This window comes from Roseovarius roseus (assembly GCF_043355935.2).
Classification (GTDB): Bacteria; Pseudomonadota; Alphaproteobacteria; order Rhodobacterales; family Rhodobacteraceae; genus Roseovarius; species Roseovarius roseus.
Genome location: NZ_JBHFPE020000003.1, coordinates 1 through 54,019 on the forward strand (window position 1 = coordinate 1; position 54,019 = coordinate 54,019).

59 protein-coding genes, 1 tRNA gene and 1 pseudogene (1 of these 61 cut by a window edge) are annotated in these 54,019 nt (G+C 64.5%); 28 read left to right on the forward strand and 33 right to left on the reverse strand.

Features of this window, described 5'->3' with window-relative positions:
• Positions 1-100 precede the first annotated feature (100 nt).
• The 5 genes from ACEWPL_RS06205 to ACEWPL_RS06225 form a co-directional block, all read right to left on the reverse strand.
• Positions 101-787 (reverse strand): DUF6538 domain-containing protein, encoded by a 687-nt coding sequence (locus tag ACEWPL_RS06205; RefSeq protein WP_393932564.1) that lies wholly within the window; start codon positions 785-787, stop codon positions 101-103.
• Between the two features lie 149 nt (positions 788-936).
• Positions 937-1,013: transfer RNA gene (locus ACEWPL_RS06210), tRNA-Arg, on the reverse strand.
• 63 nt (positions 1,014-1,076) lie between these two features.
• Entirely contained in the window at positions 1,077-2,456 is a 1,380-nt protein-coding gene (locus ACEWPL_RS06215) for a sensor histidine kinase (protein ID WP_393932566.1), read from the reverse strand.
• 24 nt (positions 2,457-2,480) lie between these two features.
• The gene (locus tag ACEWPL_RS06220) at positions 2,481-3,899 is read right to left on the reverse strand and encodes a dihydrolipoyl dehydrogenase family protein (protein ID WP_393932568.1); all 1,419 of its coding nucleotides are present in this window, start codon (positions 3,897-3,899) and stop codon (positions 2,481-2,483) included.
• Positions 3,900-3,903: 4 nt separating this feature from the next.
• Positions 3,904-4,650, reverse strand: coding sequence for a TVP38/TMEM64 family protein (locus tag ACEWPL_RS06225; RefSeq protein WP_393932570.1), 747 nt, complete (start codon positions 4,648-4,650; stop codon positions 3,904-3,906).
• A gap of 297 nt (positions 4,651-4,947) precedes the next feature.
• Between ACEWPL_RS06225 and rpmH the strand changes: the two genes are divergently transcribed.
• From rpmH to yidD, 3 genes are read left to right on the forward strand one after another with little or no spacing between them, the layout of a single operon-like run.
• Positions 4,948-5,082 carry a 50S ribosomal protein L34 gene (rpmH, locus tag ACEWPL_RS06230; protein ID WP_012177012.1) on the forward strand — a complete coding sequence of 45 codons (135 nt, stop codon included), beginning with the start codon at positions 4,948-4,950 and terminating at the stop codon, positions 5,080-5,082.
• 22 nt (positions 5,083-5,104) lie between these two features.
• A complete protein-coding gene (rnpA, locus tag ACEWPL_RS06235; protein WP_393932574.1) occupies positions 5,105-5,533 on the forward strand; it encodes a ribonuclease P protein component in 429 nt (142 codons plus the stop codon).
• Positions 5,530-5,751, forward strand: coding sequence for a membrane protein insertion efficiency factor YidD (yidD, locus tag ACEWPL_RS06240; RefSeq protein WP_393932576.1), 222 nt, complete (start codon positions 5,530-5,532; stop codon positions 5,749-5,751). Before rnpA ends, yidD begins: the two co-directional genes overlap by 4 nt.
• Positions 5,752-5,758: 7 nt before the next feature.
• On the opposite strand, the gene ACEWPL_RS06245 is transcribed toward yidD, so the two are convergent.
• On the reverse strand, positions 5,759-6,268 hold the full coding sequence (locus ACEWPL_RS06245; protein WP_393932578.1) for a superoxide dismutase family protein: 510 nt from the start codon (positions 6,266-6,268) through the stop codon (positions 5,759-5,761).
• A 102-nt stretch (positions 6,269-6,370) separates the two neighbouring features.
• Here ACEWPL_RS06245 and ttcA point away from each other — a divergent pair, with 102 nt between their 5' ends.
• The 7 genes and pseudogenes from ttcA (at position 6,371) to ACEWPL_RS06280 (ending at position 13,855) form a co-directional block, all read left to right on the forward strand.
• Positions 6,371-7,249 (forward strand): tRNA 2-thiocytidine(32) synthetase TtcA, encoded by an 879-nt coding sequence (ttcA, locus tag ACEWPL_RS06250; RefSeq protein ID WP_393932580.1) that lies wholly within the window; start codon positions 6,371-6,373, stop codon positions 7,247-7,249.
• 196 nt (positions 7,250-7,445) lie between these two features.
• Positions 7,446-8,846: pseudogene (locus tag ACEWPL_RS06255) on the forward strand (putative bifunctional diguanylate cyclase/phosphodiesterase).
• A gap of 234 nt (positions 8,847-9,080) precedes the next feature.
• A complete protein-coding gene (gene yidC, locus ACEWPL_RS06260; RefSeq protein ID WP_393932582.1) occupies positions 9,081-10,919 on the forward strand; it encodes a membrane protein insertase YidC in 1,839 nt (612 codons plus the stop codon).
• A complete protein-coding gene (locus ACEWPL_RS06265; protein WP_393932584.1) occupies positions 10,916-11,662 on the forward strand; it encodes an MOSC domain-containing protein in 747 nt (248 codons plus the stop codon). The genes yidC and ACEWPL_RS06265 overlap by 4 nt, the downstream gene beginning before the upstream one ends.
• Positions 11,662-12,315, forward strand: coding sequence for a ribosome biogenesis GTP-binding protein YihA/YsxC (gene yihA / locus ACEWPL_RS06270; protein WP_393933339.1), 654 nt, complete (start codon positions 11,662-11,664; stop codon positions 12,313-12,315). Before ACEWPL_RS06265 ends, yihA begins: the two co-directional genes overlap by 1 nt.
• Positions 12,316-12,368: 53 nt before the next feature.
• Positions 12,369-13,229: an acetylglutamate kinase gene (argB, locus tag ACEWPL_RS06275; RefSeq protein WP_393932586.1), complete on the forward strand. Its 861-nt coding sequence runs from the start codon at positions 12,369-12,371 to the stop codon at positions 13,227-13,229.
• Positions 13,226-13,855 (forward strand): ferredoxin, encoded by a 630-nt coding sequence (locus ACEWPL_RS06280; RefSeq protein ID WP_393932588.1) that lies wholly within the window; start codon positions 13,226-13,228, stop codon positions 13,853-13,855. Before argB ends, ACEWPL_RS06280 begins: the two co-directional genes overlap by 4 nt.
• 61 nt (positions 13,856-13,916) lie before the next feature.
• Here ACEWPL_RS06280 and ACEWPL_RS06285 read toward each other — a convergent pair whose 3' ends face one another.
• The 8 genes from ACEWPL_RS06285 to crcB all read right to left on the reverse strand — a co-directional run bounded on the left by ACEWPL_RS06285 (position 13,917) and on the right by crcB (position 21,367).
• The gene (locus ACEWPL_RS06285) at positions 13,917-14,681 is read right to left on the reverse strand and encodes an amino acid ABC transporter ATP-binding protein (protein WP_393932590.1); all 765 of its coding nucleotides are present in this window, start codon (positions 14,679-14,681) and stop codon (positions 13,917-13,919) included.
• A gap of 12 nt (positions 14,682-14,693) precedes the next feature.
• Positions 14,694-15,992, reverse strand: a complete 1,299-nt coding sequence (locus ACEWPL_RS06290) for an amino acid ABC transporter permease (RefSeq protein WP_393932592.1) — start codon at positions 15,990-15,992, stop codon at positions 14,694-14,696.
• Position 15,993: 1 nt separating this feature from the next.
• Complete coding sequence (locus ACEWPL_RS06295) at positions 15,994-17,208, reverse strand: amino acid ABC transporter permease (RefSeq protein ID WP_393932594.1); 1,215 nt, start codon at positions 17,206-17,208, stop codon at positions 15,994-15,996.
• Positions 17,209-17,341: 133 nt separating this feature from the next.
• Entirely contained in the window at positions 17,342-18,361 is a 1,020-nt protein-coding gene (locus ACEWPL_RS06300) for an amino acid ABC transporter substrate-binding protein (RefSeq protein ID WP_393932596.1), read from the reverse strand.
• A 189-nt stretch (positions 18,362-18,550) separates the two neighbouring features.
• Entirely contained in the window at positions 18,551-19,276 is a 726-nt protein-coding gene (locus ACEWPL_RS06305) for an ATP12 family chaperone protein (RefSeq protein ID WP_393932598.1), read from the reverse strand.
• Entirely contained in the window at positions 19,273-19,953 is a 681-nt protein-coding gene (locus ACEWPL_RS06310) for an HAD-IA family hydrolase (protein ID WP_393932600.1), read from the reverse strand. The genes ACEWPL_RS06305 and ACEWPL_RS06310 overlap by 4 nt, the downstream gene beginning before the upstream one ends.
• A complete protein-coding gene (locus tag ACEWPL_RS06315; RefSeq protein WP_393932602.1) occupies positions 19,950-20,993 on the reverse strand; it encodes an RluA family pseudouridine synthase in 1,044 nt (347 codons plus the stop codon). Before ACEWPL_RS06315 ends, ACEWPL_RS06310 begins: the two co-directional genes overlap by 4 nt.
• Positions 20,990-21,367, reverse strand: coding sequence for a fluoride efflux transporter CrcB (gene crcB, locus ACEWPL_RS06320; RefSeq protein ID WP_393932604.1), 378 nt, complete (start codon positions 21,365-21,367; stop codon positions 20,990-20,992). The genes ACEWPL_RS06315 and crcB overlap by 4 nt, the downstream gene beginning before the upstream one ends.
• 131 nt (positions 21,368-21,498) lie before the next feature.
• On the opposite strand from crcB, the gene ACEWPL_RS06325 reads away from it, so the two are divergent.
• On the forward strand, positions 21,499-22,806 hold the full coding sequence (locus tag ACEWPL_RS06325; protein WP_393932606.1) for a glycerate kinase type-2 family protein: 1,308 nt from the start codon (positions 21,499-21,501) through the stop codon (positions 22,804-22,806).
• Between the two features lie 54 nt (positions 22,807-22,860).
• A complete protein-coding gene (locus tag ACEWPL_RS06330) occupies positions 22,861-23,244 on the forward strand; it encodes a hypothetical protein (protein ID WP_393932608.1) in 384 nt (127 codons plus the stop codon).
• Between the two features lie 15 nt (positions 23,245-23,259).
• Here ACEWPL_RS06330 and rsmD read toward each other — a convergent pair whose 3' ends face one another.
• Both rsmD and ACEWPL_RS06340 read right to left on the reverse strand, forming a co-directional pair.
• Positions 23,260-23,814, reverse strand: a complete 555-nt coding sequence (rsmD, locus tag ACEWPL_RS06335) for a 16S rRNA (guanine(966)-N(2))-methyltransferase RsmD (RefSeq protein ID WP_393932610.1) — start codon at positions 23,812-23,814, stop codon at positions 23,260-23,262.
• Positions 23,811-25,019 (reverse strand): NAD(P)/FAD-dependent oxidoreductase, encoded by a 1,209-nt coding sequence (locus tag ACEWPL_RS06340; RefSeq protein ID WP_393932612.1) that lies wholly within the window; start codon positions 25,017-25,019, stop codon positions 23,811-23,813. The genes rsmD and ACEWPL_RS06340 overlap by 4 nt, the downstream gene beginning before the upstream one ends.
• Before the next feature lie 93 nt (positions 25,020-25,112).
• Here ACEWPL_RS06340 and ACEWPL_RS06345 point away from each other — a divergent pair, with 93 nt between their 5' ends.
• Positions 25,113-25,601 (forward strand): peroxiredoxin, encoded by a 489-nt coding sequence (locus tag ACEWPL_RS06345; RefSeq protein ID WP_393932614.1) that lies wholly within the window; start codon positions 25,113-25,115, stop codon positions 25,599-25,601.
• 155 nt (positions 25,602-25,756) lie between these two features.
• Here the strand turns inward: ACEWPL_RS06345 and ACEWPL_RS06350 are convergent, their stop codons facing one another.
• The 4 genes from ACEWPL_RS06350 to ACEWPL_RS06365 are packed head-to-tail and all read right to left on the reverse strand — an operon-like array spanning position 25,757 to position 28,519.
• Positions 25,757-26,053: a 4a-hydroxytetrahydrobiopterin dehydratase gene (locus tag ACEWPL_RS06350; RefSeq protein ID WP_393932616.1), complete on the reverse strand. Its 297-nt coding sequence runs from the start codon at positions 26,051-26,053 to the stop codon at positions 25,757-25,759.
• Positions 26,050-27,240, reverse strand: coding sequence for a GNAT family N-acetyltransferase (locus ACEWPL_RS06355; protein ID WP_393932618.1), 1,191 nt, complete (start codon positions 27,238-27,240; stop codon positions 26,050-26,052). Before ACEWPL_RS06355 ends, ACEWPL_RS06350 begins: the two co-directional genes overlap by 4 nt.
• A gap of 53 nt (positions 27,241-27,293) precedes the next feature.
• Positions 27,294-28,061: a glycerophosphodiester phosphodiesterase family protein gene (locus ACEWPL_RS06360; protein ID WP_393932620.1), complete on the reverse strand. Its 768-nt coding sequence runs from the start codon at positions 28,059-28,061 to the stop codon at positions 27,294-27,296.
• The gene (locus tag ACEWPL_RS06365) at positions 28,058-28,519 is read right to left on the reverse strand and encodes a RidA family protein (protein WP_393932622.1); all 462 of its coding nucleotides are present in this window, start codon (positions 28,517-28,519) and stop codon (positions 28,058-28,060) included. Before ACEWPL_RS06365 ends, ACEWPL_RS06360 begins: the two co-directional genes overlap by 4 nt.
• A gap of 304 nt (positions 28,520-28,823) precedes the next feature.
• Here ACEWPL_RS06365 and ACEWPL_RS06370 point away from each other — a divergent pair, with 304 nt between their 5' ends.
• Both ACEWPL_RS06370 and ACEWPL_RS06375 read left to right on the forward strand, forming a co-directional pair.
• On the forward strand, positions 28,824-29,639 hold the full coding sequence (locus ACEWPL_RS06370) for an MlaA family lipoprotein (RefSeq protein ID WP_393932624.1): 816 nt from the start codon (positions 28,824-28,826) through the stop codon (positions 29,637-29,639).
• Positions 29,629-30,234: an MlaC/ttg2D family ABC transporter substrate-binding protein gene (locus ACEWPL_RS06375; RefSeq protein WP_393932626.1), complete on the forward strand. Its 606-nt coding sequence runs from the start codon at positions 29,629-29,631 to the stop codon at positions 30,232-30,234. Before ACEWPL_RS06370 ends, ACEWPL_RS06375 begins: the two co-directional genes overlap by 11 nt.
• Positions 30,235-30,303: 69 nt before the next feature.
• On the opposite strand, the gene ACEWPL_RS06380 is transcribed toward ACEWPL_RS06375, so the two are convergent.
• A complete protein-coding gene (locus ACEWPL_RS06380) occupies positions 30,304-32,523 on the reverse strand; it encodes a transglycosylase domain-containing protein (protein ID WP_393932628.1) in 2,220 nt (739 codons plus the stop codon).
• Positions 32,524-32,683: 160 nt separating this feature from the next.
• Between ACEWPL_RS06380 and mutL the strand changes: the two genes are divergently transcribed.
• Together mutL and ACEWPL_RS06390 are read left to right on the forward strand one after the other, a co-directional pair.
• Complete coding sequence (mutL, locus tag ACEWPL_RS06385) at positions 32,684-34,540, forward strand: DNA mismatch repair endonuclease MutL (RefSeq protein WP_393932629.1); 1,857 nt, start codon at positions 32,684-32,686, stop codon at positions 34,538-34,540.
• Between the two features lie 76 nt (positions 34,541-34,616).
• Complete coding sequence (locus ACEWPL_RS06390) at positions 34,617-36,041, forward strand: DNA recombination protein RmuC (RefSeq protein WP_393932631.1); 1,425 nt, start codon at positions 34,617-34,619, stop codon at positions 36,039-36,041.
• 3 nt (positions 36,042-36,044) lie between these two features.
• Here the strand turns inward: ACEWPL_RS06390 and ACEWPL_RS06395 are convergent, their stop codons facing one another.
• The 4 genes from ACEWPL_RS06395 to ilvD form a co-directional block, all read right to left on the reverse strand.
• Positions 36,045-36,422 (reverse strand): hypothetical protein, encoded by a 378-nt coding sequence (locus tag ACEWPL_RS06395; RefSeq protein WP_393932633.1) that lies wholly within the window; start codon positions 36,420-36,422, stop codon positions 36,045-36,047.
• A gap of 33 nt (positions 36,423-36,455) precedes the next feature.
• A complete protein-coding gene (locus ACEWPL_RS06400; protein WP_393932635.1) occupies positions 36,456-37,226 on the reverse strand; it encodes a DUF6478 family protein in 771 nt (256 codons plus the stop codon).
• A 64-nt stretch (positions 37,227-37,290) separates the two neighbouring features.
• Complete coding sequence (locus ACEWPL_RS06405) at positions 37,291-38,061, reverse strand: dihydroxy-acid dehydratase (RefSeq protein ID WP_393932637.1); 771 nt, start codon at positions 38,059-38,061, stop codon at positions 37,291-37,293.
• 5 nt (positions 38,062-38,066) lie between these two features.
• Entirely contained in the window at positions 38,067-39,824 is a 1,758-nt protein-coding gene (gene ilvD, locus ACEWPL_RS06410; protein ID WP_393932639.1) for a dihydroxy-acid dehydratase, read from the reverse strand.
• A 129-nt stretch (positions 39,825-39,953) separates the two neighbouring features.
• On the opposite strand from ilvD, the gene ACEWPL_RS06415 reads away from it, so the two are divergent.
• The 3 genes from ACEWPL_RS06415 to ACEWPL_RS06425 are packed head-to-tail and all read left to right on the forward strand — an operon-like array spanning position 39,954 to position 43,143.
• A complete protein-coding gene (locus ACEWPL_RS06415) occupies positions 39,954-40,841 on the forward strand; it encodes a CPBP family intramembrane glutamic endopeptidase (protein WP_393932641.1) in 888 nt (295 codons plus the stop codon).
• Between the two features lie 59 nt (positions 40,842-40,900).
• Positions 40,901-41,872 carry an acetyl-CoA carboxylase, carboxyltransferase subunit beta gene (gene accD / locus ACEWPL_RS06420; RefSeq protein WP_393932643.1) on the forward strand — a complete coding sequence of 324 codons (972 nt, stop codon included), beginning with the start codon at positions 40,901-40,903 and terminating at the stop codon, positions 41,870-41,872.
• On the forward strand, positions 41,869-43,143 hold the full coding sequence (locus tag ACEWPL_RS06425; RefSeq protein ID WP_393932645.1) for a bifunctional folylpolyglutamate synthase/dihydrofolate synthase: 1,275 nt from the start codon (positions 41,869-41,871) through the stop codon (positions 43,141-43,143). Before accD ends, ACEWPL_RS06425 begins: the two co-directional genes overlap by 4 nt.
• A gap of 580 nt (positions 43,144-43,723) precedes the next feature.
• On the opposite strand, the gene ACEWPL_RS06430 is transcribed toward ACEWPL_RS06425, so the two are convergent.
• From ACEWPL_RS06430 to ACEWPL_RS06455, 6 genes are all read right to left on the reverse strand, one after another.
• Positions 43,724-44,281, reverse strand: a complete 558-nt coding sequence (locus tag ACEWPL_RS06430) for a F0F1 ATP synthase subunit B (RefSeq protein WP_393932647.1) — start codon at positions 44,279-44,281, stop codon at positions 43,724-43,726.
• Positions 44,282-44,285: 4 nt separating this feature from the next.
• A complete protein-coding gene (locus ACEWPL_RS06435; protein ID WP_393932649.1) occupies positions 44,286-44,864 on the reverse strand; it encodes a F0F1 ATP synthase subunit B' in 579 nt (192 codons plus the stop codon).
• 94 nt (positions 44,865-44,958) lie between these two features.
• The gene (locus ACEWPL_RS06440) at positions 44,959-45,195 is read right to left on the reverse strand and encodes a F0F1 ATP synthase subunit C (RefSeq protein WP_393932651.1); all 237 of its coding nucleotides are present in this window, start codon (positions 45,193-45,195) and stop codon (positions 44,959-44,961) included.
• Between the two features lie 83 nt (positions 45,196-45,278).
• The gene (locus ACEWPL_RS06445; RefSeq protein ID WP_393932653.1) at positions 45,279-46,061 is read right to left on the reverse strand and encodes a F0F1 ATP synthase subunit A; all 783 of its coding nucleotides are present in this window, start codon (positions 46,059-46,061) and stop codon (positions 45,279-45,281) included.
• A complete protein-coding gene (locus ACEWPL_RS06450) occupies positions 46,051-46,413 on the reverse strand; it encodes an AtpZ/AtpI family protein (protein ID WP_393932655.1) in 363 nt (120 codons plus the stop codon). The genes ACEWPL_RS06445 and ACEWPL_RS06450 overlap by 11 nt, the downstream gene beginning before the upstream one ends.
• A 231-nt stretch (positions 46,414-46,644) precedes the next feature.
• Complete coding sequence (locus ACEWPL_RS06455; RefSeq protein WP_393932657.1) at positions 46,645-47,058, reverse strand: universal stress protein; 414 nt, start codon at positions 47,056-47,058, stop codon at positions 46,645-46,647.
• Between the two features lie 92 nt (positions 47,059-47,150).
• Here ACEWPL_RS06455 and ACEWPL_RS06460 point away from each other — a divergent pair, with 92 nt between their 5' ends.
• The gene (locus tag ACEWPL_RS06460) at positions 47,151-47,483 is read left to right on the forward strand and encodes an ArsR/SmtB family transcription factor (protein ID WP_393932659.1); all 333 of its coding nucleotides are present in this window, start codon (positions 47,151-47,153) and stop codon (positions 47,481-47,483) included.
• Between the two features lie 172 nt (positions 47,484-47,655).
• Here ACEWPL_RS06460 and ACEWPL_RS06465 read toward each other — a convergent pair whose 3' ends face one another.
• Both ACEWPL_RS06465 and ACEWPL_RS06470 read right to left on the reverse strand, forming a co-directional pair.
• Positions 47,656-48,579, reverse strand: coding sequence for a DMT family transporter (locus tag ACEWPL_RS06465; protein ID WP_393932661.1), 924 nt, complete (start codon positions 48,577-48,579; stop codon positions 47,656-47,658).
• Positions 48,576-49,457, reverse strand: a complete 882-nt coding sequence (locus ACEWPL_RS06470; protein ID WP_393932663.1) for a LysR family transcriptional regulator — start codon at positions 49,455-49,457, stop codon at positions 48,576-48,578. The genes ACEWPL_RS06465 and ACEWPL_RS06470 overlap by 4 nt, the downstream gene beginning before the upstream one ends.
• Before the next feature lie 273 nt (positions 49,458-49,730).
• Between ACEWPL_RS06470 and ffh the strand changes: the two genes are divergently transcribed.
• From ffh to rimM, 7 genes are all read left to right on the forward strand, one after another.
• A complete protein-coding gene (ffh, locus tag ACEWPL_RS06475; RefSeq protein ID WP_393932665.1) occupies positions 49,731-51,227 on the forward strand; it encodes a signal recognition particle protein in 1,497 nt (498 codons plus the stop codon).
• Between the two features lie 88 nt (positions 51,228-51,315).
• Complete coding sequence (locus tag ACEWPL_RS06480) at positions 51,316-51,867, forward strand: GNAT family N-acetyltransferase (protein ID WP_393932667.1); 552 nt, start codon at positions 51,316-51,318, stop codon at positions 51,865-51,867.
• Positions 51,864-52,436 carry a GNAT family N-acetyltransferase gene (locus ACEWPL_RS06485; RefSeq protein WP_393932669.1) on the forward strand — a complete coding sequence of 191 codons (573 nt, stop codon included), beginning with the start codon at positions 51,864-51,866 and terminating at the stop codon, positions 52,434-52,436. Before ACEWPL_RS06480 ends, ACEWPL_RS06485 begins: the two co-directional genes overlap by 4 nt.
• Positions 52,433-52,729, forward strand: a complete 297-nt coding sequence (locus ACEWPL_RS06490; protein WP_393932671.1) for a chorismate mutase — start codon at positions 52,433-52,435, stop codon at positions 52,727-52,729. Before ACEWPL_RS06485 ends, ACEWPL_RS06490 begins: the two co-directional genes overlap by 4 nt.
• Positions 52,730-52,765: 36 nt before the next feature.
• Positions 52,766-53,170: a 30S ribosomal protein S16 gene (gene rpsP, locus ACEWPL_RS06495; protein WP_393932673.1), complete on the forward strand. Its 405-nt coding sequence runs from the start codon at positions 52,766-52,768 to the stop codon at positions 53,168-53,170.
• Between the two features lie 18 nt (positions 53,171-53,188).
• Complete coding sequence (bluB, locus tag ACEWPL_RS06500; RefSeq protein ID WP_393932675.1) at positions 53,189-53,818, forward strand: 5,6-dimethylbenzimidazole synthase; 630 nt, start codon at positions 53,189-53,191, stop codon at positions 53,816-53,818.
• 134 nt (positions 53,819-53,952) lie between these two features.
• Positions 53,953-54,019: the 5' end (the start) of a ribosome maturation factor RimM gene (rimM, locus tag ACEWPL_RS06505; RefSeq protein WP_393932677.1), read on the forward strand. It continues 455 nt past the right edge of the window; only the first 67 of its 522 coding nucleotides appear in the window; it begins with the start codon at positions 53,953-53,955; its stop codon lies beyond the right edge, outside the window.

Consider the following 54,019-nt stretch of genomic DNA (forward strand, 5'->3'; position numbering starts at 1 on the left):
AAAGCTGACCGCCATATGCAACGATGACGGTGAGACGGCGATGATCGCCGCTCAGTGAACGAGCAACACCGGCTATGTAGAAGCAGGTGGACGCCAGTTCCTACACCACTTCCCGGGGCACTACCTTGGTCAACTTGTCGAAATCCTTGTTCGCGGTGTTGTTGGACCGGTCCTCCAGGTCGATTCTTTCAACCCAGAACGATCGGAACGACAAGAAGTCTTCACGCCTGATAGCCGTTAACGCCCCATCACCATTCACGGAAACCCACCTATTGAGAGCCCGCTTGAAAGGGTTTTCCCATTTCCTGATTTGATCACGGGATTTTCCTAATCTCCGATCTGGCGTCAGCTTGTAAAATTCGGACCAAATTTCCGACATCAGCAGCGGTGGCGCTTCAGCGGTGCCCATCAAGGCAACGGTCTCATCCGGATCAACTCGCAAATCCGTCGCGCTGATGGCTTCGATCCTTTTGAGCAACTCATCCTCCGGGAGGGCCGCGATCTGTGTCACTGGCAAATAGTTGAAGCCCCGATCCTGAGCGACCTTGCGGACCGCTTCATAAGCGGCCCGCGCGTCGGATGCTCGTCCGTCGAGCTTTGCCTGCCAGAGGTCGAGTTGTGCCTCCCAGACACGGGGCGCCTTTTTGCTCGCAAGCTTATGCGAGTCTGTCTCGAGCGAAATGGAAATGATTCTTTTCCGGGTCTCGACCTGCTCATAGCGCCGCGGGATACGTCTCACTAGATACCAAGTCTCGCCCCGTAACGTCAGATTCAGAGGTTTGGGCATGGCGAGTTCCTATCTTAGGAGATGTCACCGTACCGGAACGTCATGCAAATTGTCATGCACAATGTCATGCAGAAAACGTGCTTAACCTATTGCATTCACTGAATTATCCAATGAATTCAAAATCTTGAGTAGCGTATTTTTTTAGAAAGTGGCGGACCGAGGAGGATTCGAACCCCCGACCCCTTGATTCGTAGTCAAGTACTCTATCCAGCTGAGCTATCGGTCCACGAGGGGAGGCATTAAAGGCTGTGTCCGGGCTTTGCAATAGCCGATTGCCAGAAATCCGCGCTCAGGCCAGATCCCCTTTCGGCAGGACGATAACAAAAGACGTGCCCGTAGGCCCGGTATGCTCCAGCGTCAGGGTGCCGCCATGCCCGCGCACCAGTTCGGAAGAGATGGTGAGACCGAGGCCCGAGCCGCCCTTTGTGGCGCCGCCGGTGAACGGCGTAAAGAGATGTTCGCGCGCCTTGGGCGGCAGGCCGGGGCCGGTATCGCTGATGCGGATCGTCACCGCCTCGTCGGTCTCGTCGGCCTGCACGCTGATCTCACCGGGCTTGCCGCTGGTGACGATGGCCTGCCGGGCGTTGCGCACGAGGTTGGCGATCACGCGGTAGAGCTGCTCGGGATCGGCGCGCAGTTGAAAGCCCGCGCGCACATCCTCGGAGAAGCTGATATCGGCCTCCCCTGCCGAGAGACGCTCGCTGTCGATCACGTCGGTCACGATGTCCAGCAGGGCAAAGCGCGACAGGCGCGGCGCGGGCTCCTCGGCCTTGCCATAGGCCAGCGTCGATTCGCAGAGGTTCACGGCGCGGGTGATCGAGCCCACCAGCTTGGGCGCCATCCGCTTGACCATCGGATCCTCCGACGTCTCGAGCCGGTCGGTGAAGAGCTGCGCCGAGGTCAGGATGTTGCGCAGATCATGGCTGACCTTGGCAACCGCCCCGCCAAGGCCCGCAAGACGCTCTTTCTGGCGCAAGGCGCTGGTCAGCTGGGTTTGCATGAGGGCCAGCGTTTCTTCGGCTGCGCGCAATTCGGTGATTGTGGAGGAAGGCGCGATGACCCCGCGCGCATCCTCGGGCGCGTTGGCATAGGCCTTCATCGAGCCGACGACGCGGCTGATCGGCTCCACCAGAAAGACGCGCACGGCCAGAAAAAGCAGCACCGCGGTGATGATCGAAATGACGGCCGAGAGCACGAGGATGCGCAAGCCATAGTCAATCATCGCCATGCGCAGTGTCCTGGTCTCCATCGTGACCTCGATCAGCATCCCGGCGCTGCGCACCGGCATGCCGATGATGCGCACCACCTGGTCCTCGGTGCGCCACAGGCGCAGAAGCGCGTCGCGCATCAGCTCGAACGCGCCGGCATCCCTCAGGTCATACGTGTCGGCGATGGGCGACGGCAGCGGCGAGGACAGCACCAGTTGCCGCGCATCGTTGCGGCGCAGCACCACGTTATAGACGCCCGCATTGGCCAAGAGCTCTTCCTCGAGGTCCGGGCTGATCTCGTCACCCGCCAGCCGCGCCAGCGACGCGATTTGCGCCCGCTCCAGCCTGGACAGCAGGTAGTCCTCACGAAATCGCGCGATGGAGGGCACGAAGATCAGGACTTCGGCCAGCATCACGAAGATCGCCGTCAGGATCAGGAACCGGCCTGAGAGTGAGTTCATCTTGCCCTCTTGCCCTGTGACCGCCTATGGCAGCCATCGCTGAACAAGGCGCACCGCCCGCTTGACCCAGACGCTGTCAAAGAGGCGCGGGCTGAAATACGCCCCGGCGGCCCGTTTGTTGACTTCGCCGATGGTGGGATAGGGTGCAACCATAGCGGCAATCTGGCTCATCTTCATGTCATTTGCCAGCGCCAATGCCCAAAGCGCGATCAACTCGCCCGCCTGAGTGCCGACAATAGACGCACCAACGGGGCGGCCCTTGGCGACCATCACCTTGATCAGGCCGCGCGCGCTGCGCTCGGCGATGGCGCGGTCATTATGGGCGTATTCGTGGCGCACGACCTCAAGCTTGTCTCCGTATTCCTCGCGCGCCTGCGCCTCGGTCAGACCCACCTGCGCCAGCTCGGGCGCAGTATAGGTGGCCCAGGGGATATGGCTGGTCTTGGCCTTGGCCGGCAGGCCAAGCACGGCCGAGCGGATGACGATGCCCGCGTGATAATTCGCCAGATGCGTAAATTGCAGCCCGCCTGCCACGTCGCCGATGGCATAGACGCGCGAATTGGTGGTCTTCAGGCGCTCGTCCACCTTGATCCCGCGCTTGGTGGCCTCAATCCCCGCCTTGTCCAGATCGAGGCGGTCCACATTGCTCTTGCGCCCCACCGCCATCAGCAGGTGGCTGCCCTTGAAGATGCGCCCATCCTCGGCCTCGACCTCGATGGCGCCAGCGGTGCCGCGGATTTTCGAAGCCTTTGCGCCTTCCTCGATCTTGACACCTTCACCGCGCAGCGTGTCCAGCACGATGGCTGCCGTTTCGGGGTCATCATTGGCCAGCGCCGCGGCGCCCTCAATGACGGTCACCTCACTGCCCAGACGGCGATGTGCCTGCGCCATTTCCATCCCGATCGGTCCGCCACCGACGATCAGCAGATGCTCGGGCCGCTCGCGCAGCTCAAAGAGCGTCTCGTTCGTCAGATAGGGCACGCTGTCCAGCCCCGGAATGGGCGGCACTAGCGGGGAAGATCCCGTGGCGATAATGATGCGCCGGGCGGTGATGATGGTATCGCCGGCCTGCACCTCGGTTTCCGAAATGAAGCGCCCATATTCCTGGATCACCTCGACACCCAGCCCCTCGAAGCGCTCTACACTGTCGACGGGCGCGATGGTGGCGATGACATCGGCGACATGATCCTTGGCGGCGGCATAATCCACGTCGGGCACCACGTTGGCGACGCCGTACCGCTCCGAATGCGCCTGCGCATGAGCCGCCTTGCCGCTCGCGATCAGCGCCTTCGACGGCACGCAGCCGTAATTCAGGCAATCGCCGCCCATCTTGTGCCCTTCCAGCAGCACGACGCGCGCCCCCATCTGGACCGCGCCGGCAGCCACCGACAACCCGCCCGAGCCTGCCCCGATCACGAGGATATCCGTTTTCACTTTTTTCATTGGTTCAAATACCCTTTTTGCCGCGCACGGCCTTGATGAGGATGGGCAGGGCGGCGAGCGCGCTGAGGCCCAGAAGGGGGCCTATCACCTGCGGTTCCCACAAAAGGCTGAGGTCGGGGCTGTCGCCGCGGTCGAACACCTCGCCCAGCCCCACGCCGATCCAAGTAAAAACTAGCGCGCCGGGGATAATGCCCAGCGCCGTGGTCCAGGCGAAATTCCGGAACTTCACCCCTACCAGCGCCGGCAGCAGATTGGCCACGAAGAACGGCACAATCGGCACCAACCGCAGCAGGAAGAGGACGCTGATCTCGTTCTCGCTCAGCCCTTCCTTGACCCGCTTGAGCGTGCCCTCGCCCGCCTCCATCCGCGCGGCCAGCGTCTTGCCCAGCCCCATGCGCGCCGCTTGAAAAATGGCGATGGCGCCCAGCGTGGCCGCGATGACATTGAAGGCCGTGCCCGACCAGATCCCGAAGAGAAACCCGCCCGTGACCGACGCGACCGCCGCACCGGGCAGTGAAAAGGCGACAATCAGGACGTAGATGCCGATGAACCCCGCAACCATCACCGCAAAGTTCATGTCGCGAAAGGCCAGCAATGCCTCGCGATTGTCGCGCAGCGTCTCGAAGCTGAGGTAGTCGCGCAATGTGAAGGCCCCGATGGCCGCGACGAGCAGGATCAGCGCGAGGGGCGCATGGCGCATCACAGGGTGCTTGCGCTGCGACTGATCTTCTTTTTCGGTCGTATCGGTCATGTCAGTGATCCCTCCCGGCCATGCGGTCTTCCGACATAGATGACCGGTCTGCCCCACGCTGAATAGCCGTATCACGCCGCCTTGATCGCGCGTGACCTGTCGAGGCGCCGCATGGCGCTGGGCGGGCAGGTCTGTAACATGTCTACGTGCAGCAGCGCCGATTTGTTGCAAGAAATGCCCGCGCGGGGTTTGACTTGGCCAAATCGGCCTACTATAGACCGGGCTTCGGACATACCCGGATGTTTGCGCGATTCTTCGCAGTTGCGCGCGTGTCCGCACAAATTTGGAGACGGAGCGATGAAACGCACCTTTCAACCCTCGAACCTCGTTCGCAAGCGGCGCCACGGCTTTCGTGCGCGCATGGCCACCAAGGCCGGCCGCAAGATCCTGAACGCGCGCCGCGCCCGTGGCCGCAAGTCGCTGAGCGCCTAAGCGCCAGCGCAAGGACGCCGACATGACACCGCCGGAGGCCCCCGATCATCAGACCGGGACACTGCCCCCGGCGGTTTCGTCGTGTCCGGGTGCCAGATCCACTGGCCTGAACGTCCTCAAGACCCGCAAAACCTTTCTCATGGCGGCCCGCGCCGGGCGGCAGGGCACTGCCTCGATGATGGTGCAGGCCCGCAAACGCGCCGCGTCCGAGGATACGGCCGGGGTCCGCGTTGGCTTCACCTGCTCCAAAAAGGTTGGCAATGCCGTTGCCCGCAACCGGGCCAAGCGGCGCCTGCGCGAAGCGGCCCGCGCTGTTCTCCCGGATCACGGCAAGCCCGGCTGGGATTACGTGCTGATCGGCCGGGCCGAAGCGACGGCAACCCGTCCGTTCGATTTGCTGAAAGGCGATCTGATCTATGCCCTGCGCAAGCTGCACGCGGCAGAAAAATGACGCCGCTTGCCCGCCTTTTCGCCCTGCCGGTACGGGGCTATCGCCTGCTGTTCAGCCCATGGGTCGGTCATGGCTGCCGGTTTCATCCCACCTGCAGCGCCTACGCACTGGAGGCATTGGAGCGTCACGGCGGCATCAAGGGTGCGTGGCTGACCGCGCGGCGGATCGCGCGGTGCCATCCGTGGGGTGGGTCCGGCATCGATAACGTGCCGGACTAGCTCACGCTTACTTGGTCTGCGAGATCACGCCGCACGCCACGCGATCGCCGGCCTCGGCCTCGGATTCATACGTGTCGGGCTGAGCGTGGAGCATGATTGACGATCCATCCTCATCCATCAGCGGCGCCTCTCCATCCAGAACACTGAGCCGGGCGCTGTAGAACTCGGCCTTGGCCTCACCATTCTCATGCACATAGATGTTAGGCAGATCGCCCGCATGGGCGCCGTCTTCGGCCATCAGGCCATGACCATTGCCAGCGGGCGCATAATGCCCACCGGCGGCCTGAAAGCCGTCTTCGCAGGTTCCGGCCTCATGGACGTGAAAGCTGTGCCAGCCGGGGGTCAGCCCCGACAGCTCGGCGTGGAAAAGCGTGCCGTCTCCGGCCTGCCGGATCTGGACGACGCCGGCATCGCTGCCATCGGCGGTTTTCAGCATCGCCATCGCAGCGGAATCGGCGGAAAATGCAGGTGTTCCGAGGCCAAGCGCGGCGGCGGCGATCATTGCAATACGGGTCATTGAACTTCTCCTGTGTTTCGGGGCCATTTCACGCCCAACGCCGCAGGGCCCCCGCATGTTCCGGCCCTTGCCCGGCTGGCCTATCTGAATTAAAGCCTTCCCATGCTGGATGATGCCGACGATATTCACCCGCTCTTTCAGGGCGCGCCCCGCAGCACGGAATTCCGCAAGCTGCGCAAACGCATCGTGCGCCAGACACGCGAGGCAGTGGATCAGTATGGCATGGTGGATCGCGACGGGCCGCGCGCCAAATGGCTGGTCTGCCTCTCGGGCGGCAAGGACAGCTATACCCTGCTCGCCGTCCTGCACGAGTTGCAGTGGCGCGGGATGCTTCCTGTAGACCTGCTGGCCTGCAATCTCGATCAGGGGCAGCCGAATTTCCCGGCCACGGTCCTGCCCGAGTTCCTGAAAACCATGCAGGTACCCCACCGGATCGAGTATCAGGACACCTATTCCATCGTCGTAGACAAAGTGCCCCAAGGCCGCACCATGTGCGCGCTCTGCTCGCGCCTGCGGCGCGGCAATCTCTACCGCATCGCGCGCGAGGAAGGCTGCTCGGCCGTGGTGCTGGGCCACCACCGCGACGATATCCTCGAGACGTTTCTCATGAATCTCTTTCACGGCGGGTGCCTCGCCACGATGCCGCCCAAGCTGGTCAACGAGGAGGGCGATCTCTTTGTCTATCGCCCGCTCGCCCATGTGGCCGAGGCGGACTGCGAAAAATTCTCCAGCGCGATGGGCTATCCGATCATTCCCTGCGATCTCTGCGGCAGCCAGGACGGGCTGCAACGCCAGCAGGTCAAGCAAATCCTCGACGGATGGGAGCGAAACAACCCCGGTCGTCGGCAGGTGATGTTCCGCGCGCTGATGAATGCGCGGCCTTCCCATTTGCTGGATCCGCAACTCTTCGATTTTGCGGGACTTTCGATCAATTCGATAAAATCCGACCCAGATTTGGATGGCGCACCCCGGTTGCGTTAAGCGCATGTTGAGACACCGCGCGTATAGTGACTACAGCGGGTCTCAAAGGGTTTGCCGAATGCCGTCAGATTTCAGTTTTCTCAAGGCCGGGCTGACTGCGCGACTGCGCGGCGCCCTCACCGGCCCCCTGACCATCGCGCTGTTTCCGGCGCTGGTGCTGGCCGGTTTCTGGCTGGGCGGCGAACAGATGCTCGTCATGCTGGCGTTTGGCTATCCTCTCTGCTTGCTGGTCGCCGGGGCCTACAACGGCGCGGGCGGCCCTGCGGATGCGCCCGAGCGCGATGACGAAGAGACGGCGTTCGAGCAGGTCATGGACGCGGCCGTGCGCCGTGCGATTCAGACATCGCGCCGCACCGGCTGCATCTTACTCGAACTGGACGAATTCGCGGCCATGCGCGAAAGATTCGGCAGCGCCGCAAGCGATGCGGTGATGACGCAGATGGCGGCGCGCGCCGCTTCGGCTCTGCGCAGCCGCGATACCGTCCGCCGGATCGAGGATGATGTGCTGGCCATCTGCATCGCGCCCGTGCGCCAGCTGGATCTGGGGGTGATGCTTCAGATGGCCGCACGGCTGCAAGGCGCGGTGGAAGAGCCTGTGGTGATCGACGGCGCGACCGTCTATGTCACTGCCTCTGTCGGCCTCGCGCTGGATGCCAGCGCGCCCGAGGCCACAGGCCTCGGCGTGACCGCAGGCGCCACCACCGCCCTGGCCGAGGCGCGACGCCACGGCCCGTCCTCGATGCGCGCCTTCAGCCGCGACATGAAGCCGCCCGTCACCAGCGGCGCCCCCGATCTGATCAAGGCGGCCACCGACGCGCTGGAGAATGGTCAGATCCAGCCATGGTTCCAGCCACAGATCTGCACCGATAGTGGGCAAGTCAGCGGGTTCGAGGCGCTGGCGCGCTGGATGCATCCCGACCGCGGATTGATCGCCCCGGCCGAATTCCTGCCCCTTCTGGAACAGGCGGGTGCGATGGAGCGGCTGGGCGAGGTCATCCTCTACAATGCGCTCTCGGCGCTCAAGCTCTGGGATGCGGCGGGCCTCGACGTGCCGCAGGTCGGCGTCAACTTCTCCCCCGAAGAGCTGCGCAACCCGCGCCTGGTGAAAAAGATCGAGTGGTAGCTTGACCGGTTCGATCTGCCCGCACACCGCCTCAACGTCGAAATCCTCGAGACGGTGGTCGCGCTGTCACCCGACGATACGGTCGTGCGCAACATCGCCGGGCTGTCCGATCTGGGTTGCCGCATCGATCTGGACGATTTCGGCACTGGCCATGCCTCTATCTCGTCAATCCGCCGGTTCGATGTGCAGCGGCTAAAGATCGACCGCTCCTTCGTGATGAAGGTTGACCGCGACCCCGAGCAGCAGCGCATGGTTTCGGCAATTCTGACGATGGCCGAGCAGCTCGGCCTCGCCACTCTGGCCGAGGGTGTCGAGACGGCTGGCGAGCATGCGATGCTGGCGCAACTGGGCTGCGGGCACGTTCAGGGCTATGGCATCGGGCGACCGATTCCGCTGGACCAGACGGTCGAGTGGGTGACGCGCCACCTGTCCCGCCTGGTGATGCCGCCATCCATCGGACGCCATATCGGCTAAAAAGCCGCGTTATGCGCGGCCAGGCGCCGTATCACACCGGGAATCCGCTTGACCTTTGGGGCCGCACTCTGTTGAACCTCCGGTGACCCCCAAGAGGTGATTTCGGACCAATGCCAGCCATGCTGCAACGGCCATTTCGCACCGGGGAGCGGATAAAGTTGCGCGTGTTGCGTGCCCACGGCCCGGCGGGCCGACGCGGCGCGCAGCCCCCTAACAGATGATTGGCAGCCCGGAATGGACGATCAGAACAAGAACCTAATTCTCGCCACGGCGCTGAGTTTCCTCGTGATCATGCTGTGGTTCGTCCTGTTCCCGGCCCCCGAGGCGCCCCTTACGCCACCTGCGGAGACCGCCGCCGAAACATCTGCCGATGCGGCCGCAGATGGCATCGCCAGCACCCCCGGCGCGATCGATAGCACCGGCGCCGCAACCGCCGAGACGGACGCCCCCAAGCCTGCCGACGCCCCCCGCGTTGCCATCGACACGCCCAGCCTCGAGGGCAGCATCTCGCTCCAGGGCGGGCGCATCGACCAATTGTCGCTCAAGAATTACCGCGAGACGATCGAGCCTGACTCGCCCATCGTGGATCTGCTGTCGCCCATCGGCAGCGATCAGCCCTATTATGCCCTCTTCGGATGGGCCCCCGGCGCGGGGCTGGACCCCGAGCTGGTGCCAGGCGCCAACACGCTCTGGCAGGTCGAGAACGGCGAGACCCTGACCCCCGACAGCCCCATCACACTGACCTGGGACAACGGCGCTGGCCTGACCTTCACCCGCGTCATTTCCGTCGATGACAAGTTCATGTTCAACGTCGAGCAGTCCGTGCAGAACAGCAGCGACGCCACCGTCTCCCTTGCTCCCTACGGCATTCTGGCACGTCATGGCCTGCCACGCGATCTCAAGAATTTCTTCATCCTGCACGAGGGCGGCATCCGCATGGCGGATGGCGAGCTGACCGAGACGGATTATGATGATTTCGACCCAATTTCAGGGGTCAAGACCATCGCCGTCGAGCAGGCAGGCTGGACCGGCCTGACCGACCAATACTGGATGACAACGTTGATCCCGCGCGACACGGGCGGCTTCAACGTCACCACGCTGCAGGACACGCGCCGGGACATCTATCAGACGACTGCACGCATGCCGACGCAAACCGTCGCCCCCGGCGAAAGCGCCACGACCCGGCTTGAAGTTTTCGCCGGCGCCAAGGAGTGGGAGACAATCCGCGAGTATCAGAACGAGGATGGCGTCGACCGCTTTCTTGATTCGATCGATTGGGGCTGGTTCTTCTTTCTGACCAAACCGATCTTTGCCGTGCTGCACTACCTCAACCAGTTGATCGGCAACATGGGCTGGGCGATCATCGGCCTGACGCTGCTGATCAAGGCGCTGCTGCTGCCGCTGGCCTACAAATCCTACGTCTCGATGGCCAAGATGAAAGAGCTTGGCCCCCAGATGGAAAAGATCAAGGAAGAGGCCGGCGACGACAAGCAGAAGATGCAGAAGTCGATCATGGAGCTCTACAAGAAGGAAAAGGTGAACCCCGCTTCTGGCTGCCTGCCGATCCTGTTGCAGATCCCGATCTTCTTCTCGCTCTACAAGGTGATCTTTGTCACGCTCGAACTTCGCCACGCGCCGTGGATCGGCTGGATTCAGGATCTCAGCGCACCTGACCCTTCGTCGATCCTGAACCTCTTTGGTCTTTTGCCCTACGCGCCGCCGAACCCCGACTCGGTGCTGGCGATCCTGTCGCTGGGCATCTTGCCGATCCTCCTCGGCATCTCGATGTGGCTGCAGCAAAAACTGAACCCGACACCGACCGATCCGACGCAAAAGATGATCTTTGCCTGGATGCCTTGGGTTTTCATGTTCATGCTGGGCCAGTTCGCCAGCGGCCTTGTGATTTACTGGATCGCGAACAATACGATCACCTTCGCGCAACAATACGCGATCATGCGCAGCCAGGGCTACAAGCCGGACGTCTTCGGCAATATCGTCCAAGGCTTCAAGCGCAAGCCGAAGGGCGACGCCGACGAAACCAAAAAGGCGAAGGCCAAGAGCGATAAATCATGACGCACGTCGCCGCTCTTTGGCGCCACCCGATCAAGGCCCATGGCTTTGAGGCGCTGGAGCGCGTGCACTTGTCCGAGGGCTGCACCCTGCCCTGGGATCGCCGCTGGGCGGTTGCCCATGACGCAGCCGCGCCCGAGGCCGATGGCCGCGGCTGGGCGCCCTGCAACAACTTCTCGCGCGGGGCCAAGGCGCCGCAGCTGATGGCGATCTCCGCCAGCACGGACGAGGCAGCCGGCACGGTGACACTGCGCCACCCGCAGCGGGAGGATCTGACATTCGATCCGGATACCGACGCGGCGGCGTTTCTGAACTGGGTTCGCCCCCTGATGCCCGAAGACCGCGCGCAATCGGCAGGGATCGTGCGGGCGCCCGATCAGGGCATGACGGATTCGGAATTTGCCTCGATCAGCATCGTGAACCTCGCCTCGGGCCGAGATCTGGCCGCGCGCCTGGGGCAGGAGCTGTCACCGCTGCGCTGGCGCGCCAACATCCATCTGGACGGGCTTGCGCCGTGGGCTGAACGCGCGTGGGTTGGCCGCACCCTGCGCATTGGCACCACCGAGCTGGAGCTGCGTGAGGCCATCATTCGCTGCCGGGCCACCACTGCGAACCCCGCCACCGGCGAGCGGGACGCAGACACGCTGGGCGCACTCAAGGAGCTGGGCCATCAGGAATTCGGCCTTTACGGTGTGGTCACACGCGACGGCGAGATCGCCGTCGGCGACAAGGCAGAGCTGCTATGATGGATGCCCTTCCCTTCCCCCTTGCCGAAGCACCGGACGCTGCCGCCGCCGAGCGGGGCCGCATCCTCTTTGCGGGCGAGACGGAGTTTCTAAAGGGCGTTGTCGCAATGTCCGGCCTGCCCGAAGCGGACCGGATCGAGGTGTGTTTTGCCGGGCGCTCGAATGTCGGAAAATCGACGCTGATCAATGCGCTTACGGGTCGCAAGGCGCTGGCGCGGGCCTCCAACACGCCGGGCCGCACGCAGGAGGTGAACTTTTTTACCCTTGCGGACAGTCACTACCTCGTTGATCTGCCCGGTTATGGCTATGCCAACGCACCGCTGCCGGTAGTAGAGAAATGGCAGGCGCTGCTGAAACGCTACCTCTCGGGCCGTCAGAACCTGCGCCGCGCCTTCGTGCTGGTCGACACGCGCCACGGAATCAAGCCGGTGGATCACGAGATCATGAGCCTGCTCGACAGTGCTGCCGTGACCTTTCAGGTGGTGATGACCAAGGCAGACAAGCTGCGCGGCACGGAACTCGACACGATCCTGACCCAGGTCCGCGGCGAGCTCAAGCGCCACCCGGCCGCCTTCCCCGAGCTGATCCTGACTTCGAGCGAAAAGGGCGAGGGCATCGCGACCCTGCGCGCGACCATCGCCGATCTGGTGTGACCCTTGCAAGCGGACGCGCCGCGCCCGATAGTTGGCCGGACGAGGGACAACAGATGAAGCAACGTGACATGAACCGCGACTGGATTTCGACCGCCCGCACGCTCAGCGAGGCCCTGCCATACCTGCAACGCTATGACGACGCCATCGTGGTCATCAAGTTCGGCGGGCACGCCATGGGCGACGACGAGGCGATGGAGACCTTCGCCCGCGACGTGGTGCTGATGCGGCAGGTCGGCGTGAACCCGGTGATCGTGCATGGCGGCGGCCCCATGATCAACGAGATGCTGGACAAGCTGGCGATCAAATCCGATTTCGTGAACGGCAAGCGGGTAACTGACGAGGCGACGATGGAAGTCGTCGAGATGGTCCTATCGGGCCGCGTGAACAAGCGCATCGTGCAGGCAATCAATGCGCAGGGCGGCCGCGCCGTGGGCCTTTCGGGCAAGGATGCCAATCTGGTCATCTGCGATCCGGCGGACCCGGCGCTGGGGCTGGTGGGCACGCCCACGGATGTCGACCCGCGCATCCTGCATACGCTTTTCCGCGATGACGCGATCCCGGTGATTGCGCCCCTCGGCGCGGGCCGCGCGGGTGGGACCTACAACATCAATGGCGATACCATGGCTGGCGCCATCGCCGCCGCGCTCAAGGCCGACCGGCTGCTGCTGCTGACGGATGTGGATGGCGTGCGCGATGCCGCGGGCCATGTGATCACCGACCTCAAGGCCGACCAGGTGCGCGCGATGACCGCCGACGGCACGATTTCCGGCGGCATGATACCAAAGACAGAAACCGCGCTGGATGCCATCGCGGGCGGTGTGCGGGCGGTCGTCATCCTCGATGGCCGGGTGCCCAATGCGCCGCTGCTCGAGCTTTTCACCGAGCATGGCGCAGGTTCCATGATCCGCGCATGACGCGCTATGCAGCCATCGCGCAGGCAGCGTCCGGGGCGCATCTGGACGTGATGGGCTGCGTGCAGGAGGGCGGCGGCACGGTGATCCTGCTGGGGCCTGCGCAAGGTTTCTGGCCCGCGCTCAAGGCCAGTCCCGAATGGCAGGACGGCGCGCCCGACCCGGTCGACCGATGGTCGCGGCGCGTGATCGGCGCGTTGGCGGATGATCTGCGGGCCGAAGCGCTCTTTCCCTTTGGCGGGCCACCCTACCAGCCCTTCCTGCGGTGGGCGATGGCGTCAGGGCGCGCGTGGCAAAGCCCGGCGGGCATGTTGGTACATGACACGCAGGGCCTTTGGGTGTCCTATCGTGGGGCGTTGCGCTTCGGTCATAATATCCCTCTGCCCCCGCCAGGCGCATCGCCCTGCGAGACCTGCGCCGATCAGCCTTGCATGACCGCGTGCCCCGTCGATGCGCTGAGCGCCGAGCGCGGCTATGACGTGGCGGCCTGTCATGCATTTCTGGACACGCCCGCGGGTGCGGATTGCCTGATCCAAGGCTGCAAGGCCCGGCGCGCCTGCCCCGTCTCCCAAGCCTTCGGACGCGACCCCGAGCAATCGGCCTTTCACATGAGCTATTTCCACCGCTGAGCCGGACGAAAAAGGGCGGCCCGTCGCGGACCGCCCTCGTCACGTCTCTAGCTGATGGCGCTCAGTGCCCCAAGATCTGGCTCAGGAACAGTTTGGTGCGGTCCGAGCGGGGATTGTTGAAGAACTCTTCCGGCTCGTTCTGCTCGACGATCTGGCCCTGATCCATGAAGATCACGCGGTTGGCGACCTGGCGGGCAAAGCCCATCTCATGGGTCACGCAAAGCATGGTCATGCCTTCCTCGGCCAGCTCGATCATGGTGTCGAGCACCTCCTTGATCATCTCGGGGTCAAGGGCCGATGTCGGCTCGTCAAACAGCATGATCCGCGGCTTCATGCAGAGCGAGCGGGCAATCGCCACGCGCTGCTGCTGACCGCCCGAAAGCTGGCCGGGATACTTGTTCGCCTGATCGGGGATTTTCACCTTCTCAAGGAAGTGCATCGCCGTTTCTTCGGCCTCGCGCTTGGGTACCTTGCGGACCCAGATGGGGGCCAGGGTGCAGTTCTCCAAGATGGTCAGATGCGGAAAAAGGTTGAAGTGCTGAAAGCACATGCCGACCTCGCGCCGGATCTTGTCGATATTCTTGATATCCGACGACAGGGTGATGCCATCGACTTCGATCGTGCCTTTCTGGTGCTCTTCCAGCGCGTTGATGCAGCGGATCAGCGTGGATTTGCCTGACCCCGAAGGCCCGCAGATCACGATCCGCTCGCCCCGGTTCACCGTCAGGTCGATATCGCGCAGTACGTGAAAGCTGCCATACCACTTGTTCATGTTGCGGATCGAGATGGCGACCTCGTCCGAGATCTTCATTTGAGCTTCGGCCATTGGAGATCTCCCTTAACGATGACCGGTCTGAAGCTGACGCTCCAACCATTGCGAGTATTGCGAAATGCCGTAGCAGACGACGAAGAACAGCAGCGCGGCAAAGCTGAACAGCTCCCAATAGACGCCGTTCCACTCGGTCGAAGCCAGGATCGGACCGCGGATCATGCCCACCAGATCGAACATCGAGATGACCGAAACCAGCGTGGTATCCTTGAAGAGGCCCACCGCGATATTGACGATGCCGGGGATCGAGATTTTGAGCGCCTGCGGGAGAATGATCAGCCGCATCGCCTGCGGATAGTCGAGGCCAAGGCTGTCGCCCGCCTCATACTGCCCCTTCGGCAACGCGGCGAGGCCGCCCCGAATCACCTCGGCGATATAGGCCGAGGCGAACATCGTGATCATGATGATCACACGCAGGATCAGATCGAAGGTCGTGCCCGGCGGCAGGAAATAGGCCAGAACGACGTTGGCAACGAAGAGGAGCGTGATCAGGGGCACGCCCCGGATGAACTCGATGAAGACGACGCAGATGCCCTTGATCAGCGGTAGCTTCGACTGGCGGCCAAGCGCCAGCACGATGCCCAGCGGGATCGACAGTGACACGCAGGTGACACCCAAGATCAGGTTCAGCATGAAGCCGCCCATGTCCCGTGACGGAACAACCTCCAGCCAGGGCGTCGAGGGCGCAATCGCCTCGGTGATCATGCCACCGATCCACCAGACGACAGCTGCCGCCGCGATGGCGGCAAAGAAACCGGCCGCGAAGTTGCGTTTGACGAGCCGAGCATAGGCCACGTAGCCCGCGACAAAGCCCAGAAGCGCAAAGATGGGAACCAATGTCGTGCCACCCCAGATCAGCCAATAGGCGACAAAGGGATAGAGCGCCGTGATGATGAGCAACTTGCGCGGCAGCTTGAAGAACATGACAGGGGCGATGGCGGCAAAGAGCAGCAGGAATGCGATTCCGGGGCGCCAGTATTGGTCGCTGGGGTATTTGAACCCGAAAAGAAGCTGATTCCAGCGCTCGGTCAGGACGGCGAAACATGCGCCCACCTCGCCCTGCAGCACCTCGCGGCAGGCGGTCAGGCTGGGGGCGTCCCAGATCCCGTTCATCAGCCACGGCATGATCGCCTGAAGGATCAGGAAGATCACGTAAAGCGATGCGATGGTCAGCAGGGCGTTGGACCACGTGCTGAAGAGGTTGTCGCGCATCCATCTGACCGCACCGGCCTCGGCAGTTGGGGGCGGCGATGCAGGGATGGCGGTTTCGCGGACGAAGGCGACGGATTCTGCGTGCGTGTCAGACATATTACCGCTCCTTCAGCTTAACCGAGTTGTTGTAGACGTTCATGATCGCGGAAATCGCCAGCGAGATCGCGAGATAGAACAGCATGAGCAACAGCACGCATTCGATGGCGCGGCCCGTCTGGTTCAGGGTGATCCCGCCCAGCGTTGCGGTGACATCGGCATAGCCGACGGCAATGGCCAGCGACGAGTTCTTGGTCAGGTTCAGATATTGCGAGATCAGCGGCGGGATGATGACCCGCAGCGCCTGCGGAAGTACGACAAGGTTCATGATCCGGCGGGGACGCAGGCCAAGGGCGGCGGCCGCCTCGGTCTGGCCGTGCGACACGGCTTGGATGCCCGCGCGCACGTTCTCGGCGATGAAGGCGCCGGTATAGATCGACAGGGCGAACCACAGCGCGATCAGGGGCGCGCCAATCTTGATCCCGCCGCCAAAGTTGAAACCCTTGAGCACCGGGATATCCAGCCCCACCGGGCGACCGAGGATGAAGAACATCAGGATCGTCGGCACCAGCAGGATCGCCAGCGACGGCCAGCCCATCGGCAGCAGCTTGCCCGTGTCGAAGAGCAGCTTTTTTGCATAGCCGCGATAGGCAAAGACGCCGACGACCGACGCGATGAACGTGAACAGCAAAAGCATCGAGCCGGGACCCCAGACGGGTGCCGGGACATAGATGCCGCGATTGGTGAAGGCGAACATGCCGAGCAGCATAGTGCTGGCCGGATCGTCGCCGCGGAACGCGTTGGGCGCGGGCAGCGAGACGGTCATGATCGCATAGATGATCAGGATCCAGATCAGCACCGGCACGTTGCGGAACGCCTCGACATAGGCGGCCATCAGGCGCGATACGATCCAGTTGTTGCTGAGGCGCAAAACGCCCGCGAGCACACCAAAGATGGTGGCCGTGAAACAGCCCAGAAGCGCGACCAGCAGCGTGTTGAGAATACCGACCTTGGCCGCCTGCCAGTTCGAAGACTGGCTGGTATAGGGGATCAGCGTCTGGCCGACATCATATCCTGCGGTATCCTCCAAGAAGCCGAACGAGATGTTCAGACCAGCGTCGTTGAGGTTGTTGATCAGGTTGCGGCCCAGATAGAAAAAGACCGCAAAGAGAGCAACCGCAGCAATGACCTGGAACGTGATGGCGCGGTAGCGCGTGTCGCTCAAGAGTTGAGATACACGAAACCCGCCCTTGTCGGGGTCGGTAATGGAGCTCATGTGACTTCCCTGGTTTTCCGGATGATTGGTGTCGGGGATGGTTTATCCGTCCCTCGCATCACGCGGATTTTTTCTTGGATCATCGTAGGAAAATTCGAAGGGCGCGGCGAATGCCGCGCCCTTCGGTATGTTTTTAGCGGAAGGGAGGCGAATACATCAGGCCGCCATCAGTCCACTGCGCGTTCAGACCGCGCGCCAGGCCAATGGGGCTGTTTTCGCCGATATTCTTCTCGAAAATCTCGCCATAGTTGCCGCCTGCCATGATGGCACGCTTGGCCCACTCGTTGTCGAGACCCAGCATTTCGCCCAGGTTACCCTCGGTACCGAGGATACGGTTGACTTCAGGCGCGTCGCCGGCCTGCGCCGACAGCTCACCGATATTGGCGCTGGTGATGCCGGCTTCTTCGGCGGCGATCAGTGCGTTCAGCGTCCAGCGGACGACGTCGCCCCATTCGCTATCGCCGTGGCGGACCAGGGGTGCCAAGGGCTCTTTCGAGATGATTTCAGGCAGCAGGACATGCTCGCCCGGGTTCTCGAAGGTCGCGCGGGTCGATGCCAGACCCGACATGTCGGTCGTGTAAGCATCGCACGCGCCCGCCAGATACTGCTGCTGGCCTTCGGCGTTGGTCTCAATCGGAACGGGCTCGTATTCCATGTTGTTCTTGCGGAAGTAGTCGGCAAGGTTGAGCTCGGTCGTGGTTCCCGTCTGCACGCAGATGGTCGCGCCGTTCAGATCCTTGGCCGAGCTGACGCCCAGTGCCTTGGGAACCATGAAGCCCTGACCGTCGTAGTAGTTGGTGCCGACGAATTCGAACTTCAGGTCCACGTCGCGGCTGAAGGTCCAGGTGGTGTTACGAGGCAGCACGTCGATCTCGCCAGATGCCAGCGCGGTAAAGCGCGTCTTGCCGGTCGTCGGCACGAACTCGACAGCGTCCTTGTCGCCCAGCACGGCGGCAGCGACGGCACGGCAGATGGCCACGTCAAAGCCCTGCCATTCGCCGTTGGCGTCCGGCGCGGCAAAGCCGACGAGGCCGGTGGTCACGCCGCAGTTCAGCTTGCCGCGCGCCTTGACGTCGTCGAGGGTCGCGGCGGCAGCCGCCCCGGCGGAAAGCCCGGCAACTGTCAGCGCACCAAAAATAACGGATTTTTTCATGTTTACCTCTTCCTGATTTTCCACCCTTTCAGCCAGGGTGGTTCATTCGGCCCATCGCGGGCCAAAGCAAGACGCAGAGGGCTTTTCCCCCCGAGTGGAGCAGAGTTTGGCGGGATTCATTCCGAAAGGTCAAGGCCCGCATTCCGAAAAATGATGGAACGCCCGGCCAGATTACCCTGCGTCATTCCCTCAAATCTTGCCGGAATCTTCACCCACAAGACAATAAAATTCCTGTGCGTGGAGGAAGGCCGTCCGCTTGACCGCGGCCATCTTCTCGGCCTCGTCATCGGCGCCCCACAGCTCGGCCTGCCATGCCTCATCGAGGCGCGATACCTCCCACAGCGTCTCTGGGGCGTGCGCGCCCCGCTGCGCGGCGAGCCCGATCACCAGCGAGCCCGACAGGGCCACCAGATCATGCAGCGCGGTCAGCTCGAAAACTCCCTGCGCATGGACGGTCTCGCTCAGGGCCTTCACCGCGCCTGCATCCTGCGCCTCGGGCATGATGCCCGTCACCGGGCGCAGCCGCGCATTCAGGGCCGATTCGGCCCAATCCAGCAGCGGATCCCATTCCTCGGACTGGCGTAGAACCAGTTCCTGCGGCGCGCTCGCGCGGTAGCACAGAAGGTCCGTCTCGCCATAGGCGGCGATCATGTCGGCCACCTCGGCATGCTGATGCGCCACCTTGTCGATGGCGGCGTTGGCCGAGCGGGTCATCGGCATGACGCCTGGATTGATATGCTCGCCAACCGCATTCCATTCAGCGGCAATGGCGGCAGCCAGTGCGCGGGTCGGAACGGTCAGCGCCACCTTGGCGGGCGTCTTGACCTTGCGGCCATCCAGCGCGATGCCATAGCCGCCCTCCCCTTCGGTGACGGTAGCCTTGGTCCAGAAACGTTTCGCGGCCCATTCGCTCATGCGGGCATCCCCCATACGCGATCGAGGCACGCGGGCAGATCGCTCCAGTCGGTCAGCAGATGATCGGGCGAAAGGTCAGCCGCCGGGTGATAGCCCCAGCTGACGCCGATCGTGCCGATGCCTGCAGCGCGCGCCATGTCCATGTCATAGGTCGTATCCCCGATCATCACGGCATCCGCTGCCGTCACGCCGGTCTCATCCAGCGCCGCCTGCAGCATGGCAGGATGCGGCTTGGACGGGTGATGATCCGCCACCTGTTGGGTCAGGAAGAGACCGTGCAGCCCGTGCCCCTCGATCAGCTTGTCCAGGCCACGCCGCGATTTGCCCGTGGCCACGCCCAGCAGCAGATCGCTCCGCGCGCCCAGCGCCTCCAGCATCGCGCGCGTGCCGGGAAAGAGGGGCGAGGATTCGGCGGCCCCCGCCTGCGCACGCAGGCTCATGTAGCTACGTTTGTAGGCCTCAACCAGCGCGTCATGGTCGCGCGCCGCCAGATCGGGCGCCAGCCGCGCCATCGCCACGTCGAGCGAGAGGCCGATAATGCCCTTGATCGCTGCCCGCTCGGGCACGGGCGCGCCGATTTCGGCAAAGGCGTGGTGCATCGAGGCAACGATGTCGCCCTGACTGTCGACCAACGTGCCATCGACGTCGAAAATGACGAGGCGCAGGGGCGTATTCATTCCAGCTCCTCAAACGGGTCGGCAGGCACATCGGCGGGCGACCATTGGAACGTGTCCCAAGTATGCTGCATATGGGGCGGCAACGGCGCGGTGATATGTAGCATCGCGCGCGTCACCGGGTGTTCGATCTTGAGCGAGCGGGCATGCAGGTGCAGCTTTTTCGAGATGTCACCACCCAGTTGCGCGCCCCATCCATCGCCAAGGTTTTCCTGCCCCGAGCCGCCGTATTTGCCATCCCCGATCACGGGATGCCCCAGCTCAGCCATGTGCGCGCGCAGCTGGTGGGTGCGGCCCGTCACCGGGACCAGCGCGCACCATGCGGTGCGGCTGCCCGCCGCCTCGAGCACGGCGTAATCCGTGGTCGCATGTTTCGCGCCGGGGGTGCTGTCCACGTCGCGCGGATGGAGGGCGTGCATCTTCTCGCCCTCGCCCTTGGCGCCGTGGCCGGGCGCCTTGACGAGGCCGAACTTGATCGTGCCCATGCGCGGGGTCGGCACGCCTGCGACAGCGGCCCAGTAAAGCTTGCGGGTATTGCGATGGCGGAAGGCGGCGGTCAGCCCCTTGGCCGCCTCGCGCGTGCGGGCCAGCAGCAGAACACCGGATGTATCCTTGTCGAGCCGATGCACGAGACGCGGCTTTTCCTCAAGCCCAAAGCGCAGCGCCTCGGACAGCCCGTCCACATGGCGCGTCTGCTTGGATCCGCCCTGAACAGGCAATCCCGGCGGCTTGTTCAGGGCGATGACATGATCGTCGCGATAGATCACGCAGGCACGGATCATCGCGGCATCGGCATCGGTGACATGGGCGCGCGCCCGCGCCTCGGCCTCGGCGGGATCGGGCAGCGGCGGGATGCGCACGGCCTGCCCGGGCTCCAGCCGCGTCGCCGCCTTGACCCGCCCGCCATCGACGCGCAGATCGCCCTTGCGGCACATCTTCTCGATGCGGCCCTGCTGCAGATGCGGAAACTGGCGGCGCAGCCAGCGGTCCAGCCGCTGATCGGCATCGTCCTTGGCCACATAGATCGTCTGAACGCCGCTCATGCGAGCATCCCCCTCATCATCCAGATTCCCAAGGCCAGCGCCCCGATCGACAGCCCCACCGAGAGCGCCACATAAGCCAGCATCGCGCCCATCTGCCCCCGCTCGATCAGCGTCCACGCCTCAAGCGAGAAAGCCGAAAAGGTGGTGAACCCGCCCAATATGCCCGTCATCACGAAGGGATTCAGCGCCGCATGCCCCCGCTCCAGCGACCACATTGCGAAGGCTCCCATCACGAACGAGCCGATCACGTTGACACCCAGGACGGCGATCGGAAAGCTGGGCGCGGCCAAGCGCGCCACCCACAGCCCCGCGCCATAGCGCAGGCTGGCGCCGATTGCGCCGCCAAGGGCGACCGAGAGATAGGTCATGGCCATGCGCACCCTGTCGCGCGCCGGTGCCTAGTTGTCAAGCGGCGGCGCAAGGGCGCGGCGCGCGCGAAACGGCTTGTTTCGCGGCATTGTGCGGCTAGGATCGGCAGGCCGTCCTCATCCGAAAGGCCCCCGCTTTGACCGACACGCCCGAGGCGCTCCTGCGCCGCCTCTTTGACCGCGCCGTCGCCGTGGCCGACCCGATGCAAAGCCTGGCGGCCGTGCTGCCGCCCCGGCCGACAGGCCGCGTGGTGGTCGTGGGCGCGGGCAAGGCCTCGGCCCGCATGGCTGAGGCGGTTGAGGCCGAGTGGGGGCCGTGCGAGGGGCTGGTCATCACGCGCTACGGCTATGGCCGCCCCTGCGAGGGCATCGAGATCGCGCTGGCCGCCCATCCGGTGCCGGATCAGGCAGGGGTAGACGCCACCGCGCGGATGCTGGACCTTCTGGAGAGCTTGGGCGAAGAGGATTTCGTGCTGGCTCTGATCTCGGGCGGGGCATCGTCGCTTCTGATCGCGCCGGCGGGCGACATCACGCTGGCCGAAAAGCAGGCGATCAACCAGGCGCTTCTGGCCTCGGGCGCGCCCATCGGGCGGATGAACACGGTGCGCAAGCATCTGAGCCGCGTCAAGGGCGGCGGGCTGGCCGCCGCCGCCTACCCCGCGCGGATGCTGGCGCTGATGATCTCGGATGTGCCGGGCGACGATCCGGGCACCATCGGCTCGGGCCCGACGGTGGGCGAGGTCAGCACGCCCGAGGCCGCGCGCGCGATCCTGGATGAATATGGCATCGCCCTCCCCGCCTCGGTCGAGGCGGTTCTAAAAGGTGCAGGCCACGCCATTTCTCCGGATGATCCGCGCCTCGCCCGCGTCGAAAACGTCGTCTTCGCCGCGCCGTCGCAATCGCTGAGCTCCGCCGCCGAAATCGCCCGCGAGGCAGGGTGCACCGCCCGCATCCTCGGCGACGCCATCGAGGGCGAGGCGCGCGATATCGCCGCCACCCAAGCGCAAATGGCCATTGAGGCGCAGGCGGCAATGCAGCCGGAGGATGCGCCGCTGATCCTGCTTTCGGGCGGCGAATTGACGGTGACCCGCCGCGGCGATGGCATCGGCGGTCCTAACGCGGAATATGCCCTCGCGCTGGCCCTCGCCCTGAACGGGGCGCCGGGCATCCATGCCATCGCGTGCGATACAGATGGCGTCGACGGCGCCGCCGAGGTCGCAGGGGCCATCATAGGGCCGTCCACCCTGAAAAAGGCAGCAGAGCGCGGGGTCGACCCCGCCGGGGCGCTGGTCCGAAACGACGCGCACAGCTTCTTCGCGGCACTGAAGGCGCGGGTCATAACCGGCCCAACGCTGACGAACGTCAATGACTTTCGCGCCATCATGATATCCCCGAAGCTGAAGGCCAAAGTTGAAAACCCGCGCATCCACGCTAATCTTTTCTAGGCAAACTCTGCGGCACTACGCCGCGCTCCGCTGTCTGCAAGAGGTATCACTGCCATGAACCGCCGCCATTTTATCTCCGCTGCCGCCTTGGCCTTGTTTATTGGCGCCTACACGCCCCTCCATGCTCAGGATACGCAACTGGGCGCGTCCGAGCTGGCGGAACTATTCACCCGCAACACCGCCGAAGGCGTGTGGGACGGCATGGCGTACAAGTCCTATTTCGGGCCGGACGGAGTCACCATTTACGACCCGCAAGACGGCGACATGCTGGTCGGCAAGTGGCGCATCAATGCCGAGACGGGCGAATACGAGAGCTTCTGGGACGCCATCGGCTGGACCTCCTACGCGGTGCTTCGGACCCAAACGGGCTATGCGTGGCGCCGCAATGGCAAGACCTATCCATTCACGCTGGTCGAAGGGCGCCATGTCAGCCAGTAGCTGGCTGCGGCCGCGTCAGCCGGGCCAGTCCAGCAAGGTAATCCGCGTATCGCCATAGCGTCGCTGATCCCGCTGGATCATGCCGGGTGGCGGGACGGTCACCGCGCTTTCCTCCCAGACAATCAGCGCACCGGGCGCGATCCATCCACCGGCCAGCGCCGAGGCCAGCGCCGCTTCTCCCATCTTGCGCCCGTAGGGCGGGTCCAGGAAGACTAAAGAGGCCGGTTCGCCCTCGACCGGGCCAAGCTTGGTCGCGTCACGCCGCAGCACCTTGGCGCGCGACCCCAGACCGACCAGCTCGATATTCTGGTCAAGCAGCCCCAGCGCCACACGCCCCTTCTCGACGAAACGCGCCTGCGCCGCCCCGCGCGACAGCGCCTCAAGGCCCAGCGCGCCCGTGCCGGCGAAGAGATCCAGCACCTCGGCGCCGTCGATCACGCCCAAACTGCTGAGCATGCTGAACAGGCTCTCGCGCACCCGGTCCGAGGTCGGGCGCAGCTGCGCGTTCGCATCCCCCTTGCCCAGCGCGGCCAATCTGCGGCCGCGCGCCTCTCCGGCAATGATCCTCATGCGAGCAGCGACTTCAGCTCGACCTCAGGGTCGGCCACGGCCATCGGATCAGGCGATTTCCCGGCCTCGATCAGCCGCTTGCCCACCATGTAGGCGCGCGGGTCGTTCATCGCGTCAACGGCCAGCAAGGTATCACCGCGATAGTACCAGAAGGACACCGAATGCGTCGCCGCCGACGACCGCGTCACGATCCGGTCATAGCCGGTATTCAGCCCCGCAATCTGTAGCTTGACGTCATACTGATCCGACCAGAACCACGGCTGCGGGACATAGGCACGCCCCGCGCCAAGGATGTTGTCGGCCACGCATTCGGCCATGTCGATGGCGTTCGGTACACTCTCCAGCCTCAGCCGCCCGCCGCGATACGGGAAAGAGGCGCAATCCCCCGCCGCCCAGATCGCCGGATCGCTGGTCCGCCCCTCGGCATCGACGGCGATGCCGTTATCGATCTTTAGCCCCGCGGCATCTGCCAGCGCTATCTCCGGCGTGATGCCGACGCCGACGATCACGAAATCCACGTCCAGCGCCGTGCCATCTGACAGGCGCGCGCGGCTGACATGCCCATCGCCGCTCAGCGCCTCGAGGCCCACACCCTCGCGGATATCGACGCCATTCTCGGAATGAAGCACGCGAAAGAAATCCGACGTCTCGGGCGCGGCGACCCGACTGAGAATGCGCTCGGACATCTCGACCAGCGTCACGTCCAGCCCCTTTTTGGCCGCCACCGCCGCCGCCTCGAGGCCGATATAGCCGCCGCCGACGATCAGCACCCGCGCACCCTGCGCAAAACGCACCGCCATTGCGTCGACATCCGCGAGGCCCCGCACCACATGCACACCCTCCAGATCGCCGCCAATGGCCGCAGGCAGGCGCCGCGGCGTCGATCCGGTCGTCAGGACCAGCGTGTCGTAATGCACATCCTCGCCGCCAACGCGCACCGTCCGCGCTGTGCGGTCAATCGCCTCCACCGGCGCCCCCAGACACAGCTCCACACCGGCCTCCGCGTAGAAATGCCGCGGCCTCAGATAGAGCCGCTCCAACTCCATATCCCCCAGAAGATAGGCCTTGGACAAAGGCGGGCGTTGATAGGGCGGCGCGGTCTCTTCGCCGATCAGGGTGATGCGCCCCTCGAACCCGCCCTTGCGCAGACGCGCGACCAGCGATGCGCCCGCCTGCCCCGCTCCGACCACCACGATATCCGGCATGTCCCGAGTTCCGATCTTTTTTACATGGCTTCACCGCCGCGCAGCCTATATCGGTTTGGTATCGCGGCGCAAACAACAGACAAGGATTTCACCATGAGCATTTCCACCGGCGACAAGCTCCCCTCGGCCACCCTGACCCGCATGGGCGAAAACGGCCCCGAGGCGGTCGATCTTTCCTCGCTGACCACTGGGCGCAAGGTCGTCATCTTCGCCGTGCCGGGCGCCTTCACCGGCGTATGCCACAATGCGCATGTGCCCAGCTTCATTCGCACCAAGGACCAGTTCGACGCCAAGGGCGTGGACGAGATCATCTGCATCACCGTCAACGATCCCTTCGTCACCGGCGCCTGGGGCGAAGTGACGGGCGCGACGGCGGCAGGCATCACCATGCTGGGCGATCCGATGTCAGAGTTCACCAAGACGATGGGCATGGATTTCACCAATGAGGATGCCGGCCTCATCGCGCGCTCCAAACGCTACGCGATGGTGGTCGAGGACGGCACCGTCACCCTGCTGAACGAAGAGGACAATCCCGGCCTCTGCGACGTTTCCGCTGGCGAGGGCCTTCTGGAGGCGATGTAGACCAGCCCCGATTCTTCTTGCGAAAAATATCCTGGGGTGAGTGCCTCAAATCCAGCGGATTTGAGGCACGAGGGGCAAAGCCCCTCTGAGCCACCCATGAAGAAGCGGCCCGATCCGGTATCGGGCCGCTGCGCGTTCCACCAGAGATACGCCTCTTATTGCGCCAGAATATCCATCTTGCGCGCCAGCTTGGCATCCAGCGTACTCAGCCCGTCCACGTCATGCGTCGTCAGCGTCACGGTCACCTTGTTATAGACATTGCTCCACTCGGGATGGTGGTTCCACTTTTCCGCCCAGACGCCCGCACGGACCATCCATGACAGCGCATCGGGGAAATCGGCGAATTTGAACTCCTTGGTGATCGCGTCGCGCTCTGCGCTCATTTCCCACCCTTCGGCCAGCAGCGGGTCGATCATCGCGGTGCGGGCGGTGTCGCTGAGTTTCTCGGTCATTCCTGATCCTCCTTCGGTGTCTTCCTGAACGGCCCGTAGGACGTCAGAATTTCGATGTCTTCCTCGACCGCCGCGCCCTCGGCTCGCAGGTATTGCAGAACCGCCTCGGCAAAGCCGGGATCGCGCACCCAGTGCAGCGAATGCGTTGCCACCGGCAGATAGCCGCGCGCCAGCTTGTGCTCGCCCTGCGCCCCGGCCTCGACACGGGTCAGCCCGTGGGCCAGCGCGTAGTCGATCGCCTGATAATAACACAGCTCGAAATGCAGGCACGGATGGTCCCGCGTGCAGCCCCAGTAGCGGCCATATAACGCCGAGGCGCCGATAAGGTTCACGGCGCCGGCGACAGGCCGCTCATCCTCCATGGCCAAGATCAGCAGAATGTCGTCGCGCAGCGTGTCATGCGCGATCTCGAAGAACTGACGCGTGAGGTAAGGCGTGCCCCATTTGCGCGCGCCGGTATCCTGGTAGAACTGCCAGACGGCATCCCAATGCTCGGGGCGGATGTCATCGCCGGTCAGGTGCGCGATCCGACCGCCGAATGCCTGCGCGGTGCGCCGCTCCTTGCGGATATTCTTGCGCTTGCGGGCGCTCAGCGCGGCGAGGAAGCCGTCGAAATCCTCATAGCCCTCATCCACCCAATGAAACTGCTGCCCGGTGCGCCGCATCAGGCCCATCTCGGCGCCCGCTTCGGCCTCGGCCGCGGTGCAGAAGGTGACATGCACCGACGAAAGGCCGTTCTGCTCCCCGATCTGCAATGCACCCTCCACCAGCGCGGCGCGGCCCAGATCCTCGAAGCCGGGCCGGGTAAGGAAACGGCGGCCCGTCACGGGCGTGAAGGGCACCGACATCTGCAACTTCGGATAATAGCGCCCGCCCGCTCGCTGGTATACATCGGCCCAGCCGTGGTCAAAAACGTACTCCCCCTGGCTGTGGGATTTGGCATAAAGCGGCGCGCAGGCGATGATCCGGCCATCTTGCTCGGCAGTCAGGTATTGCGCCTGCCAGCCGGTGCCGGGCCCGACCGAGCCGCTGTCCTCCAGCGCCTTGAGAAACCGGTAGGTGGTGAAGGGATCGTTGGGGCGCGCGCCATCCGCCGCCTCGGGGCAGGCGCAGGCATCCCACGCGGCGGCCGGAATGCCGCTCAGATCTCCATGCGCGCGGATGGTGATTTCGCTGGTCTCGCTCATGCCGGAAATGCCCTGCTGCCCCTCGCCCTAACCTGTGGCCGGCAGGCGCGAATTCAAGCGGGCAGGTCCGGCAGATATCCCTCGAAGGTGATATTCTGTGCGACCCGGCGCGCGGTTTTCTCTGTCTCCGCGCTGCGGATCGTCCAGCACAGCACGTCCAGCCCCGCCGCCTTCAGCTCGGCCACGCGGGGGCGGTCCACATCGCTCCATTGGTGGCTGATGAAACTGGCGCGCGCGGCCTCGATATCGGGAATGGCGCGCAAGCGATCGCACACGTCTTCGGGCAGTTCTGGGCACTCCTCGGGCGCATAAGCGCAGGTGACGATGCCGCGCGGAATGCCCGGGGCCAGATCGGCCAGCCGGATGACGCTATGGGGATTGAAAGACATCAACGCGACCGGGCCGTCATAGCCCAGCAGATCGCGCGCGACAGCGGCCTCCAGCGTGCCGTCCGTCTCGCCCATCTGCCCGTGCTGGTCCTTGACCTCGATCAGCAGCGGCACGCGCCCAGAGACAATGTCCAGCACCTCGGCCAGGGTCGGAATGCCCTCTTCAGTGCCCTTCAGCGGAATACCGGCCAGGCCCGCCGCGCTGCGCGCGCGGATCGCGCCGGTCGCCTCCGTCAGGCGGTCCAGATTATCGTCGTGGAACACCATCGGGACGCCATCCGAGGACATTTGCACGTCGATCTCGATGCCATACCCGCGCCGGATCGCGGCTAGGATGGCGGCGCGCGAATTCTCCACCCGCTCCGAGCCGGGGCGATGCAGGGCGCGATGCGCCAGCGGCACAGTCAGAAAGGCCGGATCGAGGCGGATCATTTGATCTGGAACACGCCTTCAATCTCCACCGCCACGCCCAGCGGCAGCGAGGCCGCCGAAACCGCCGCGCGCGCATGTTTGCCCGCGTCGCCCAGCGCCTCGCCGATGAAGTCCGACGCGCCGTTGATGACTTGCGGTTGTTCGGTGAAGTCCGGGGTCGAATTGACGAACCCGCCCAGCTTGACCACCCGCACCAAGCGGTCCAGATCGCCGCCGCACGCCGCCTTGACCTGCGCCAGAAGGGCGATGGCGCAGCTGCGCGCGGCATGCGCTCCGGCGGCCACGTCCATGTCATCGCCCAGCTTGCCGGTCAGAAGGCCGCTGTCGTCGCGCGAGATCTGGCCCGAGACATAGACGATATCGCCCACCTGAACATAGGGCACGTAATTGGCCGCGGGTGCCGGGGCCTCGGGCAGGGTGATGCCCATCTCGGCCAGCTTCGTCTCATATCTACCCATGGGGCTTCGTCCTTTGCATAAAGTGCGTCGCGCCAGACGCTAACGTCTGCGGCGCGGGATGAAAACGGTAAATGCATGAGGCCCGGCAGAGGTCCATGGGCGCCGGCGCGCAGGCCGCGAGACTTGCAAGAGAGGCCGGAAAACTGTAATTCGCATGTCTGGGGATGAAGGCGCACGCCGCGTGTCCGGCGGTGTATTTGTGCAACGCCACCGCGCTTTTGAAAAATGCCACCTGCACAAGACCTCGCTTCGCCTTACATCCCGCCCGGTAAAACCGCCTGCAACCTAGCCCGAAAGTGATCTGGTGACCCGCATTTCCCATCTTTCCGCCCCGCGCGCCGGGATCGCCATCGCCGCGCTGACCCTTGTCGTCGCCTGCGGCCATCAGCCGGATCCCGCCGTCACGCGCGGCGCTCCGTATGATCCTTACGAGCAGTCGAATCGTATCACCCACAACCAGAACAAGGCGATCGACCGTGCCGTGGTTCAGCCCGTCGCGAAGGGCTATCGCGCATTCATGCCGGATGACCTGGAAACCGCCGTCAGCAACTTTTCGACAAACTTCTCGCTGCCCGGCGCGATGGTGAACAGCGCATTGCAAGGCAATGGCGTGGGCCTGACGTCAGATTTCTACCGGTTTCTCGTCAACACGACGCTTGGCCTTGGCGGTCTGATCGACGTGGCCACCGATCTCAACATGCCCGCGCGGACGGATGCCGATTTCGGGCAGACGCTTTATGCTTGGGGCGTGCATGAAGGCCCTTATGTCGAACTGCCCCTACTTGGCCCCTCGACCAGCCGCGCTGCGGCGGGCCGCGTTGTCGATGTGTTTACCAATCCGCTGGGCTACTGGATAGAAGACCCCGAAAGTTACTACGTCGCTGGCGTCCGCACCGCACGGGGTCTGACAGGTCGCGGCCGCTATGCCGAATCGATCAATTCGGTGCTGTATGACAGCGCTGACAGTTACGCGGCGTCGCAGTCGCTCTACCTGCAGAATCGCCGCTTCAAATTGGGCAATGGGGGAACCAGCGACTATCTGGACCCTTATGATACCACGGGCGGCGCCGCACCCGGCACCGCCGTCAGCGCAGATTTCGAGGACCCTTATGACCAATAACCTGACCCGTCGCGGCCTTCTTGCAACCGGCATGGGCGCGGCCCTTGCCACAGCCCTGCCGCAGGGCGCATTCGCCCTGACCGACGCCGGCGCACGCGCGCTGGTGGACAAACTGGTGGCAGAAATCAACCGCGTCATTGGCTCGGGCAAGTCGCTGGGCGGCATGATCGGCGATTTCGAGGGCATCTTCAGCCGCTATGCGGATGTCGACCTGATCGCGCGCAGTACCTTGGGCGCGGATGCCAACCGCGTCAGCCCGGCGCAGATGGCCGCCTATACCAAGGCGTTCCGCGGTTATATCGCGCGCAAATATGGCAAGCGCTTCAACGAGTTTGTTGGCGGGCAGATCGACGTGATCGGCGTCAGCCAAGTCAAGTCCTGGCACGAGGTGCAGGCCCGCGTGAACCTGCGCGGCGAGGCGCCTTTCGATGTGCGCTTCCTCGTCTCCGGGCGCTCGGGGCGGGATCTTTTCTTTGACATGGTCATGGAGGGGATCAGCCTGCGCCTGAGCGAGCGGACCGAGATCGGGTCGATGCTGGACCGCCGGCAGGGCAATATCGACGCGCTGATCGCGGATCTGCAGCGCGCGGGCTAAGCCGCCCTCAGCTTTCGAGAAAACAACGCGCGGTCCCGAACGGGCCGCGCGTTTTTCATTTTCCGACGGTCAGCCGCCCAGCAACCTGCGCAGGATACTGCCGATCGGCCCCTCGCGATTGTCCTGCGGTGCAGTCGGAGCGCCCTGCCAGCCACGGCCGGTTTGCGTGCCCTGATTGCCTTGATCGCCCTGATAGCCTTGGCCGCCCTGCCCGGTCTGGCCACCCGAGAGCTGCGGCTCGGGTGTCGGGCGCTTGGGCGCGGTCATCGGAAGGGGGGTGGCGTCCATGCCGTCATGCACGCGCAACATCACCTCATGCCAGATCTCGGCCGGAAGGCCGCCGCCGGTGACGCCAGTCAGCGGCGTGTTGTCGTCATACCCCATCCAGACGCCGGCCACGTAATCGGCGGTAAAGCCCAGGAACCAAGCATCGCGCGCCGCTTGGGTCGTGCCGGTCTTGCCCGCCGCCTCGCGGCCCGGCAGCTTGGCGCGCGCGCCGGTCCCGGCCTCGACCACGCGGCTCATCATCCAGGTCAGCTCGCGCGCGGCATCCTCGCGGATCACCCGCTCGCCAATGCCACCGCCTGCGCCCATGACAGCCTCATCCTGGCCCAGCAGCTTCAGCTCGACCAGGCCGTAGGGCGTGACCGACGAGCCGCCGTTTAGGATGCCCGCAAAGGCGCCTGTCATCTCCAAAAGCGTGCTTTCCGACGCGCCCAGCGCCAGCGCGGGACCAGCGGCCAGATCGCTTTCGATGCCGAAATCGCTGGCCACCTTGCGGACCAGATCGAGGCCCACACTCTCGGCCACCTTCACAGCGGGAATGTTGTAGGATTCCTCCAGCGCCTTGGCCAGCGTCACGCGGCCGTGAAAGCGGTTGTCGTAATTGCTGGGGCACCACTGGCCTGAACCCGCAATGTTGAGGCAGTAAGACTCGTCCACCACGGTATCGAGGCTGGAATAGCCCAACTCCAGCGCGGTGGCATAGACGAAGGGCTTGAAGCTGCTGCCAGTCTGCCGGTTGGCCTGCGTCGCGCGGTTGAAGGCGCCGGTGACCTTCGTCTGACGCCCGCCCACCATGGCGCGCACGGCGCCGTCGGCGCTCATCACCACCACGGCGGCCTGCGCCTTGGAGCCGTCGCGCAGCTTGTCGTCGAGGACAGCGTGCAGTCCTTCCTCGGCGGCGCGCTGGATGCGCTGGTCCAACGTGGTGCGGATGATCACGTCTTCGGTCGTGTCGCGGGTGAAAAACTCGGGCCCCGAGGACATCACCCAATCGGCAAAATAGCCGCCTGCCTGCCGTTCGGCGGCCTCCGACAGCTCGGCGGGGGTGGCGAGGGCCACGGCGGCCTCGGATTCGCTCAGATAGTCCTGATCGCGCATCAGGCGCAGAACGGTAGCCGCGCGGTTCTGGCTGCGCTGCAGATCGCTGGTGGGGGCCAGCGTCGACGGCGCGGTCAGAAGACCGGCCAGCATGGCGCTCTCGGCGGGATTCACCTGGGCCGCGCTCTTGCCGAAGTAACGCTGCGCCGCGGCCTCTGCGCCATAGGCCCCGCCGCCCATATAGGCGCGGTTGAGGTAGATCGAGAGGATCTCCTCCTTGGTATACTTCGCCTCCATCGCCATCGCATAGATCGCCTCCTTGCCCTTGCGGGTCAGCGATCCGCGCCGGCAATCGGCCTCGTAGGCGGCCTGGCTTTCCCACTCGGCCTCGACATACTCATTGCCAAGGCAGAGCAGCTTGGCCGTCTGCTGTGTCAGGGTCGAGCCGCCATGCCCCGAGAGCGGCCCGCGACCCTCGCTCAGGTTGATGCGAATGGCGCTGGCGATGCCGATGGGATCAATGCCGGGATGCAGGTAAAAGCGGCGATCCTCGGTCGCGATCACCGCGTTGCGCAGATGCGACGAGACGGTGCCCGCCTTGACCGCCCCGCCAAACTGATCGCCGCGCCAGGCAAAAACGTCGCTGTCGCGGTCCAGCAGCGTGACCGAGCCGCGCGCGCGGCCATCCAGCAGCGCCGACGCCTCCGGCAGCGTGGTATAAAAATAGCCCACGGTAAGTCCAACGATCAGCACCGTGATGGCCGTCAGCCGCCAGCCGATGCCCCAGACGATCCGCCAGATCCAATGCAATAGGCTAAAGATCCCGCGCGTGACGAAATTGCCGCCGCGCCGCTTGGCCGGGGTGCGCGCACGGCTTTTGCGCGGCTTGGCCGCCGGTTTCGGCTTGGTCTTGGGTTTGCGCCTGTCGGCCACCAAAGGTGGCTTGCGCCGTCCTGAATTGCTCATGCTTGCCCTGCCCGGCCCGATTGTCGGGGCTTTTACCCCTTGGATTTGGGGTAGGCTAGCCCAGAATGCCAGCGATGTAGAGAGGGCGCGCGATTTTAGGCCGATTGGCAGGGCGCAGAATGGTGGTCGAATCAAACCTCGCCATGCTAAGTCTTGTGGCATGATGCAGCACGCCCCCCATATCGGCCATAAACTGCCAAACTCGGCCGGCCCCGTCATCCGCCAGCTGGACGAGGCCGCGATCAACCGTATCGCCGCCGGCGAGGTGGTCGAGCGGCCCGCTTCGGCGGTCAAGGAACTGGTCGAGAACGCCATCGACGCTGGCGCCACGCGCATCGCGGTAGAGATCGCCGATGGGGGCAAGACCCTGATCCGCGTCACGGATGATGGCTGCGGCATGGCGCCCGATGATTTGCCGCTGGCGCTGGCGCGCCACGCGACCTCCAAGATCGACGGCAGCGATCTTCTGAACATCCACAGCTTCGGCTTTCGCGGCGAGGCGCTGGCGTCCCTTGGCGCCGTGGGGCGGCTGACAGTCACCTCGCGTGCGGCTGGGCAGGATGGCGCCGAGATCAGCGTCACGGGCGGCAAAATAGGCTCGCTGCGCCCCGCCGCGCTGAATGGCGGCACCGTCATCACACTGCGCGATCTTTTCTTTGCCACGCCCGCACGGCTCAAATTCATGCGCACGGATCGGGCCGAGGCTCAGGCCATCGGCGACGTCATCAAGCGGCTGGCGATGGCCGAGCCGCAGGTCAGCTTTACCCTGCGCGATGTCTCGGGCGGGGGCGAGGGGCGGCTGACCTTCCGCGCCGATGCCGAAACCGGCGATCTCTTCGATGCGCTCCACGCCCGCCTCGCGCGGATCATCGGCAGCGATTTCGCCGACAATTCCATGCGCGTCGACGCCGAGCGTGACGGGTTTCGCCTGACCGGCTGCGCAGGCCTGCCGACCTACTCGCGCGGTGCCGCGGTGGCCCAGTATCTCTTTGTGAATGGTCGCCCGGTGCGCGACCGGATGCTGATCGGTGCCCTGCGCGCGGGTTACATGGACGTGCTCAGCCGTGACCGGCATCCCGTCGCCGCGCTTTTCGTCGATTGCGAGGGCGCGCTCGTGGACGTCAACGTGCATCCCGCGAAATCCGAGGTGCGGTTTCGCGATCCGGGCACAGTGCGCGGCCTCATCGTATCGGGCCTGCGTCACGCTCTGGCCGAGGCCGGGCATCGCGCCTCATCCACCGTGGCGGCGGGCACGCTCGGTGCGTTTCGTCCCGAGGAGCGCAGCCAGCAGACCGGCGCGCGCGTCTACCAGATGGACCGCCCGTCGCAGCAGGCCCGCGCCGCGAGCTACAGCGCGCAGGCCCCCGGCTTTGCCGAGATGCAGGGCGATTACAGCGCCCGCGCCGAGCCGGTGATCGAGGACAGCGCGCCGGTGGACACTCCGCTGGGCGCCGCGCGCGCGCAGGTGCACGAGAACTACATCATCGCCCAGACCGAGGACGGCATCGTCATCGTCGATCAGCACGCGGCGCATGAACGTCTGGTCTACGAGCGGCTCAAGCGACAGCAAGAGGGACATGGCATCGCTGCACAGGCCCTTTTGATCCCCGAGATCGTCGAACTGAGCGACGCGGACTGCGCCGTGCTGATGGACGCGGCCGAGGATTTGGCAACGCTCGGCCTTTGCATCGAGCCCTTCGGCGGCGGCGCCATCGCGGTGCGCGAGACGCCCGCCCTTCTGGGCAATGTCGACGCAAACGCGCTGATCCGCGACGTGCTGGACGAGTTGACCGACCAAGGCAGCAGCGACGCCTTGCGCGCGCGCATCGACGCGATCCTCAGCCGCATGTCCTGCCACGGCTCCATCCGCTCGGGGCGGCGCATGCAGGCGGATGAGATGAACGCCCTCCTGCGCGAGATGGAGGCGACGCCGATGTCGGGCCAATGCAACCATGGCCGCCCCACCTATGTCGCGCTGAAACTCAGCGATATCGAGCGGCTTTTCGGGCGCAGCTGAGGCCTGCAATTGCGGCTTGCGGCGCGGGGCATGTTTCTGCCACTCTGGAACAAATGCCGAACGCAAGGAAAAGAGCATGGAGCAGGTTCTGCAGATCATCGCGGCATGGGACATCGCCGTCTGGCAGGGAATCGCGGCAGGCGCCGCCGCGCTGGCGTTGGTTCTGGCGCTGAACGCGCGGGGTGCGGCACGCCGCGCGAGGGAACATAAGGACGAGGTGTATCGCCTGCGCGCCGAGGTCGCCCGGCTGGGGCCGATTGCCCAGCGTGTTCCCGAGCTGGAGGAGCGCGCCGAGGGCCTTCTGACCGAGGTTTATCAAGAGCAGGTGAGGGCCGCCGAGCTGCGTCAGAAGCTTGCCAGCCAGCAGGAGACGCATGATGCGCGCATCGCCGACATGCAGGCAATGCGGAAAGAGATCGAGGACCGCTTTCAATCGCTGGCCTCGGGCGCGCTGACGCAGAATTCCGAGAAATTCCTGTCGCTGGTGTCCGAGCGGTTCCAGAAACACAAGGAAACCGCCGATCACGATCTGACACAGCGCCACGCAGCCATCCGCGATCTGGTCAAGCCGCTGGACGAGCGGTTGGGCAAGTTCGATGCGCGCATGACCGAGATCGAGCAGGCCCGCAACGAGGCTTATGGCACGATCAAGCAGCAGGTGCTGAACCTGGCCGAGGGGCAAGCCAGTCTCGGGAATGAGACACGGCGCCTTGTGCAGGCCCTGCGCGCGCCCAAGACCCGCGGCCGCTGGGGCGAGATGCAGCTGCGGCAGGTGTTCGAGATGGCGGGCATGACCGAGCGCGTCGATTTCCACCTCGAGAAAAGCTTCGACACCGATGAGGGGCGGCGGCGCCCCGATGCGATCGTGCATATCCCCGGCGGGAAGAGCATCGTGATCGACGCCAAGACACCCCTGTCGGCCTATCTGGATGCACTGGAGGCCGAGACGCCCGAGCAGCAAAGCCAGTTCGTCCGCCAGCACGCGGTGCAGGTGCGCAAGCACGTGAATGATCTGTCGTCGAAGGCCTATTACGACACGCTCGGCGCCACCCCCGATTTCGTCGTGATGTTCATCCCCGGCGAGACGTTTGTCTCGGCCGCCGCCGAGGCCGATCCCGGCCTCATCGAATACGCGTTCGAGCGCAAGGTGCTGATTGCCACGCCGACGACGCTGATGGCGCTGGTCAAATCCATCGCCTATGGCTGGCAGCAGGACAAGATGGCCGAGAATGCCGAAGAGGTGCAGAAATCGGCCAAGGAAATCTACGACCGGCTGCGCGTCTTTGCCGAGCATCTGGCCCGCGTCGGGCGGTCACTGGGCCAGTCTGTCGAGCATTACAACAAGGCTTTGGGATCGCTGGAGGGCCGCGTTCTGCCCTCGGCCCGCAAGTTCGAAGAGCTGGGCGTCGTCGCCGCGACATCTGACAAGATCGAGCGCCCTGCCAGCGTCGAGCACGAGCCGCGCCGCCTGACCGCGCATGAGTTCAACGAAGAGAACTAGGCCCTAGTTGGTCTCGAGGCAATGGCGGCGAAAGGCGCGCTTGAGCATGTCGAGCTCCTCGCGCAGAAGCGTCATTTCGACCCGGATGTCATAGCCCAGCGCATCGCCCGACATCAGCGCGAAACTGTCCAGCACCACATCAGCCCGCTTGTCGCGGATCAGGAAGGTCTGCACGCCATCGGCAATGACCTCCGCGGGGATGGGCACGCGCACCGTCCAGAACCCGCCTTCCTCGTTCTCGATCACCTGCACGCCGGGCAGCGCCCGTTCAAGATGCGTGACCTCGATACTGGGTTGGATGTTGCCTTCTCCCTCATGGGTCAGCTCGCCCTCCCAGACGCCCTCGAAAAGCCGGGTCTTGGTCAGTTTGAGGTTGCTCATATTGATCCCTTCATCTGATCAGAACGCGGCACGTTAGAATTCGGCGCGCGGGCGGCGGCTGAACGTCAGATCGCGCAGCGTCACCTGACTCATCTCGGGGTTCTCAAAGATGAGGTCCACCCAGGCCCGCTCGATCCGCTTTTCATTGAGGCCGGTATAGGCCAGGTCGAACTCGACGACGATCTCGTCCTCGTGCAGTGGCAATTCCCGCACGATCTGCTCGGTGTTCGGCCCATGCTTGATGTTGAGCCGGGCAAATATCTCGAGCGGTTTTTCAAGCTCGACAATTGTCGACATGCGGATCAGGTGCCGTTTCTTCAGCCCGTCCACCGCGCCATGCGGCAGGTCCAGCACCACGGACAGAAAAGAGCCATCGAAGGCAAAGACATCCATCCGCAGGCCGTAGGGGGCCAGATCCGCCTCGCGCGTGTTGCGCACCTGCCGCAATGTCAGCTCGGACCGTGCGCAATCGTGAAACAATGTCAGCTCATCGCCCAACTTGGACTTGCTGGGGGCCGAGGACATGCCGGGACTTGCCAGCGGCAGGTTCCAGAGCGCGGGACGCCACGACCAGTCGGTGCCATGCGGTTTCGGAAACGCGTTCGAGCCGATCATCGGCAGGGCCAGCCGATTATCCGCGATCGCAGTCATTTCATGGAGAGAAAAGAGCAGCTTGCGTGCCATGCTGCGCTCGCTCCGCAGCTCGGCCAGGGGCATCTCGGGGGCGCGCCGGGCCGCGCGCGTCCAGCGGCGCACGCCGCGCCGATGCACGATCCAGTCGACCAAAGCACTCCGCACCCGCATTCCTCACCGCCCTCGCCTGCATCCGACAATTTTGTAACCTGCCCTCGCAATCCCTTCTATAGGATTAAGCGGGATTGCGAAACAATCCTGACAGAATGGATTTGAAGCCGCGTGGCGCCGCGCCGCCCCCGTCCGCCAGCATCGCAAGCGCTGGCTGCGGATCCCTTTGGCTGTCCGTCGCGGCAGCATCGACCTGATTGGGCGGCGCGGCCGGTTCGGGCCCGGCACGGCGTGTCGGGCTGGCGTCCAGCATCGCCTCTGCGACGTCGATCAACAGATCGCGCCCTGGCCCGGCGCGCAGGCCGCTTCCGACATCGCCATAGGCGGCAAGGCCGATGACATGCCCGTTGATCAGCATCGCGCCGCGCCAATAGCGCGGGTCGCCCCCCGGCAGAAGGGTGTCGCCGCCGCGCTCAAGCTGGATCAGGGAGATGCCATCGCCGTCGATCTGGTCGATGACGCCCGCATTGGCCCAAGGCTTGGCCAGGCGGCTGGCCGATGGCTGCTCGGCATCGGGATCGCGGCCCAGGACCGAAACTGTGATGACAGCGGGCGGCACACTGCCCGCGGTCAGGCTCCCCAGATGGGCGCAACTGGCCAGCAGCGCAAAGGCCGCATTACGGCCCGTCTGCACGCTGCCCGGATCGATACAATAGCCACCCGGGCCGGCTACCACCACGTCGCCGCCAAAAAAGGCGGCCCTGCGCGGTGCCTCGATCTGCTTGTCGGCGCCTTCGGTCGCCTTCATCACGCCCTCGCCGCCCAGACAGGCGGCAAGGGGCAGGATCAGCGCGCAGACCATCGCCCCGCGCGCAAGTCTGATTGGCGAGCGCAAGGCCTTCAGATGTCCATGTAAATGTGACGCTCGGCCTCGGCGCCGGGATGGGTGACCGCGCCTTTGTAGGTCGGGCCTACCAGCTGCGCGAATTTCCAGATCGCGCCCGAGGCATACATCGTCTCGCGCGGGCCGGCCCAACCTTCCTTGCGCTTGGCCAGCTCCTCGTCGCTGAGATCGACCGTCAGCGCGCCGTTCACGGCGTCGATGGTGATCACATCGCCATTCTTCAGCAGGGCGATGGGGCCGCCATAGGCGCTCTCGGGACCGACATGGCCCACGCAGAAACCGCGGGTCGCGCCCGAAAAACGGCCATCGGTGATCAGTGCCACCTTCTTGCCCATGCCCTGACCGCTGAGCGCGGCAGTCGTCGCGAGCATCTCGCGCATGCCGGGGCCTCCCGCGGGGCCCTCGTTGCGGATGACGATGACCTCGCCCTCCTCGTAGCCGCGGTTCTGCACGGCCTCGAACGCCTCTTCCTCGCTCTCGAAGACGCGGGCGGGGCCGGTGAAGACCTGGTTTTCGGCCGCGATACCCGCGACCTTCACGATGGCGCCCTCGGGGGCAAGATTACCCTTGAGGCCCACAACGCCGCCGGTCTTGGTGATCGGCGTCTCGATGGGGTAGATCACCTTTCCATCAGCCTCGCGGTCGATCAGGTCCAGCTCTTCGCCGATGCTGCGTCCGCTGGCGGTGATGCAATCCTCGTGGATGAGACCCGCCTTGCGCAGCTCCTTCATCACGACAGGAATGCCGCCCACGTCGTAAAGATCCTTGGCCACATAAGCGCCGCCCGGTTTCAGATCGACGAAATAGGGTGTGTCGCGGAAGATGTCGCAAACATCCTCAAGGAAGAAGTCGATACCCGCCTCATGCGCGATGGCCGGCAGGTGCAGGCCCGCATTGGTCGACCCGCCGGTGCAGGCAACCACGCGCGCGGCGTTCTGCAGGGATTTGAGCGTGACGACATCGCGGGCGCGGATGTTCTTTTCCAAAAGGTTCATCACGGCGCGGCCCGACGCCTCGCCATATTGATCGCGGCTTTCGTAGGGGGCAGGCATGCCCGAGCTGTTCATCAGCGCAAGGCCGATCGCCTCGCTGACGCAGGCCATGGTGTTGGCGGTGAACTGGCCCCCGCAGGCGCCCGCGCTGGGGCAGGCGACACGTTCCAGCACATCCAGCGCCTTGTCGGAAAGGGTGCCGTTCTGGTGGCGGCCCACCGCCTCGAACATGTCCTGCACGGTCAGATCGCGAGTGCGGAAATCCTCAGGGATCTCGTCGATCTGGGGCGCGCGGCCCGGCAGGATCGAGCCGCCATAGATGAAGACAGACGGCGTGTTCAGCCGCACCATCGCCATCATCATGCCGGGCAGAGATTTGTCGCAGCCCGCAAGGCCGACGAGCGCGTCATAGGCGTGCCCGCGCATCGTCAACTCGACCGTATCGGCAATCGCCTCACGCGAGGCCAGACTGCTGCGCATGCCCTCATGGCCCATCGCGATCCCGTCGGTCACGGTGATCGTGGTGAATTCGCGCGGCGTACCGCTACCTGCCTTGACGCCCATCTTGACCGCCTGCGCCTGACGGCTGAGCGCGATGTTGCAGGGCGCAGCCTCATTCCAGCAGGTGGCGACGCCGACGAGGGGCTGGTGGATCTCTTCTTCGCTCAAGCCCATCGCATACATGTAGGACCGGTGCGGCGCCTTGGACGGCCCTTCGGTGACATAGCGGCTGGGCAGTTTGGACTTGTCGAACTTGATCATGAGGGCCTCGCGAAACCTTGGCTGAAAAATTGCTGCCCGAGGAATAGGCGAGCGGCCCCTCTGGCGCAAGCGCGCCGGCGCAGCATGAGGCCGATTGCGCCGCCCTTCGGGCAGGGATAGCGTTGCGCCATGCGATACTCAGGCTATGCCCCCCTTGTCACGCCCGCTCGCCAAAGCGCCGCCATCTGGCGGCTGCTTTTGGGCATCGTGCTGACCACCGCCGTCTTTCTGGCGCTGTCGCTGGGCTATGGCTGGCTCATCACGCAATTTCTGCCGCCCCAGACCTGGGGCCCTGACGGGCTCGGCATAGAAGAGGCGACGACACCCGGCGGCGCGCTGGTCAATCTCTATGCTTTCGGAATGCTGATCTTGGCGCTGGTCGTGGTTCTGCCGGTCGTGCACAAACGCGGCTTTGCCACGCTGATCGGCCCCGGAGGATTGGCCCTGCGGCAGGCCGGGCGGGTCAGCCTCTACTTGCTGGGGGTCTATGTTGCGGCCTCGCTGATTCAATCGCTGGACGTGATCCCGCTGGAGGCCGGGCTGCCATTTGAGCGGTGGCTGCCGCTTCTGCCACTGACCCTCTTGGGCCTCCTGATCCAGACCGGCGCGGAGGAGCTGTTGTTTCGCGGCTACCTGCAAAGCCAGCTTGCTGCACGGTTCCGCCATCCTGCGGTGTGGATCACGGTCCCGGCGGGGCTGTTCGGACTGCTGCATTATCAGCCGGGGCTGATGGGCGACGCCTCCTGGGTGATCGTGATCTGGGCCATCCTCTTCGGCCTTGCCGCCGCTGATCTGACGGCGCGCAGCGGCACGCTCGGCCCCGCCATCGCCCTGCATCTGATCAACAATTTCGGGGCCATCGCCATCGCCGCGCCTTCGGGCTATTTCGACGGTCTGGCGCTGGCGACCTATCCCTTCGGCCCCGATGACACCGCATTGATGCTGCAATGGATGCCGGTGGATCTGGGCATCCTCCTCTGCTCGTATCTGGCGGCGCGTCTGGCCCTGCGCGTCTGATTGCAATTCTACGCGCCGAGGCTTAAATCGGGGCGAACCGCGACAAACAGGCAGGTCACATGAACTGGATCACCAACTACATGCGTCCGCGCATCAACTCGATCTTCTCGCGCCGCGAGATGCCCGAGAACCTGTGGACCAAATGCGACGAATGCGGCAGCATGCTGTTTCACCGCGAGTTGAGCCAGAACCTGAACGTCTGCACCAATTGCGGACATCACATGAACATCTCGCCGCGCCAGCGTTTTCAGGCGCTGTTCGACGGCGGCACCTTCTCGGAGGTGGCCGTGCCTGCGCCCAAGGCCGACCCACTGCATTTCCGCGATCAGAAGAAATATCCCGACCGGCTGAAGGCCGCGCAGAAATCCACCGGCGAAAAAGAGGCGATGCTGGTCGCCACGGGCGAGATCGGGCGCACACCCATCGTCGCCGCAGCGCAGGACTTCAGCTTCATGGCCGGCTCGATGGGGATGTATGTCGGCAACGCGATCATCGCGGCGGCCGAAACGGCGGTCAAGCTGAAGCGGCCGCTGATCCTCTTTTCCGCCGCGGGCGGCGCGCGCATGCAGGAGGGAATTCTGTCGCTCATGCAGATGCCGCGCACCACCGTCGCGATCCAGATGCTGAAAGAGGCGAACCTGCCTTACATTGTCGTGCTGACCCATCCCACGACGGGCGGCGTCACCGCCTCCTACGCCATGCTGGGCGACGTGCAGATCGCCGAGCCGAACGCGCTGATCTGCTTTGCCGGGCCCCGCGTGATCGAGCAGACCATCCGCGAGAAACTGCCAGAGGGCTTCCAGCGCGCAGAATATCTACTGGATCACGGCATGCTGGACCGCGTGACGCCGCGTCCCAAGATGCGCGAAGAACTGATCATCATTACACGCATGCTTCTGGGCCTGACGCCCGCCATCGCCGGCGATCTGCCCGCGCCCAGCATCGACGTGGCCGAGCCACAGGCCGACGCCAATGCGTCCAAGGCGGGCTCCAAGCCCGACGCGCAGAAGCAGGCAGCGCCCAAGAAATGAGCGCCGCCGGATCGGATGTCATCCTTGAGCGGATGATGGCGCTGCACCCCAAGATCATCGACCTGACACTGGACCGAGTATGGCGCCTGCTGGGCGCGCTCGGCAATCCGCAGGATGCCCTGCCGCCGGTCATCCATATCGCCGGCACCAATGGCAAGGGCAGCACCCAGGCAATGATCCGCGCGGGGCTCGAGGCCACCGGGAGCCGGGTCCATGCCTATACCTCGCCCCATCTCGCGCGCTTTCACGAGCGGATCCGGCTGGCGGGCGATCTGATCACCGAGGACGCGCTGAGCGCGGTTCTGGACGAATGCTATACCGCCAATGGCAGCGATCCTATCACCTATTTCGAGATCACCACCTGCGCCGCCCTCCTGGCAATGTCGCGCACACCTGCGGACTACACGCTGCTTGAGGTCGGGCTGGGCGGGCGGCTGGATGCGACCAACGTGGTGGCCAAACCCGCGCTGACCATCATCACACCGGTCAGCATCGACCACGAGCAATATCTGGGCAACACGCTGGCCAAGATCGCCTTCGAGAAGGCGGGGATCATCAAGCGCGGGGTGGCTTGCGTCGTTGGCCCGCAGGAAGACGAGGCACTCAGCGTGATCGAGGAGGTCGCCGCGCGCAACGGCGCGCCGGTCATCGCCCACGGTCAGCACTGGCATGTCAGCGCCGAACGGGGCCGCATGATCTACCAGGACGAAAGCGGCCTTCTGGACCTGCCCCTGCCCAACCTGCCCGGCGCACATCAGATAGAGAACGCGGGCGCGGCGCTGGCCGCGCTGCGCCATCTCGGGACGGGCGAGGACGCTGCCGAAGCCGCCGTCACCCGCGCCGAATGGCCCGCGAGGATGCAGCGCCTCGATCGCGGCCCGCTGGCCGAGGCCGCACCCCGTGCAGAGCTGTGGCTCGATGGAGGGCATAACGCCTCTGCCGGCGCCGCGCTGGGCCGGCATCTGGCCAGCCTCCCCGCGCGTCCGACGCATCTGATCTGCGGCATGCTCAACACCAAAGATGTTTCTGGCTACCTGCGCCCCTTGGCCGCGCAGGCAGACAGCCTGACTGCGCTCTCCATCCCTGGCGAAGCCAATACGCTGCTGGCCGAGGTCACCGCCAGAGCCGCCGAGGCCGCGGGGCTGACCGCTTATGTCGCGCCCGACCTGCGCAGCGCTCTGGCCCGGATCGTAGCGGACGCGCCCGAGGCGCGTATTCTCATCTGCGGCTCTCTTTACCTTGCCGGGCATGTGCTGCGCGAAAATGGCTGACCTAGCGTAAATTTTTTTCCTGGGCTAAATACCCGGAAACGATTCGATAATTCGAATCGCTGGGTGCTGTGGAGCTCTTACGGGGGCAGTTTCGCACCTCATTCAGGTTGACCGATTCGCAGGTTTGCGCCTATATCTTGCGTCATCGCCTAAATATGGGCGCCAATATCCCGATTTCGCCCTGTTCCGGAGACTTCCTAGAAATGTCATCCCACACCGCCAAGATCGCAACACGCGCCGAGGCATGGGCGGCATGACGCGGGCGGTGCCGATCTCATCAGGGGTTGCGCGCACCGCAGGGGCTTTCACCGTAATTCAACAGGCTTCCGGCGCGCTGGGCGCGCGGGCCAGAGGCAAGCTTGGTTAACAGTTCAACACGCAGGCAGAAGACGAAAACGATCTGAGCAGAGTGATTGAGGGGCCGAACCAACGGCCCCCTTTCATTTTCAAAGACCTCGATTCACCACACGCCGGAAAACATATGTTTTCCGCTCAAAACTCCCTTCGGAGTTTTGCCGCGCAAAGAAAAACCCGGCACCAGTTGGGGCCGGGTTTTGCAATGTCGGAGCCTGCGCCGCGTTTAGTGCAGCTTGGCCTCCACCGTGTCGATACCTTCGTCGATCAGCTTGTTCGCCTCTGCGGCGCTCATCTGCTTGGCGATCACGTCACGGGCTGCGGCGATTGCGATTGCGATGGCGCGATCGCGCACCTCGCGCACGGCACCCGCCTCGGCCGAGGCGATGCGATCCTCAGCGGCCTGCATGCGGCGCGCGATGGACTTCTTGAGGTCTTCGCGGGCTTGCTCGGCAGCGTCATTCGCTTCGGATTTGGCTTGCGCCACGATGCGGTCGGCCTGGTCCTGCACGTCCTTCTGCTGGCGCTCAAAGGTGGCCAGAAGGGCTTGAGCCTCCTCGCGCAGCTCCCGCGCCTCGTCCAGCTCGGACTTGATGCCATCGGCGCGCTTGTCCAGCATTTCACCGATCTTGCCGGGCACCTTGAGGTAGATCAGGAACGCGACGAACAGGATGAACGAGATCATCACGACGAAATTCGTGTTCGACAGCGAGAAGAACGGGCCGGTCGCGGCCAGTGCGGGGCTGGCGGTGATCAGCGCGATCAAAGTTGCAAACGTGCGCATGAGATTAGCCTTTCATCTGCGAGGTGACGGCGGCGTTGACGGACTTGGCGTCGGCCTTCCCACCCATCGCGGCGACGATTTCCTTGGCGGTATCTTTGGCCACGACCTTGACCGATTCCAGCGCGCCCGCGCGGATCTCGTCGATGGCCTTTTCGCCCTCGGCGGTCTTGGCGGCGATCTCGGCGTCGGCCTTGGCCATCGCCTCATCGAGATCGGCTTTGATGCCCGCCTTGGTCTCGGCGATGATGTCATTGGCATTGCTGCGCGCGTCGGCCAGCGCCTTTTCATAGGCGGCTTCGGCCTCGGCGGCCTTGACCTTCAGGTCTTCGGCAGCGGCGATGTCATTGGTGATGGTGCCCTGACGCTCGGCCAGGACGGCTGCGATGCGCGGCAGCGCGATGCGCGACAGCACGAAAAAGATCACGACAAGCGTGACCAGCAGCCAGAAAATCTGGTTGCCCATCCAGTCGGGGCAAAGCTGCGGCAGGCCGATGGCCCCGCCATGCGAGTCGACGCAGACGCCGGCCTCTTCGAGGGCGATGGGCGTGGTGCCCGCCGTCTCGGCAGCGGTTTCGATAGCCATTTTGTCGTCCTTTCTCAGGAAGCCGGTCTGTGAGAGAGGGTGAAGGGCACGGTGCCCTTCACCCATCCCGTAAGGAACAGTCTAACGGACGTTCTTAGACGGCGAACATCAGCAGAAGCGCGACGAGGAACGAGAAGATCCCCAGCGCTTCGGCGAACGCGATGCCGATGAACATGGTGGCCGTCTGGCCGCCGGCAGCCGAGGGGTTGCGCAGGGCTCCGGACAGGAAGTTGCCGACAACATTGCCCACACCGACGGCTGCGCCGCCCATGCCGACGGATGCCAGACCTGCGCCGATGTATGCGCCCATTGTTGCGATATCGCCTTCCATGAGATGTCTCCTTACTGTGGAATTTGCGGTATTTCGGTCGTTTGGTCCGGCAGGATGCCCTGCCGGTATTCCTTGCCTGCGGATCAGTGCGCCGGGTGCAGCGCGTCCTTGAGATAGACGCAGGTCAGAATGGTAAAGACGTAGGCCTGGATGAAGGCCACGAGGATTTCGAGCGCATAGATTGCCGAGATCGCGAGGATCGAGAGCGGCGTCACGGCGAGGCCGATGCCTGTCGAGATGATGATCATCGGCGCGAACGCGGCAAAGACCTTCATCACAGCGTGGCCGGCCATCATGTTGCCTGCCAGACGAATGGAGTGGCTGACGGGGCGCACGAAGTAGGAAATGACTTCGATCAAGGCCAGGATCGGGCGCAGCGGCAGCGGCGCGGCGCTGATCCAGAAAAGTCCCAGGAAACCTGCGCCATGCTTGACGAAGCCGATGACGGTGACGGACACGAAGACCAGAAGCGCCAGCACGGCGGTGACGCCGATATGGCTGGTCGTGGTGAAAGCGCCCGGCAGCAGGCCGACGAAGTTGGCCATCACGACGAACATGAAGATCGTCATGATGTAGGGAAAATAGGGCAGCGCATCACGGCCCGCCACATCCTCGACCATCTTGCGGATAAAGCCATAGGCCAGCTCGGCCACCGACTGCATGCGCGTGGGGATCGACTGGCGGCTGGACGAGCCCAGCACCAAGAGCGCGATCGTCGCCAGAACCGTGATCGCCATCCAGAGCGTCACGTTGGTCACGGTAAAGAGGCCGACCTCACCATCGCCGAAAAGCGGCTTGATGATGAACTGGTCCATCGGGTGGAAGACCAGACCCGTCGTTTCACCGGATGCTGCTTCAGTCGCCATCTTTCGCCCTCTCGTCGCGGCCCTGCTTGGCCGTATGGTCAGCGGCCTTTTCGGCCTCTTGGGTCTGCTGGATTTCCTGCGCGCTGCGGATCATCACCTTGATCCCTGCCGCGAGGCCCAGCAATGTGAAGAGCACCAGAAATATGGGCAACGTGCCCAAAAGGCGGTCCAGCCCGTATCCGATGCCAAAGCCGATCAGAAGACCGGCCACCAATTCTATCACCATGCGCCAAGCCAGCTGGGCCTGCGAATAATGCTCGTCCGTATGGGGCTTGACCTCTTTCGGGGTCTTGAGTGCTTCGATCTTGGCCTCGAGATCGCGAAGCCTGGCGCGATGATCGGGGTCAGTCACTGGGCGTGCCCTTGGATGCGGACGGTTGGCGCATTGCTATGCGGCGGGGCCGTTTGAGTCAAGCGCGGGCGCGCCGCAAGAAGGACCCGCGCAAGCTACTGTTTGAATTGAGTAATTTTGGAGCGATGAAAGGGTTGGAGGTGCAGCGCCCCGGCGGCATGGCGGGATTCAGGCCACCGGAGCTTATTCAACCTTATGGTTGACAAAGAACGGCGCAAGGGGCCGCGCAGCCTAGCGCACGACGAAGACCGAGCATTTTGCGTGCTGCGCGATATAGCCGCCGTGAGAGCTGAAGATATGCTCCATCACGCCGGGCTCGTGAGAGGCCATGATGACCAGGTCGATGCCCAGATCGTCGATGCTCTCCATCAATTTGCGGGTGGTGTCCACGGCAGGGTCGGTGGACTGGACCGGATAGGCCTCGACCGCGACGCCGTATTCGTCGGTGAGGGACTTCGCGAAAGACCCGAGCAGGCCGCCGAATTCCTTGGGATTGTGCCCCAGGCTGCTGGGCAACTCGCCGCCCACGCTGACGACATGCACCTTGGCGCCATGCGCCTTGGCCATTTCACCCGCAACGGCAAGGGCCTTTTGTTGCTTGTCCTTGTGAACCAGATCGACCGGAACCATGATGTGGTTGAACATGTGCTTTCCTTTCGCATTGTGGGAATACAAGGCAGAAGCATTCCCTTGCCGCCATTGTGTCGCAGCACGGGCGGCACTGTAAAGGAGACGTGATGACGGGATCCCTTGACCTGACCTTTGCGGCCCTTGCCGATCCGACGCGGCGCGCGATCCTGTCGATGCTGCTGGAGGATGACATGGCCGTTACGGATGTGGCCGAGCCCTTCGACATTAGCCTTGCCGCGATTTCCAAGCATTTGGGAATATTGAGCCGCGCCGGCATGATCAGCCAAGAACGGCGCGGGCGCGTGAAATGGTGCAAGCTGGAACCCGGCGGCCTGCGCGCGGCATCGGTCTGGATGCAGGGCTTTGGTCAGTTCGAGCCCGTCGATCTGGACGCGTTCGAGGTATTTCTGGCGGCCGAGTTCGGACGCGAAAAGGGCTGACCGGGGCGCGCATGACTGGCGCCCTTCGATCAGCCCGGAATTCTGCGTGGCGGTGCGTTACAGAACGAAGCCCACAATGGCGAGCACGATAACGACCAGACCAACGAGATAAATGATACTACGCATGGGATGTCCCTTGTTTTGCTATTGTCATTGCAGCGCCAACGCCGGGTCACTCGGAAAGGTTCCTGCCTTTCTGCAGAGCGGGACGGCGCCCTTCTTCATTCTTGAGCAGTATCAGCAGCGCGGCGATGGTCAGCGCGACCCCCGCCAGCACCTGCACAGGCGGCAAGGGATTGCCCAGCGCGGCCTGCCAGCAGATGACCCAACTAGGCAGCAGGTAGGTATAGGCCATCACCTTGGCGCTGGGCAGTCTCAACGACGCATATTGCAAAAGGACGATGGTCAGCGCTGTCGCCACGATGGTGATATAGGCCAGCGTGATCCAGACGATGACAGGCATCGCGCCCCAGTCCATCGTGGCCAGATCGCGCGCGCCCAGTGAAATGAGGATCAGCGCCGCCGCCGCGATCGTGCCGAACGAGAAGGTGACCGGCGATTGCCCCCGGTTCAGCCTGCGCACCAGGGGCGTGTAGACCGCATGCGCGGCGCAGCCCCAGAAAAAAATCATCTCGCCCCGCCCGATCCGAAAGTCCAGAAGCATCGCCAGATCGGCGCGAAAGATCACCCACAGCGCCCCTGCCGCCCCCACCGCCAGCGCGGCGGCCATGCGGCGCGTCATGATCTGGCGCATCAGCACGTAGCCCGCGATGCCCGACAGGATCGGCGACAGCGTGAACACTGCCGAGAGCGAGACGGCCGGCGCAATCTTCAGCGCCTCGAACATCAGCACGAAATAGCAGGCCATCAGCGCGCCCAGCAGCATATAGCGCCAGGGTGCCGCGAAATCGCTGCGGGCGACGCTGCCGCGCGCAAAGGCCCAGCCACCCAGCAGCACCGCCGCCGCGCCAAAGCGCAGCGCATTCAGCGCCGCCGGCGCAATATGCGGCGCCGCCAGCGAGCCCAGCGCGAACGAGCCCGCGATCAGTCCTGAAAAAGCCAGCATCGCCACATGGCCGCGCCATTCATCGCTCATGCCCGGCCCCACCCTGCGACGCGCGCCTTGAGGAAACTCATCAGCGCCTGCACCTTGGCGGTGCGATGTAAATCGACATGACTGACCAGCCAGAGCGGGGCGGCCCATTCCGCACGTGGCGGGGCGATCTGCACAAGCTGCGGCATCTTGGACGCCTTGAGGGTCGGCAGAAAGCCGATGCCGACTCCTGCCTCGATTGCCGCCCATTGCGCATGCACATCGTCGCTACGGAACACAACCGCTTCGGGCGGCACGGCTTGCGCCATCCAGCGCGCATGGGGCGCACGCGACAGCGGGTTCGCCGCGCCGATCATCAGATGCCCGGCCAGCGCGTCGGCGCTTTCGGGTTTGCCGTGACGCTCGATATAGCTCTCGGCCGCATAAAGCGTGACAGACTGATCAAAGAACGGCTGCACTACATTGTCGGGCTGGTCCGGCGCGGCCCCAGCGCGAATGGCGACATGCGCCTCGCCGTATTCCAGACGAAACAAGCGATCTCCGGTCAGATAGCGCACGGCCAGATCGGGATAGGCGCGCTGGAAATCGCCCAGCGCCGGCACGAGGAAATGGTTGAACCCGGACAGGGCCGTGACCACCAGATCGCCGCTGACATCGCCGCCATGTCCCTTGATCCGGCCCGCCAGCTGGGCAAATGCCTCGTCCGCGCCCTGCGCCACACTCAGCAGGTCCGCGCCCGCCTCGGTCGGGGTGTAGCCGCGCGCATGGCGCTGAAACAGCCGCACGCCCAGCCGCGCCTCCAGCGCGTCGATATGGCGAATGACGGTGGCGTGATGCACACCCAGCGCGCCCGCCGCCCCGCTGACGGTGCCCGCGCGGGCCACGTGAAAGGCGGTTCGGATCTCGTCCCAGTTATCCATGCGGGGTCCTTGGAGTGATGCTGCGCAGATCGGCTGCACGCACTGTGATCCGATGCACGCCCTCCGCGCAAGGGCACCCCCGCGCTTGACTCGCCCGGCGTCCGCGCCTAGACAGCCCGCAATCCCCGGAAGCGTTTTGCCTTCCGGTCCCTTGGCCTTTGCCGGGATCGCCCTCCGTCAGCGCGTTTGCGCCCACGGGGGCTCTACCGGTTTGGCGCATTCGACGGCCTTGCCCATATGAGGGCGGAGCGACACTGACAGGAGCCTTGGCAGATGTTTGAAAATCTATCCGAACGCCTCTCCGGTGTCTTTGACCGCCTGACGAAACAGGGCGCGCTCAGCGAAGAGGACGTGAAAACCGCCCTGCGCGAAGTGCGTGTCGCGCTTCTGGAGGCGGATGTGTCGCTGCCCGTGGCGCGCGAATTCGTGAAAAAGGTGCAAAGCCAAGCCACCGGCCAATCCGTGCTGAAATCCATCACGCCCGGCCAGCAGGTCATCAAGATCGTGCATGACGCGCTGATCGACACCTTGCGCGGCGAGGGCGATCCCGGCGCGCTGAAAATCGACAACGCGCCCGCCCCGATCCTGATGGTGGGCCTCCAGGGCTCGGGCAAGACCACGACCACCGCCAAGCTGGCCAAGCGCCTGAAAGAGCGCGACGGCAAGCGGGTGCTGATGGCTTCGTTGGACGTGAACCGCCCGGCAGCGATGGAGCAGCTGGCGATCCTCGGCACGCAGATCGGCGTCGACACACTGCCCATCGTCAAGGGCGAGGATCCCGTCCAGATCGCCAAGCGCGCAAAAACGCAAGCCGGTCTCGGCGGCTATGACGTCTACATGCTGGATACCGCCGGGCGCCTCCATATCGACGCCGAGCTGATCGCCCAGGCCGCCGCAGTCCGCGATGTCGCCAACCCGCGCGAGACGCTGTTGGTCGTCGACGGCCTCACCGGCCAGGACGCGGTCAATGTCGCCACGGAATTCGACGACAAGATCGGCGTCACTGGCGTGGTCCTCACCCGGATGGACGGCGACGGGCGCGGCGGCGCCGCCCTCAGCATGCGCGCCGTCACCGGCAAGCCCATCCGCTTCGTCGGCTTGGGCGAGAAGATGGACGCCATCGAGACCTTCGAGGCCGAGCGGATCGCGGGCCGCATCCTCGGAATGGGCGACATCGTCAGCCTAGTGGAAAAGGCGCAAGCCACCATCGAGGCCGAACAGGCCGAGCGCATGATGAAGCGTTTCCAGAAGGGTCAGTTCAACATGAACGATCTGCGGATGCAGCTGGAACAGATGCAAAAGATGGGCGGCATGGAATCCGTGATGGGCATGATGCCCGGCATGGGCAAGATGGCCAAGCAGGTGCAGGAGGCAGGCTTCGACGACAAGATCATCGCGCGCCAGATCGCCCTGATCCAGTCGATGACCAAGAAGGAGCGCGCCAACCCGCAGATCCTTCAGGCCAGCCGCAAGAAACGCATCGCCAAGGGCGCGGGGCTCGAGGTGAGCCAGCTCAACCAGCTTCTCAAGATGCACCGCCAGATGGCGGACATGATGAAGAAGATGGGCAAGGGCGGCATGCTGAAACAGGCCATGAAGGGCATGTTCGGCAAGGGCGGCGGCCCCTCGCCCGAGGAAATTCAAGGCATGGACCCCAAGGCGCTGGAACAGGCGGCCAAGAAGATGGGCGGCAGCATGCCCGGCGGCTTTGGCGGCATGGGCGGCGGCGGTCTTCCCTCCGGCCTCTCAGGCTTCGGCAAGAAGAAGTGAGCCCCATGCTTTCATTGCTCCCCCAATACTCCCGCCGGGGGCGCCGCGCAGGCGCCACCCGCCAGACCTCGATCATGGAGGCCCGCCCATGCTGACCAACATCCCCCGCATCGAGACCGAACGTCTGATCCTGCGCGGCCCGACCGAGCGGGATATTGAGCCGACGATCACCTTCCTGATGGACCCGGCCCGCTCTGCAGGCTTCGGCACCGAGCCGGATCGCAGTCGCGCCTGGCGCTGGTTCGCGATGAATCTCGGCCATTGGGCGCTGCGCGGCTATGGCTATTTCATCATCGAGGACAAGGCGTCCGGTCAGCCCTGCGGCCTCACAGGCATCTGGGCACCCGAAGGCTGGCCCGAGCCTGAGCTGGGCTATGTCGTCTTCGACGGCTTCGAAGGGCGCGGCATCGCCTATGAGGCCGCTTTGCGCGCCCGCGAATGGGCCTATACCGATCTCGGGATCACAACGCTCGGCTCGCATATCGTGCCGGGCAATGCGCGCTCGGTCAAACTGGCTGAACGCATGGGCGCCCGCTTCGAACGCAGCTACACCAACCCCCACATGGGCGAGGACATGATCTATCGCCATCCCTCTCCCACCGAGCTTGGCCTTGCGCCCGGTAAAAAGGTCGACGCATGACGCCTCATCTGGCCGATACCCCCGTGCTCGAGACTGAGCGCCTGACCCTGCGTGCAATCGGCCCGCAGGACATGGAGGCGGGAATCGCGTTTCTGGCATCGGAGCGCGCGCAATACATGGGCGGGCCCTACACGCGGCATGATGCCTGGGTTCAGACCTGCCGCCTAATCGGCGAATGGACGGTGCGCGGCACCGGGCTTTTCGTGATCTGCCTCAAGGGCACCGATGAGGCGATCGGCGATGTTGGCGCCATCTATCCCGAGGGCTATCCCGAGCCGGAAATCGGCTGGGGCCTCTGGACGCCCGAATTCGAGGGCAAGGGCTATGCCGAGGAGGCCGCCATCGCCGTGCGGCAGCACCTTTATGACGATATGGGCTGGCAAACGGCCGTCAGCTATATCGACCCCGACAATGCCCCCTCCATCGCGCTGGCCAACCGTCTGGGATGCAGCCTCGACACGAAGGCACCGCTTCCCGATCTTCCCGATTGGGAGGGCACGCTGATCTACCGCCACCCCGCGCCCACCGACCTGGGCCTCGCCCCTGCCGCGAAGGAGGGCCGCGCATGACCGCCGATACCACCCGCGCCGCACAGCTTCTCAAGGATCACCGCGACAGCATCGACAGGCTGGACGCGATCCTCGTCTACACCTTGGGCGAACGCTTCAAGCACACCCAATCCGTCGGCCGCCTCAAGGCCGAGCACGACCTTCCCCCGTCCGATCCCGCGCGCGAAGCCGCGCAGATCGCGCGTCTGGAGGATTTGGCGAATCAGGCCGATCTGGACCCCGAATTCGCCAAGAAGTTCCTGAACTTCATCATCGCTGAAGTCATTCAGCACCACAAACAGCACCAATCGTAATCAAAACCATACTCAAAACCCCAAGGAGACTACCCCATGGCCATGAAAATTCGCCTCGCCCGCGGTGGCAGCAAAAAGCGCCCCCACTATTCCATCGTCGCCGCCGACAGCCGCATGCCGCGCGACGGCCGCTTCATCGAAAAGCTGGGCACATATAACCCCCTTCTGCCCAAGGACAGCGAAGAGCGCGTCAAGATGAACATGGAGCGCATCCAGCACTGGCTGGACCAGGGCGCGCAGCCGACCGACCGAATCGCCCGTATGCTCGAAGCTGCTGGCGCACGCCCCAAGACCGAGCGCGCCAACATGAAAAAAGCTATCCCCGGCAAGAAGGCGCAGGACCGCGCCGAAGAGCGCGCCGCCAAGGCCGCTGCCATCGAGGAGGCCAAGAACGCCCCCGCCGAGGCACCTGCTGAGGAAGAGGCCGCAACCGAAGAGTAAGAGCCGGAGCGCGCTGGAATGTCTACGTTCACGCCGGACTTCCAGTCGCAACTGGCCGATCTGATGCGGTGGCGGCGCGACGTGCGCCGCTTCCGCACGGATCCCGTGGACGAGGCAGTGCAAGCGCGCTGCCTCGACGCGTTTTGCATGGCCCCCTCCGTGGGCCTGAGCGAGCCGTGGCGCATCATCCATGTCGAGAGCGATGCCGCCCGCGCTGCGGCCCGCAGCAATTTCGAGGCCGCCAATGCCGAGGCACTGGCCGGATACGCAGGCGAGCGCGCGCAACTCTACGGCACGCTCAAGCTGTCGGGCATGCGCGACGCGCCGGTGCAGCTGGCCATCTTCTGCGATGACGCCACGCCCAAGGGCGCGGGCCTTGGCGCCGCAACCATGCCCGAGATGCGCCGGTATTCGGTGGTGGGCGCCATCACCCATTACTGGCTGGCGGCGCGGGCGCAGGGCCTTGGCGTCGGCTGGGTTTCCATCCTCGATCCCGCGCAATTGTCGCGCGATCTGGACGTGCCCGGCGGCTGGTCGCTGATCGCCTATCTGTGCATCGGCTGGCCCGAGGCCGAGAGCCTGACACCCGAATTGCAGGACGCCGGATGGGAGGCGCGCACAGCGCCGCCCTCCCCGGTGCGGCGCTGAGCCATGCTGCGCAAGTTGGTTTTCTGGGCGGTTCTCTTTCTTGCGGGATGGGGCTATGGCAAATATCAACACGCGCAGGACTGCGCCGCAGCAGGCGGGCAGGTGACACGCGGCCTCTGCCGGGGAGAGACGCAATGAGCGAGCATGAAGAGATGATCTGCATCGGGGCCATTGCCGGCTCTTTCGGGGTGCGCGGCGAAG

Coding starts and splice junctions, on each gene's coding strand:
- ACEWPL_RS06205 (WP_393932564.1), bottom strand. CDS start 787: ATGCCCAAACCTCTGAATCTGACGTTACGGGGCGAGACTTGGTATCTA.
- ACEWPL_RS06215 (WP_393932566.1), bottom strand. CDS start 2,456: ATGAACTCACTCTCAGGCCGGTTCCTGATCCTGACGGCGATCTTCGTG.
- ACEWPL_RS06220 (WP_393932568.1), bottom strand. CDS start 3,899: ATGAAAAAAGTGAAAACGGATATCCTCGTGATCGGGGCAGGCTCGGGC.
- ACEWPL_RS06225 (WP_393932570.1), bottom strand. CDS start 4,650: ATGACCGATACGACCGAAAAAGAAGATCAGTCGCAGCGCAAGCACCCT.
- rpmH (WP_012177012.1), top strand. CDS start 4,948: ATGAAACGCACCTTTCAACCCTCGAACCTCGTTCGCAAGCGGCGCCAC.
- rnpA (WP_393932574.1), top strand. CDS start 5,105: ATGACACCGCCGGAGGCCCCCGATCATCAGACCGGGACACTGCCCCCG.
- yidD (WP_393932576.1), top strand. CDS start 5,530: ATGACGCCGCTTGCCCGCCTTTTCGCCCTGCCGGTACGGGGCTATCGC.
- ACEWPL_RS06245 (WP_393932578.1), bottom strand. CDS start 6,268: ATGACCCGTATTGCAATGATCGCCGCCGCCGCGCTTGGCCTCGGAACA.
- ttcA (WP_393932580.1), top strand. CDS start 6,371: ATGCTGGATGATGCCGACGATATTCACCCGCTCTTTCAGGGCGCGCCC.
- yidC (WP_393932582.1), top strand. CDS start 9,081: ATGGACGATCAGAACAAGAACCTAATTCTCGCCACGGCGCTGAGTTTC.
- ACEWPL_RS06265 (WP_393932584.1), top strand. CDS start 10,916: ATGACGCACGTCGCCGCTCTTTGGCGCCACCCGATCAAGGCCCATGGC.
- yihA (WP_393933339.1), top strand. CDS start 11,662: ATGGATGCCCTTCCCTTCCCCCTTGCCGAAGCACCGGACGCTGCCGCC.
- argB (WP_393932586.1), top strand. CDS start 12,369: ATGAAGCAACGTGACATGAACCGCGACTGGATTTCGACCGCCCGCACG.
- ACEWPL_RS06280 (WP_393932588.1), top strand. CDS start 13,226: ATGACGCGCTATGCAGCCATCGCGCAGGCAGCGTCCGGGGCGCATCTG.
- ACEWPL_RS06285 (WP_393932590.1), bottom strand. CDS start 14,681: ATGGCCGAAGCTCAAATGAAGATCTCGGACGAGGTCGCCATCTCGATC.
- ACEWPL_RS06290 (WP_393932592.1), bottom strand. CDS start 15,992: ATGTCTGACACGCACGCAGAATCCGTCGCCTTCGTCCGCGAAACCGCC.
- ACEWPL_RS06295 (WP_393932594.1), bottom strand. CDS start 17,208: ATGAGCTCCATTACCGACCCCGACAAGGGCGGGTTTCGTGTATCTCAA.
- ACEWPL_RS06300 (WP_393932596.1), bottom strand. CDS start 18,361: ATGAAAAAATCCGTTATTTTTGGTGCGCTGACAGTTGCCGGGCTTTCC.
- ACEWPL_RS06305 (WP_393932598.1), bottom strand. CDS start 19,276: ATGAGCGAATGGGCCGCGAAACGTTTCTGGACCAAGGCTACCGTCACC.
- ACEWPL_RS06310 (WP_393932600.1), bottom strand. CDS start 19,953: ATGAATACGCCCCTGCGCCTCGTCATTTTCGACGTCGATGGCACGTTG.
- ACEWPL_RS06315 (WP_393932602.1), bottom strand. CDS start 20,993: ATGAGCGGCGTTCAGACGATCTATGTGGCCAAGGACGATGCCGATCAG.
- crcB (WP_393932604.1), bottom strand. CDS start 21,367: ATGGCCATGACCTATCTCTCGGTCGCCCTTGGCGGCGCAATCGGCGCC.
- ACEWPL_RS06330 (WP_393932608.1), top strand. CDS start 22,861: ATGAACCGCCGCCATTTTATCTCCGCTGCCGCCTTGGCCTTGTTTATT.
- rsmD (WP_393932610.1), bottom strand. CDS start 23,814: ATGAGGATCATTGCCGGAGAGGCGCGCGGCCGCAGATTGGCCGCGCTG.
- ACEWPL_RS06340 (WP_393932612.1), bottom strand. CDS start 25,019: ATGCCGGATATCGTGGTGGTCGGAGCGGGGCAGGCGGGCGCATCGCTG.
- ACEWPL_RS06345 (WP_393932614.1), top strand. CDS start 25,113: ATGAGCATTTCCACCGGCGACAAGCTCCCCTCGGCCACCCTGACCCGC.
- ACEWPL_RS06350 (WP_393932616.1), bottom strand. CDS start 26,053: ATGACCGAGAAACTCAGCGACACCGCCCGCACCGCGATGATCGACCCG.
- ACEWPL_RS06355 (WP_393932618.1), bottom strand. CDS start 27,240: ATGAGCGAGACCAGCGAAATCACCATCCGCGCGCATGGAGATCTGAGC.
- ACEWPL_RS06360 (WP_393932620.1), bottom strand. CDS start 28,061: ATGATCCGCCTCGATCCGGCCTTTCTGACTGTGCCGCTGGCGCATCGC.
- ACEWPL_RS06365 (WP_393932622.1), bottom strand. CDS start 28,519: ATGGGTAGATATGAGACGAAGCTGGCCGAGATGGGCATCACCCTGCCC.
- ACEWPL_RS06375 (WP_393932626.1), top strand. CDS start 29,629: ATGACCAATAACCTGACCCGTCGCGGCCTTCTTGCAACCGGCATGGGC.
- ACEWPL_RS06380 (WP_393932628.1), bottom strand. CDS start 32,523: ATGAGCAATTCAGGACGGCGCAAGCCACCTTTGGTGGCCGACAGGCGC.
- mutL (WP_393932629.1), top strand. CDS start 32,684: ATGATGCAGCACGCCCCCCATATCGGCCATAAACTGCCAAACTCGGCC.
- ACEWPL_RS06390 (WP_393932631.1), top strand. CDS start 34,617: ATGGAGCAGGTTCTGCAGATCATCGCGGCATGGGACATCGCCGTCTGG.
- ACEWPL_RS06395 (WP_393932633.1), bottom strand. CDS start 36,422: ATGAGCAACCTCAAACTGACCAAGACCCGGCTTTTCGAGGGCGTCTGG.
- ACEWPL_RS06400 (WP_393932635.1), bottom strand. CDS start 37,226: ATGCGGGTGCGGAGTGCTTTGGTCGACTGGATCGTGCATCGGCGCGGC.
- ilvD (WP_393932639.1), bottom strand. CDS start 39,824: ATGATCAAGTTCGACAAGTCCAAACTGCCCAGCCGCTATGTCACCGAA.
- ACEWPL_RS06415 (WP_393932641.1), top strand. CDS start 39,954: ATGCGATACTCAGGCTATGCCCCCCTTGTCACGCCCGCTCGCCAAAGC.
- accD (WP_393932643.1), top strand. CDS start 40,901: ATGAACTGGATCACCAACTACATGCGTCCGCGCATCAACTCGATCTTC.
- ACEWPL_RS06425 (WP_393932645.1), top strand. CDS start 41,869: ATGAGCGCCGCCGGATCGGATGTCATCCTTGAGCGGATGATGGCGCTG.
- ACEWPL_RS06430 (WP_393932647.1), bottom strand. CDS start 44,281: ATGCGCACGTTTGCAACTTTGATCGCGCTGATCACCGCCAGCCCCGCA.
- ACEWPL_RS06435 (WP_393932649.1), bottom strand. CDS start 44,864: ATGGCTATCGAAACCGCTGCCGAGACGGCGGGCACCACGCCCATCGCC.
- ACEWPL_RS06440 (WP_393932651.1), bottom strand. CDS start 45,195: ATGGAAGGCGATATCGCAACAATGGGCGCATACATCGGCGCAGGTCTG.
- ACEWPL_RS06445 (WP_393932653.1), bottom strand. CDS start 46,061: ATGGCGACTGAAGCAGCATCCGGTGAAACGACGGGTCTGGTCTTCCAC.
- ACEWPL_RS06455 (WP_393932657.1), bottom strand. CDS start 47,058: ATGTTCAACCACATCATGGTTCCGGTCGATCTGGTTCACAAGGACAAG.
- ACEWPL_RS06460 (WP_393932659.1), top strand. CDS start 47,151: ATGACGGGATCCCTTGACCTGACCTTTGCGGCCCTTGCCGATCCGACG.
- ACEWPL_RS06465 (WP_393932661.1), bottom strand. CDS start 48,579: ATGAGCGATGAATGGCGCGGCCATGTGGCGATGCTGGCTTTTTCAGGA.
- ACEWPL_RS06470 (WP_393932663.1), bottom strand. CDS start 49,457: ATGGATAACTGGGACGAGATCCGAACCGCCTTTCACGTGGCCCGCGCG.
- ffh (WP_393932665.1), top strand. CDS start 49,731: ATGTTTGAAAATCTATCCGAACGCCTCTCCGGTGTCTTTGACCGCCTG.
- ACEWPL_RS06480 (WP_393932667.1), top strand. CDS start 51,316: ATGCTGACCAACATCCCCCGCATCGAGACCGAACGTCTGATCCTGCGC.
- ACEWPL_RS06485 (WP_393932669.1), top strand. CDS start 51,864: ATGACGCCTCATCTGGCCGATACCCCCGTGCTCGAGACTGAGCGCCTG.
- ACEWPL_RS06490 (WP_393932671.1), top strand. CDS start 52,433: ATGACCGCCGATACCACCCGCGCCGCACAGCTTCTCAAGGATCACCGC.
- rpsP (WP_393932673.1), top strand. CDS start 52,766: ATGGCCATGAAAATTCGCCTCGCCCGCGGTGGCAGCAAAAAGCGCCCC.
- bluB (WP_393932675.1), top strand. CDS start 53,189: ATGTCTACGTTCACGCCGGACTTCCAGTCGCAACTGGCCGATCTGATG.